47 protein-coding genes and 1 riboswitch (1 of these 48 running past the window's edge) are annotated in these 57,671 nt (G+C 35.8%); of the genes, 26 read left to right on the plus strand and 21 right to left on the minus strand.

The window, feature by feature from the left end; genetic code table 11:
* Positions 1–115: 115 nt before the first annotated feature.
* From LACWKB10_RS09885 to LACWKB10_RS08110, 14 genes are all read left to right on the plus strand, one after another.
* Complete coding sequence (locus LACWKB10_RS09885; RefSeq protein ID WP_034980987.1) at positions 116–1,510, plus strand: IS3 family transposase; 1,395 nt, start codon at positions 116–118, stop codon at positions 1,508–1,510.
* 58 nt (positions 1,511–1,568) lie between these two features.
* Positions 1,569–1,772, plus strand: a complete 204-nt coding sequence (locus LACWKB10_RS08050; protein ID WP_034980990.1) for an FMN-binding protein — start codon at positions 1,569–1,571, stop codon at positions 1,770–1,772.
* A gap of 231 nt (positions 1,773–2,003) precedes the next feature.
* Positions 2,004–2,657, plus strand: a complete 654-nt coding sequence (gene deoC, locus LACWKB10_RS08055) for a deoxyribose-phosphate aldolase (RefSeq protein ID WP_034981129.1) — start codon at positions 2,004–2,006, stop codon at positions 2,655–2,657.
* Positions 2,658–2,853: 196 nt separating this feature from the next.
* Positions 2,854–4,932: a transcription antiterminator gene (locus tag LACWKB10_RS08060; RefSeq protein ID WP_034980992.1), complete on the plus strand. Its 2,079-nt coding sequence runs from the start codon at positions 2,854–2,856 to the stop codon at positions 4,930–4,932.
* Between the two features lie 21 nt (positions 4,933–4,953).
* Positions 4,954–5,259 carry a PTS sugar transporter subunit IIB gene (locus tag LACWKB10_RS08065; protein ID WP_034980994.1) on the plus strand — a complete coding sequence of 102 codons (306 nt, stop codon included), beginning with the start codon at positions 4,954–4,956 and terminating at the stop codon, positions 5,257–5,259.
* 23 nt (positions 5,260–5,282) lie between these two features.
* Positions 5,283–6,614, plus strand: a complete 1,332-nt coding sequence (locus LACWKB10_RS08070) for a PTS sugar transporter subunit IIC (protein WP_034980998.1) — start codon at positions 5,283–5,285, stop codon at positions 6,612–6,614.
* Between the two features lie 21 nt (positions 6,615–6,635).
* Complete coding sequence (locus LACWKB10_RS08075; protein ID WP_052060355.1) at positions 6,636–7,073, plus strand: lipopolysaccharide assembly protein LapB; 438 nt, start codon at positions 6,636–6,638, stop codon at positions 7,071–7,073.
* 44 nt (positions 7,074–7,117) lie between these two features.
* A complete protein-coding gene (locus LACWKB10_RS08080) occupies positions 7,118–7,960 on the plus strand; it encodes a class II fructose-bisphosphate aldolase (RefSeq protein ID WP_034981002.1) in 843 nt (280 codons plus the stop codon).
* Positions 7,961–7,965: 5 nt separating this feature from the next.
* Positions 7,966–8,574: an AAA family ATPase gene (locus LACWKB10_RS08085; RefSeq protein WP_152560582.1), complete on the plus strand. Its 609-nt coding sequence runs from the start codon at positions 7,966–7,968 to the stop codon at positions 8,572–8,574.
* A 237-nt stretch (positions 8,575–8,811) separates the two neighbouring features.
* Complete coding sequence (locus LACWKB10_RS08090; protein WP_034981007.1) at positions 8,812–9,273, plus strand: LytTR family DNA-binding domain-containing protein; 462 nt, start codon at positions 8,812–8,814, stop codon at positions 9,271–9,273.
* Positions 9,273–10,031, plus strand: coding sequence for a LiaF domain-containing protein (locus LACWKB10_RS08095; protein WP_034981010.1), 759 nt, complete (start codon positions 9,273–9,275; stop codon positions 10,029–10,031). The genes LACWKB10_RS08090 and LACWKB10_RS08095 overlap by 1 nt, the downstream gene beginning before the upstream one ends.
* A 16-nt stretch (positions 10,032–10,047) precedes the next feature.
* Positions 10,048–10,383: a hypothetical protein gene (locus LACWKB10_RS08100; protein ID WP_034981135.1), complete on the plus strand. Its 336-nt coding sequence runs from the start codon at positions 10,048–10,050 to the stop codon at positions 10,381–10,383.
* Between the two features lie 22 nt (positions 10,384–10,405).
* Positions 10,406–11,245 (plus strand): hypothetical protein, encoded by an 840-nt coding sequence (locus LACWKB10_RS08105; RefSeq protein ID WP_034981013.1) that lies wholly within the window; start codon positions 10,406–10,408, stop codon positions 11,243–11,245.
* A gap of 193 nt (positions 11,246–11,438) precedes the next feature.
* Positions 11,439–12,131, plus strand: a complete 693-nt coding sequence (locus LACWKB10_RS08110; protein WP_034981016.1) for a dihydrofolate reductase family protein — start codon at positions 11,439–11,441, stop codon at positions 12,129–12,131.
* Positions 12,132–12,242: 111 nt separating this feature from the next.
* Here LACWKB10_RS08110 and LACWKB10_RS08115 read toward each other — a convergent pair whose 3' ends face one another.
* Positions 12,243–12,974 carry a LysR family transcriptional regulator gene (locus LACWKB10_RS08115; protein WP_052060357.1) on the minus strand — a complete coding sequence of 244 codons (732 nt, stop codon included), beginning with the start codon at positions 12,972–12,974 and terminating at the stop codon, positions 12,243–12,245.
* Positions 12,975–13,078: 104 nt separating this feature from the next.
* On the opposite strand from LACWKB10_RS08115, the gene gap reads away from it, so the two are divergent.
* Positions 13,079–14,098: a type I glyceraldehyde-3-phosphate dehydrogenase gene (gene gap, locus LACWKB10_RS08120; RefSeq protein WP_034981019.1), complete on the plus strand. Its 1,020-nt coding sequence runs from the start codon at positions 13,079–13,081 to the stop codon at positions 14,096–14,098.
* Positions 14,099–14,200: 102 nt separating this feature from the next.
* Here the strand turns inward: gap and thiE are convergent, their stop codons facing one another.
* From thiE to thiM, 3 genes are read right to left on the minus strand one after another with little or no spacing between them, the layout of a single operon-like run.
* The gene (gene thiE / locus LACWKB10_RS08125) at positions 14,201–14,866 is read right to left on the minus strand and encodes a thiamine phosphate synthase (RefSeq protein WP_369792493.1); all 666 of its coding nucleotides are present in this window, start codon (positions 14,864–14,866) and stop codon (positions 14,201–14,203) included.
* 10 nt (positions 14,867–14,876) lie between these two features.
* Positions 14,877–15,680 carry a bifunctional hydroxymethylpyrimidine kinase/phosphomethylpyrimidine kinase gene (thiD, locus tag LACWKB10_RS08130; protein ID WP_034981024.1) on the minus strand — a complete coding sequence of 268 codons (804 nt, stop codon included), beginning with the start codon at positions 15,678–15,680 and terminating at the stop codon, positions 14,877–14,879.
* 11 nt (positions 15,681–15,691) lie between these two features.
* Complete coding sequence (gene thiM, locus LACWKB10_RS08135) at positions 15,692–16,480, minus strand: hydroxyethylthiazole kinase (protein ID WP_034981027.1); 789 nt, start codon at positions 16,478–16,480, stop codon at positions 15,692–15,694.
* A gap of 75 nt (positions 16,481–16,555) precedes the next feature.
* Positions 16,556–16,654: riboswitch (TPP riboswitch) on the minus strand.
* A 213-nt stretch (positions 16,655–16,867) separates the two neighbouring features.
* On the opposite strand from thiM, the gene tenA reads away from it, so the two are divergent.
* The gene (gene tenA / locus LACWKB10_RS08140; protein WP_034981029.1) at positions 16,868–17,527 is read left to right on the plus strand and encodes a thiaminase II; all 660 of its coding nucleotides are present in this window, start codon (positions 16,868–16,870) and stop codon (positions 17,525–17,527) included.
* Between the two features lie 495 nt (positions 17,528–18,022).
* Positions 18,023–18,439 carry a hypothetical protein gene (locus LACWKB10_RS08145; RefSeq protein WP_152560584.1) on the plus strand — a complete coding sequence of 139 codons (417 nt, stop codon included), beginning with the start codon at positions 18,023–18,025 and terminating at the stop codon, positions 18,437–18,439.
* A 102-nt stretch (positions 18,440–18,541) separates the two neighbouring features.
* Here LACWKB10_RS08145 and LACWKB10_RS08150 read toward each other — a convergent pair whose 3' ends face one another.
* Both LACWKB10_RS08150 and LACWKB10_RS08155 read right to left on the minus strand, forming a co-directional pair.
* Positions 18,542–18,868 carry a hypothetical protein gene (locus LACWKB10_RS08150; RefSeq protein ID WP_034981033.1) on the minus strand — a complete coding sequence of 109 codons (327 nt, stop codon included), beginning with the start codon at positions 18,866–18,868 and terminating at the stop codon, positions 18,542–18,544.
* A 243-nt stretch (positions 18,869–19,111) separates the two neighbouring features.
* A complete protein-coding gene (locus tag LACWKB10_RS08155) occupies positions 19,112–19,951 on the minus strand; it encodes a helix-turn-helix domain-containing protein (RefSeq protein WP_034981035.1) in 840 nt (279 codons plus the stop codon).
* 448 nt (positions 19,952–20,399) lie between these two features.
* Between LACWKB10_RS08155 and LACWKB10_RS08160 the strand changes: the two genes are divergently transcribed.
* Positions 20,400–20,753 carry a hypothetical protein gene (locus tag LACWKB10_RS08160; protein WP_034981037.1) on the plus strand — a complete coding sequence of 118 codons (354 nt, stop codon included), beginning with the start codon at positions 20,400–20,402 and terminating at the stop codon, positions 20,751–20,753.
* Between the two features lie 408 nt (positions 20,754–21,161).
* Here the strand turns inward: LACWKB10_RS08160 and LACWKB10_RS08165 are convergent, their stop codons facing one another.
* Together LACWKB10_RS08165 and thiD (LACWKB10_RS08170) are read right to left on the minus strand one after the other, a co-directional pair.
* On the minus strand, positions 21,162–21,839 hold the full coding sequence (locus LACWKB10_RS08165; RefSeq protein WP_034981039.1) for a type 1 glutamine amidotransferase: 678 nt from the start codon (positions 21,837–21,839) through the stop codon (positions 21,162–21,164).
* A gap of 65 nt (positions 21,840–21,904) precedes the next feature.
* Positions 21,905–22,717 carry a bifunctional hydroxymethylpyrimidine kinase/phosphomethylpyrimidine kinase gene (gene thiD / locus LACWKB10_RS08170; RefSeq protein ID WP_034981043.1) on the minus strand — a complete coding sequence of 271 codons (813 nt, stop codon included), beginning with the start codon at positions 22,715–22,717 and terminating at the stop codon, positions 21,905–21,907.
* Positions 22,718–22,864: 147 nt separating this feature from the next.
* Here thiD (LACWKB10_RS08170) and glpK point away from each other — a divergent pair, with 147 nt between their 5' ends.
* Both glpK and LACWKB10_RS08180 read left to right on the plus strand, forming a co-directional pair.
* The gene (gene glpK, locus LACWKB10_RS08175) at positions 22,865–24,367 is read left to right on the plus strand and encodes a glycerol kinase GlpK (protein WP_034981045.1); all 1,503 of its coding nucleotides are present in this window, start codon (positions 22,865–22,867) and stop codon (positions 24,365–24,367) included.
* A 26-nt stretch (positions 24,368–24,393) separates the two neighbouring features.
* The gene (locus tag LACWKB10_RS08180; RefSeq protein ID WP_034981048.1) at positions 24,394–25,167 is read left to right on the plus strand and encodes a tyrosine-protein phosphatase; all 774 of its coding nucleotides are present in this window, start codon (positions 24,394–24,396) and stop codon (positions 25,165–25,167) included.
* A 233-nt stretch (positions 25,168–25,400) separates the two neighbouring features.
* Here LACWKB10_RS08180 and LACWKB10_RS08185 read toward each other — a convergent pair whose 3' ends face one another.
* The 3 genes from LACWKB10_RS08185 to LACWKB10_RS08195 are packed head-to-tail and all read right to left on the minus strand — an operon-like array spanning position 25,401 to position 28,637.
* Positions 25,401–26,852, minus strand: coding sequence for a glycerol kinase (locus LACWKB10_RS08185; RefSeq protein WP_034981050.1), 1,452 nt, complete (start codon positions 26,850–26,852; stop codon positions 25,401–25,403).
* 14 nt (positions 26,853–26,866) lie between these two features.
* Positions 26,867–27,811: a transketolase family protein gene (locus LACWKB10_RS08190; RefSeq protein WP_034981053.1), complete on the minus strand. Its 945-nt coding sequence runs from the start codon at positions 27,809–27,811 to the stop codon at positions 26,867–26,869.
* Positions 27,804–28,637, minus strand: a complete 834-nt coding sequence (locus LACWKB10_RS08195; protein WP_034981055.1) for a transketolase — start codon at positions 28,635–28,637, stop codon at positions 27,804–27,806. Before LACWKB10_RS08195 ends, LACWKB10_RS08190 begins: the two co-directional genes overlap by 8 nt.
* 134 nt (positions 28,638–28,771) lie before the next feature.
* Between LACWKB10_RS08195 and LACWKB10_RS08200 the strand changes: the two genes are divergently transcribed.
* The 6 genes from LACWKB10_RS08200 to LACWKB10_RS08225 all read left to right on the plus strand — a co-directional run bounded on the left by LACWKB10_RS08200 (position 28,772) and on the right by LACWKB10_RS08225 (position 36,576).
* Complete coding sequence (locus LACWKB10_RS08200) at positions 28,772–29,788, plus strand: LacI family DNA-binding transcriptional regulator (RefSeq protein WP_034981057.1); 1,017 nt, start codon at positions 28,772–28,774, stop codon at positions 29,786–29,788.
* Between the two features lie 113 nt (positions 29,789–29,901).
* Positions 29,902–31,347, plus strand: coding sequence for an L-fucose/L-arabinose isomerase family protein (locus tag LACWKB10_RS08205; protein WP_034981060.1), 1,446 nt, complete (start codon positions 29,902–29,904; stop codon positions 31,345–31,347).
* Positions 31,348–31,365: 18 nt separating this feature from the next.
* Positions 31,366–32,658, plus strand: coding sequence for a DUF4038 domain-containing protein (locus LACWKB10_RS08210; RefSeq protein WP_034981062.1), 1,293 nt, complete (start codon positions 31,366–31,368; stop codon positions 32,656–32,658).
* A 164-nt stretch (positions 32,659–32,822) separates the two neighbouring features.
* Positions 32,823–33,692: a PRD domain-containing protein gene (locus LACWKB10_RS08215; RefSeq protein WP_235191509.1), complete on the plus strand. Its 870-nt coding sequence runs from the start codon at positions 32,823–32,825 to the stop codon at positions 33,690–33,692.
* Positions 33,679–35,880, plus strand: a complete 2,202-nt coding sequence (locus LACWKB10_RS08220; RefSeq protein ID WP_034981068.1) for a beta-glucoside-specific PTS transporter subunit IIABC — start codon at positions 33,679–33,681, stop codon at positions 35,878–35,880. The genes LACWKB10_RS08215 and LACWKB10_RS08220 overlap by 14 nt, the downstream gene beginning before the upstream one ends.
* Positions 35,881–36,063: 183 nt before the next feature.
* Entirely contained in the window at positions 36,064–36,576 is a 513-nt protein-coding gene (locus tag LACWKB10_RS08225; protein WP_034981070.1) for an O-acetyl-ADP-ribose deacetylase, read from the plus strand.
* A gap of 62 nt (positions 36,577–36,638) precedes the next feature.
* On the opposite strand, the gene LACWKB10_RS08230 is transcribed toward LACWKB10_RS08225, so the two are convergent.
* From LACWKB10_RS08230 to LACWKB10_RS08275, 10 genes are all read right to left on the minus strand, one after another.
* Positions 36,639–37,895 (minus strand): MFS transporter, encoded by a 1,257-nt coding sequence (locus LACWKB10_RS08230; protein WP_034981072.1) that lies wholly within the window; start codon positions 37,893–37,895, stop codon positions 36,639–36,641.
* Between the two features lie 243 nt (positions 37,896–38,138).
* Complete coding sequence (locus LACWKB10_RS08235; RefSeq protein WP_034981074.1) at positions 38,139–39,755, minus strand: alpha-glucosidase; 1,617 nt, start codon at positions 39,753–39,755, stop codon at positions 38,139–38,141.
* Positions 39,756–39,838: 83 nt separating this feature from the next.
* A complete protein-coding gene (locus tag LACWKB10_RS08240) occupies positions 39,839–40,912 on the minus strand; it encodes a P1 family peptidase (RefSeq protein WP_034981077.1) in 1,074 nt (357 codons plus the stop codon).
* 106 nt (positions 40,913–41,018) lie between these two features.
* A complete protein-coding gene (locus LACWKB10_RS09890; RefSeq protein ID WP_052060358.1) occupies positions 41,019–42,965 on the minus strand; it encodes a MucBP domain-containing protein in 1,947 nt (648 codons plus the stop codon).
* 344 nt (positions 42,966–43,309) lie between these two features.
* The gene (locus tag LACWKB10_RS09895; RefSeq protein WP_052060359.1) at positions 43,310–45,001 is read right to left on the minus strand and encodes a BspA family leucine-rich repeat surface protein; all 1,692 of its coding nucleotides are present in this window, start codon (positions 44,999–45,001) and stop codon (positions 43,310–43,312) included.
* Positions 45,002–45,666: 665 nt separating this feature from the next.
* The gene (locus tag LACWKB10_RS09900; protein ID WP_052060360.1) at positions 45,667–47,529 is read right to left on the minus strand and encodes an SLAP domain-containing protein; all 1,863 of its coding nucleotides are present in this window, start codon (positions 47,527–47,529) and stop codon (positions 45,667–45,669) included.
* Between the two features lie 196 nt (positions 47,530–47,725).
* Positions 47,726–49,513 (minus strand): BspA family leucine-rich repeat surface protein, encoded by a 1,788-nt coding sequence (locus LACWKB10_RS09905; RefSeq protein ID WP_052060361.1) that lies wholly within the window; start codon positions 49,511–49,513, stop codon positions 47,726–47,728.
* Between the two features lie 156 nt (positions 49,514–49,669).
* Complete coding sequence (locus LACWKB10_RS08265) at positions 49,670–50,611, minus strand: MucBP domain-containing protein (RefSeq protein ID WP_034981079.1); 942 nt, start codon at positions 50,609–50,611, stop codon at positions 49,670–49,672.
* Positions 50,583–54,602, minus strand: a complete 4,020-nt coding sequence (locus LACWKB10_RS09910) for a BspA family leucine-rich repeat surface protein (protein ID WP_052060362.1) — start codon at positions 54,600–54,602, stop codon at positions 50,583–50,585. Before LACWKB10_RS09910 ends, LACWKB10_RS08265 begins: the two co-directional genes overlap by 29 nt.
* Before the next feature lie 153 nt (positions 54,603–54,755).
* Positions 54,756–57,671, minus strand: the 3' portion of a protein-coding gene (locus tag LACWKB10_RS08275) for a MucBP domain-containing protein (protein ID WP_034981080.1). The gene runs 252 nt beyond the window's last position; the window shows 2,916 of its 3,168 coding nt (coding positions 253–3,168); its start codon lies beyond the right edge, outside the window; its stop codon occupies positions 54,756–54,758.

Raw genomic sequence — 57,671 nt, forward strand, 5'->3', positions numbered from 1 at the left:
CTAAAATACACGACCCCGATCAAATATCGAAATCGTGCATTGAGTCTTGCGTAATATTAAAATGTCTAACTTTTTAGTTGCACTTCAATTTAGGACAAATTTGGGGGTTATTTTTATGTCTAAATTATCCAAACAAGATAAAATTGAAATCTATCATCTTTGGCATGATTATCAAATCGGCCCTGCTGAGCTAAGTCAGCGTTATCGGGTTGGCAAATCTAATATTGGTTACTTGTTGGCTTTAATTGACCGTCACGGTCTAGCCATTTTAGATCAGCCTTTCACAGCTTATACAAGTAATTTTAAGGAGCAGGCTCTTAGGCGAATCATAGTTGACCATGAGCCCCTTTATCACGTAGCGCTAGATTTAGGTTTAAAAAGTCATGGCATGTTGTCCAATTGGCTGCGCGAATACCGTAAAAATGGGTATAATATCGTTAACAAGCAGAGAGGACGACCGCCCCATGACCAAAAGAGAGCAGCTGATCAAACAGGAAAACCATCGACTCAAGCAAGAGAACGAACGCTTACGCCAGCAGAACTTGAAGCTGAAAATCGAGAACGAATTCGTAAAAAAATTGAGCGTCTTAGTCGACCAGCGGACCAAGAACCGCAAGCCCCGGAAATAGTCCAGGCAGTTACCCAACTAAGGCGCGAGCTTAAAGTCAGCGTAACTTTTATTCTTGATGCCATTAATGCCAATCCCAATCTGCCCCATCTTTCTCGTAGCAATTACTACTACACTTTAAAGAAGAAGGACAAAGAGCGGGACAATCGAGAAATAATGGCTGAAATCAAAGCTGTTTATGAAGAACACAAGCACCGCTATGGCTATCGCCGTATTACTGCAGAGCTTAGGCGTCGCGGTTTATTAGTCAATCATAAAAAGGTGCAGCGCTTAATGAACAAGCTGAAATTGTTTGGCATAGTCAGTAAACGCTGGCACAAATACAGCAGCTATCGCGGCACTCAGGGTCCGATTAAGCCTGACTTGATTAAACGCAGCTTCAGTGCGGTTTATCCCAATCACAAATGGTATTCAGATGTGACGGAGTTTAAGCTCAAGGGGCAAAAGACCTATTTATCACCGATCATTGACGGCTGCACCCAAGAGATTGTTTCCTATACTATTTCCCGCAGCCCTAATCTTAAGCAGACCATGGATATGTTAAAAAAGGCCTGGCACAAATATCCGGCCTTGAATGGCTTGATCTTCCATACTGATCAAGGCTGGCAATACCAAAACGGCCAGTTTCAAGCGTGGCTTAAAAATCACGGCATTAGCCAATCAATGTCACGCAAGGGCAATTCGCTTGATGATGGGCTAATGGAAGGCTTCTTCGGAATACTCAAACGAGAAATGTTTTATGGTTTTGAAAAGCAGTTTAAAAATCTCATTGAACTGGAAGATGCGATTAGAGACTACATTGAGTATTACAATCAGAAAAGAATCAAAATCAAACTAAAAGGACTAACTCCGCTTGAATATCGGCAATTAGTCCTCAGTTAGCTAATATAAAGTGTCCTAATTTTAGGGTTCACATCATAATAGTGAGCTGCTTTTTGTCATGGAATTTAAATTGCTGATAAATAAAAAAGTTGAGGTGCTGAAACAAGCTGAATCTGATGATTATGGCCAAAAAGCAATTAACGAATTACCTCAAAAAATGGTCGATGAAAATAAGGTTGACGTAGATGCAGTTTCGGGCGCCTCTAATACTACAAGAGGATTAAAAGATGCTGTCAGGGATGCATTGAGCAAAATTAAATAGATATTTATCAAGAATTTAATAAGCATTTAAAACAGGTCATAAATTTGGTTAAAACTTATGACCTGCTTTTTGTATTATGAAGTTAGGGCAAGTTAACCTGGTAATCATTAAACTGAAACATTGTTTATGAATTTACCTAAAAATTTTGAAAAAGAAAGTGCTTTTAAAAAACTTCTTAACCAATTAATCTATATTTATAACTACTTTATTTGCAGAAAGGGAGAAAAAGTAATGGAAAAAATTAATAAATATATTGATCATACTTTATTGGAGCCAAATGCGACTCAAGAGCAAATTGATAAGGTGATTTCAGAGGCTAAAAAATATCAATTTGCGTCTGTCTGTGTAAATCCTTTTTGGGTAAAATATGTGAGTGAAAAATTACAAGGAACAAAAATTAATACTGTAACGGTGATTGGTTTTCCCCTAGGAGCAACTACTACTGAAACTAAAGTTTTTGAAGCAACACAAGCAGTCGCAAATGGTGCCGATGAGTGTGATATGGTCCAAAATATTGGAGCATTTCTTTCAGAAGACTATGATGTGGTGCTTAAAGATGAAAAAGCGGTTGTCGAAGCGGTACATTCAAAGGAAAAAAAGGTAAAAGTAATTCTTGAAAATTGTTTTCTTAATTCGCAACAAATTAAAAAAGCATGCTTGATAGCAGAAAAATCTGGTGCTGATTTCGTGAAAACGTCAACTGGCTTTGCAAAATATGGAGCCAGAGCAGAAGATGTTAAGATTATGGCCGCAACCGTCGGAACTAAAATGGGCATCAAAGCAGCAGGCGGTATTCATACTAAAGCTGAAGCCTGCCAAATGATTGCTAGTGGAGCTACCAGATTAGGGGCAAGTGCAAGTCTAAAAATAATAAAAGAATTGTAGATTTGGCACAAAAATAAGTATTTAGAGAAGACACTGTATTTGTTAACGCAAGGTGTCTTCTTTTTTAGTGTAGTTTTTTGCAAAATTTTGTTGAAAGCAGGTAGACTATGTGTCTTATTTTTCCAAAAAAAGTGGAAACAATAAACTCTTTTTTATATGTAAGCGGTAACGTATTATTTGAATTGAGGTGAGGAATATGAAAGACCGGCAATTACTGATAATAAATGAATTGCTTGATAAAGAAAATTTATCAATCGATGAATTGAGTCAAGCCTTGAATGTTTCTTCCAGAACTATCAGAAATGATGTGGATGATATTAACAGAACTTTAAGTGACCTTTCAATTACTGGAATTTCTAATAAGCGGGGGCAACTTTATTTTTGTCTTGATTTGGATGCCAGACATTCCTTATCTCACTCTTTAAAAATTAGTTCGGATACGTTTCTTGATCCTAGAGAAAGACAGCTTCATATCATTATCAGCTTTCTAAAAGCTCCTCACCAGGTAAAAATTTATGAAGAACAAAAGCGGCTGAATATAAGTAAAAGCACGATGGACAAGGATATGCGCCAGGTTAGAGAATTTCTTGCCAAATATTCTCTGACCTTAGATACGCAGCAAGGAGCAAAAATTGAAGGTGCTGAAAGAAATATCAGAACAATGATTCAACAATTGATTGTTGAAAATATTGATATTTCCCAATTAACGGAAAAAGGCAGCTTTGAAGGAAGTGATAGTTACCAAATAGTAATTGATTATTTAAATCCTCAGGTACTTAAGCAAACTAATAAAGTTGCTAAAGAGCTGATACTTGGTGGTCGTTATGAAGGAGTTTCTGCTAGAGAAGCACAAATTTCTGTTTTAATGGCCATTTGGATTAGACGTTTGCAGGAAAAACAATATCTTGATGACAGTCAGGTTTCTACTCTAGAAATTGCTAATACTAGAATTATGAAATCTGTAAACAATTTACTGGACAATTTGGAACTGACAGTACCGGAAAATGAAAAAAGCTATATGACTTTTATTCTTAAAACATTTTTAGGTGAAAAAGAGGTAAGAATTGACAAATGGGCTGAATCGGAACTTCTGACTTTACGGTTAATAGATTATATGAGTGATATAGAAAAAATTAATTACCGTGATTCTGAACAACTTTATGAACAGCTTAATTCACATATTTCAGCATTTTTGCAAAGGCAGGAAAATCATATTGAAGTATTTAATCCGTTAACTGAAGTTCTTAAGAACAGCTATGCAACTATTTATCAAGATATCTCAGCTTTTTTTAAAAGCAGATACAGTAAAAACGTTTCAGCAGGAGAGAAAGCTTTCATAACGGTTTACTTTAGTACTTATTACGAAGAAAGCATCAAAGAAAACAACTTTTACAGAATTGCGGTTCTTTGTAATTATGGCGAAGCTACCGGTCAGCTATTAGCTGCCAATATTTCTAGAAACATGAATGTCGAAGTTGTGGCAGTTTTAGGATTACAAGATATAAATTCTTTAAGAAAGCTAAACATAGATTTTGTCGTTAAGACAATTAATGAATCAACAGGAATGGTCCCCAGTTTTAAAATGCCTCCTGTTCCCAGAAAGCAAGACTATCAGGAGTTAAAGAAATTTATTGCCAAAGCAGATATTAAAAAACATATGCTGTCTTTAAAGCAAAGTCCTTCAGTTAAGAAAAATTTGCTTAAAGACACCATTTCGCTAATTGAATCAGAAACCAGAAAAAATGTTTCAGCCCGCTTAGTGGACAAATTAATTGAAATTTTTTCTGAACATCATATTGAAATAAAAGAGAGGGAGGTGAGGCCAATGCTTCAAGATTTGTTAACTGATGACAAAATCCAAATACACATAACGGCTAATAATTGGTGTGAAGCAATTGAAAAAACCAGCCAACCGCTAATAAAAAATAAATCAATTAATGATGATTATGTTGTCGCAATGGAAGAATCAGTTAAAAAATTCGGACCTTATATTGTCATAGGTCCTGGAATTGCTTTGGCCCATGCAAGACCGGAGGACGGGGTTGCAAAATTGGATGTCAGTGTAGCATCACTGGCTGAACCAATAGAATTCGGCAACAAGGCAAATGATCCAGTAAAAATCATTTTTGTTTTGTCTGCAATTGACAGCTATTCACATTTAAATGTTTTAAAAGCAATTGTGGATTTAATAAATAAGCCAAATAAGATTGAAGAACTTTTTAATACGGGCGATAAAGAAAGTTTTAAAAAGACCTTGTTTGGCGTAGAAAAATAATAGAGTTAGGAGTGTAAAAATATGGCAAAAGTACCTACAGTGTTCTTTATTTGCGGCAACGGCTTGGGCTCAAGCTTAGCTTGTCAGATGGAAGCAGATGATGTTTTTAGTGAAGCCGGTATCGAAGTTAATTCAGATCATGATTCGATTTCAGATGCACCTTCACTCAATGCCGATGTTATTGTTTCAGCAAGCAATTTTGAATCTCAATTTGCCAATATGCAAATTGATCCCAAAACCAAATTTGTCTATTTAGACAACATCGTTGATAAAGACGAAATTAAAGAAAAAGTTTTACCAGTTGTGAAACAAATTGCAGATAGTTAAGTTTATAAAAAGGAGTGAGAGAAATGGTCGTTATTCAATGGATAATTAACAATATCCTTACTCAGGCAGCAATTTTAATTTCATTAATTGCGATGCTGGGATTAATATTACAGGGTAAAAAAATGGGAGCGGTCATCAGTGGTACGCTTAAAACTTTGCTTGGGTTTGAAGTTTTATCCGCTGGTTCGACAATTATTCAACAAAGTTTGGCTTATTTTGCAGTAATTTTTCAGCATGGTTTTCACACTAAAGGTATTGTACCTAGTATTGAAGCCATTAATGGTCAGGCAATGAACAAGTTGGGTTTAGGTAATAGTATTGCCTTAACTCTTTTAGGTATTTTCATTGTGAACATTATCATAGCCAGATTTACTAAATGGAAGTATGTCTTTTTAACCGGACAAGCTTTATTATGGATGGCTACTATGACTGTTATTGGTGGTCACTTTGCCGGCTTAAAAGGTTTTCCGTTAATTTTAATGGGTAGTATTATAGGTGGTATTTTTGCTATTGCAATGCCGGCATTAGCGCAACCAATTGTACGTAAAATTACTGGCAGCAATGCAATTGCCCTAGGTCACTTTTGTACAATTGGATATTTGGTTGAGGCAGGCGTGGCCTGGCTAGTCAGAGACCGCAAAGTTGATCAACATGTAACTAACATTAAGGAAAGAACAGATTCTTGGGAACACGTTAAGCTTCCTAAGAGCATGTCATTTTTACAGGATAATTCCCTTTCTATTATGGTAGTAATGGTTCCTTTATACATTATTACTGCTGCTTTTGCTGGTCCTTACTGGTCTATTAAAGCTGCGGGGGGAGCTGCAGGAGGCGTAAACTACATTATTTATGCCTTTTTACAAGCTATTCAATTTACAGTAGGTGTTTATGTAATGCTTTCAGGGGTTCGTTTGATGTTAGGTGAAATTGTTCCTGCCTTTCGTGGTATTGCTATGAAGGTAGTTCCTAATTCAGTACCTGCTCTTGACTGTCCAGTTTTATTTCCATATTCACCAAATGCAGTCATTATTGGTTTCGTAACGACAACTATTGGGACAGTTATAGGCATGTTCTTATCCCCGTTAGTAGGACTAGCAGTAATCTTGCCAGGCATGACTACTAATTTCTTTGCGGGCGGTACTGCAGGAATCTTTGGTAATGCAATTGGCGGCAAACGTGGTGCCATCATTGGTGGTATTGCACACGGTTTGTTTATTACCTTGCTTCCAGCACTTTTGGTTGGCGCATTATCATCAGTTGGCTTTGTAAACGCCACAGCTACAGATGTTGATACCATTACCGCTGCTTTATTATATCTGTGGGTTATTGCACCGGCCTTTCATGCCTTTGGCTAATTACTTTGGAGGTGTTTAATAATGTCGTTTTGGTCGAAAATTTTTAAATCAAATGTAACGGAAAGTAATTCAGCTGCAGATAAAGAAACTAATGAAACAAGCAGCCAATTAACAGATGATGAAAAGCAACAGATCAAGAGTCAAATCAAAGACTTAACTAAACAACTTAATGACAGCAACTCAGAGTCAGTAGCAAGCAATAAACAAAAAGCTACTGTTTTAACCCAGTTAGGGCAGAACTATCAAAAGCTGGGTAATGTTGATGATGCTATTGATGCTTATGAAAAAAGCTTGAAACTCAACGAGGATTTTGGTCCGGCTTTTGACGGTTTGCTTAAGCTTTATGATATCAAACGGCAAAAAGCTGCTTATGCTAAAGATAATGATGAAATACAAAAATGGCTCAACAAGGGTGACGAATTAACGGCATTATCTAAGAAAATAATGCGTTCTAAATAAATTTCCAGATTATATAGTTGAGATTAACAATTAAAGGAGAAAAAATGGCTTATAAAACGTTAAAAGAAGTACTAAAAGAAGCAGAAGAAATGGATTTCACAGTTGGTGCTTTTAATGCTCATAACTTGGAAATGGTTCCGGCTATGATTGAGGCTGCGCACGAAGAAGGTGCTCCTATTATTATTCAAACTTCTGTTGGTACGGCTGATACGGAGGGGATGAGAAACTTTGTAGCTGTTTGCAAAAGCATGGCAGAACACGAAGCGGTGGATGTTGTGCTCCACTTAGATCATGCCCGTGATATTAAAGACATTGAAAGAGCAATTGCAGCCGGATACAGTTCGGTCATGTTTGATGGGTCATTACTTTCATTTAAGGAAAACATTGCCAAGACCAAGAGAGTTGTAGAATATGCCCATAAACGCGGTGTCTCAGTTGAGGGTGAAATTGGAACTATCGGTGGAACTGAAGAAGGTTTTACCGTTAAAGAAGGAAACTATACTCGTCCTGAAGATGCTGTCAAATTCTTGCAAGAATGTGATGTTGATGCTTTAGCTGTGGGCGTTGGTACACATCACGGGCAATTTCAATCTAAAACCGAGTTGAACTTTCCACTTATTGAAGATTTGCATAGTAAACTGGATAAGCCAATGGTTATCCATGGTGGAACGGGAGTTAACGAGGAAGATTACCATAGACTGACCGAAAATGGTATTCGCAAGTTTAACGTCGGAACTGAACTATTAGTTTCATGGACTAAGAAAGCAAAAGAGATGTTTGACAAAACCGAAGTTAATGAATCTCTGAGAAATAACATTATTCCATGTAACGAAAGCGTTCATAATATTATTAAACATAAAATTGAATTATTCATGAATAAAGGGTGATCTCGTTGAAAAAAACGATGTTGCTTTTAGCTGGTTGTCCTGGTACCGGTAAATCTTATTTGGCAAAACTGATATGCAAGGCCATTCCCGATTATTTTAATGAGGTTTCTATAGATCTGTTTAAAGAGCAGCTTTATGAAAGTAAAGGCTTTGATAATCCGTCTGAAAAAACAGAGTTAGATAATCAAGCGTACAATATGTTTTACCAAAATGTCGCAAACTTTATGAAAAAAGGTCAATCAATTATTTCTGATTACCCTTTTTCCTATCGCCAGCATGATACCTTAGAAAAATTAGCTAACAGGTATCATTTTCAAATAATTACAATTACGCTGACTTGTGATTCAGATATTTTATATGAAAGACAGAGAAAACGTGATTTGGATCCTGATCGTCCTTTAGGATTCATAATGAACCATTATCATAAAGGTGATACTTTAACCGACAGGACAAAAATGGATATCCAAAAAACAAAACAGGAATTTGAGAGTTTTAATAAAAAAAGGGGATATTCAACTTTTACATTAGGTAAAACAATTTTTCTTAATGTTTCTGATTTTAGTAAAGTTGATTATGACGGTACAATTGTTAAGCTAAAAAGCTGGGTCAACTAGGTATAAATTTACTTCTTAATATTTTGTTCAATATTCATTTAAAAATAGTATTTTAGCCGTATTTCGTATTAAAACGAATTACGGCTTTTTTAGTGCTCTTGAATTTTTCTGCTTCTTCTGAATCAAAAAAATATGCCACTTGGTTTCTTATAATTGCCACTTAGTCAAAAGTGCTAGATTTTACATTAAAATAAGCGTTTAATTAAATCATCAAGTGATGAAGGGCAGGTGAGAAGCGTGAAAATAAAAATAGAACTGAATCCGGATATGGAAGATGACGATACCAGTGTAACAATTCATGCTAAATCTGTAACGCCAGAAGTTGAACAGATATACCGACAGTTGCAAGGTATCAGTGAACATCCTGACCAGATAGAAGGCAAAAAAGATAATGTGTCCTATTACTTGAGCATGAATGAGATTTTATTTTTTGAAACAGAAGATAAACAAGTGATTGCACATACTGCCAGGGATGCTTTTACCGTAGACTACAAACTCTATGAACTAGAAAATTTGTTAAATAATCAGTTCATGCGGGTATCTAAGTCAACAATTTTAAATTTAAATCAAATTTATGCGTTAACACGTTCGATTTCTAACTGTAAAATTAATTTTCGCGATTCTTATAAAACTGTCTATGTTTCACGTCATTACTATCACAATTTGAATGATAGGTTAAACGAGAGAAGGTCATCATAATGAAAAAATTTAAACTTAGAGAAGTATTTTGGGGCATTGCTCTAGTAGCAGCTGCCGTATTCTTAGTCCTTAATCAGTTGCATCTGCTTTCATTTCATTTAAAAGTCAGCATGATTATTTGGACTATCATATTCGGAGCGGCACTGATCGAAAGCGTGGCTGATAAAAGTTTGTTTGGTACAACTTTTTCCATTGCCTTTTTATTAATTGTTTACGCTGAACCCTTGCATATTACCAAAATTGTACCATGGACGATCTTAGTGGCGGCGTTATTAATTTATTTAGGTTTAACGCTGATTTTTAAGAGAAACTGGTTTCCCAAAGTCTATTTTAACCAAAAAAAAGACGGCAAATGGAAGAACTTTAGCAATAATCGCTCAAGAATTGATAATAACGTATTCAGTAGCGGTACTGGAAAAGTTGATGGAGAAGATATAGTAATCAATCAGCGCTTGTCATCAGTTTCGCGTTATGTTCATTCACAAAATTTACGCAGTATAACAATTAATTCTTCTTTGGGTGAAGTTGAAGTCTACCTTGATCAAGCTAAAGCTGCAGGCGATGTAGTGACCGTTGACATTAGTGGCACTATGGGTGAGATTGAAATTTACGTTCCAACTTCATGGAAAGTCAACAGTGATAACTTAAACTTAGCTCTGGGAGAATTAGATATTAATGACGAATCTACCGGTGACGGTCCTACGTTAATGTTAACTGGGCATTTCAGCATGGGTGATGTGGAAGTTAATTATGTTTAACTTGGGAGAAAATAAAATGGTTAATTTAAAACAATTACATGATTATGTCAAAGAAAATTATGAAGCCGGAAACTATAAAGAAGCTGAAAAAGCCTATAAAAAATGGCATGATACCAATAATTATACCTATAATGCAGCAAAAACTGCTGTGAAAAAGAGCTCTCTCAGTGATTATCAAATGGGTTATGAACAAGCCAAAAAGGACTATGCAGAGAGTCATTCTTTCAAGGCTTTTCCTAAAAAAGGTGTTAACTTAGTTAATCGTGTTACCCAGAATAAAGCAATTGAAATAGAACGCTACATTGACGGCTACAATGATGCCAAGACCAAAATTTTACGGGCGAAAAAATAGTCCATAAAGGAGATTATTAATTATGTATGGCTCATTATTAGCCAATGTAAGTCCAGATAGAAAAATTAAGGAAACTATAGAACAATTTCCTCAAAATACACAAGCCTATTATCTGGGAAATAAGCCAGTCGGATTAATGACCTGTTGGCAAAATGCTTTTCACCCTTATTCCTTAAATTTTGCGGGCTATCTTGCACCTAGATTAACCAGCGTGGAACAAATGCAGGTTTATGAGCAAATATTGACGGATTTAACGGCAAAAGCCCAAAAAAATCACCAAAACGCATTAATTACTTATGATTATGCACCGCAGTTACTCTTTAATGCTATTGGTCAAAAAAATGGTTTTAAATTAATCAGAACTACTGTAGAACCCCAGATGCCCTTGAAAAGGGCACTGAAAAATATTCTGATAGATACTGATTTACAGTTGGTCACTCTACACGAAATAAAAAAAGATTCTGTAATGATGAATAAGCTGGCACAGGTGAGCTTCTCAGATTATCAAAAAAATCATTTAGCAAATCCGGTTGCAAAGATACCTCTTAGTGAGTGGAGCAAAACCATTTTCACTGATCAACTTGAACACGCCCCATTAGCGCTAATTGCTGCTGGACAAATTAAGGCTTATTGCTTTTCTTTTGAGGATGCCTCCCAAGAATTGACTTTAGGATGGATGGGTGCTGTTAAGCCTAATTTATTAGACCAATTGCAACAGCAATTGCTAAATTGGGCACAAGCAAAATATCAAACTTTAAGTGGTGAATTTGACTCTACAGACCCATTAGCAACGCGGACTTACAGAAAGTATGCGTTTAATCTGTGTCCAGTTTATGAAACGTATTTAAAGGAACTTTTTTAAACATTTGAGGAACGACAAGCTATTAATAGTTTGTCGTTTTTTATAGGTAGAAAAAATTCATGTTGACTTAAAGTTCACTTGAAGTATTACCATTAATCTAATCGTCGGATGAACAAGCTTGGTTAGTGTTAAAAAGCGATAAAACCAAACTGTTTATAATAAAATGAAAAGTGATAGAAAGACTGGTATACCCATGAAACGTAGTAAAGTTATTGTCCACATGTATGTTTCAATTGATGGCAAAATTGATGGTGAATACGGTAGTAGTATTTCTAGTCAATATTATTCAGATGAATTATTTGAATTAAGCAATGCTGATGCTAATGGTCGTGAAACTATTCAAATGTATGCCACGCCAGCTAATGCACAGATTGATTTAAGCAAATATCCTGCAGATAAAATTGAATACGAAGATTGGCTGCCGGATATTAAGTCACAAACCTGGTCGGTTTCTTTTGATCGCAAGGGCAAATGCAACTGGACACAAAACTATTTCGAATATAATGGTTATAAGATGCATGCAATTGAAATAGTTACTAAGCAGGCAAGTAAAAATTATTTAGCTTACTTACGTACCTTACAAATTCCTTATATTATTAGTGGTGAGCAGGAATTTAACTTAACAGAAGTTCTGGTTAAGTTAAAACAGCATTTTAATATCACAACGCTTGCTGTTTGCGGTGGCTCAATTATTGACGGCGTCTTTTTAAAGGCACACTTAGTTGATGAAATTTCTTTAGTAGTTGCACCACATGTGAATGGAGATTCTCAACAAAAATCTGCTTTCAATACTTTAGGTAAATACATTGATGATTCATTTGCCTTTGTAAGTGCCAAAAAATTAGCAGACGGCGGTGTACACCTGTTGTTTAAGAAACAAAGTTAGTTTCTCTTAATACTATAAAATTGGTTAATTCAGAGTATCAAGTTGGAAACGGTTTAGTACTTTTAATTTTGCCAAAATTTTAACCAACGAATATGGCGTCTTTTTACTTGTTTATAATTGATAGCGATAAAAATAATAGGGGATATTCCAACTTTGCGAATCAGCTGCAACTAAATCATCATTCATTAAGTATTTAGGCAATAATGCAGTTGCCTGGCCTTTTTTGACCAGCTCTAAAATCATTTCCAGTGAATCAATTTCAGTGACGCTGTTTTTATTCTGCGTTAATTTGAGAGTCAAGTTACGAAACGGACAATTTAAGTCTGCATTTATGGCAACCGGTACTCTTTTATTTTCCTGCTTTTTGCCTTTTAAAAAACAGGCTTGTAAATGGCTTTTCTTGATTAACGAATATTGGGGTAAAGTGATCGGAGTAAAGGCCCAGACCATGTCATAGGGATGCTTAGTCAATAATTCTTGAATTTCATTAGTACTTTTAATGATGACTTCATATTGATCAAGTGCAAACTGTTTCTTTTGGGTAATAATATAGCCAAAAAGCAACTCAGAGATTAAAACTTTTGGTTTGTTACTGGTTAAATCGTCTTTTAAATTTTGATAGTTTTGTAGTGCTTTAGTCGCAAAATGATACATTTTTTGCCCATTTTTAGTTGGTCTGACTCCTAAATTAGAACGCACAAAAAGTGGCGTTTTCAGTTCTCGCTCCATTGTTTTGAGCCTGGCCGTAATATTGGATTGAGTGTAGCCCAATTTCAATGCCGCTTTATTCAGTGATCTAGTTTGATAAATTGTTTGATAAATATATAAATCGTTAAAATTCATAATACTCCATATCATTAAAAGTGATAACCCTATTATAATCTCGGATTATGCAGAGTGAATTTGTTTTAATATACTAATTTTGTAATCTAAAGGGGGAACTTATTATGACTACAAAAATTGGTATTAATGGTTTTGGTCGCATCGGTCGGCTTGCTTTACGGCGAATTTATGAAGTGGCCAGTGACGACATCGAAATTGTCGCAATCAACGACTTAACTTCACCAGCTATGTTAGCACACTTATTAAAATATGATACTGCGCATGGTCAATTTAATCATGAAGTAACTGCTACAACTAATAGTATTGTAATTGATGGTAAAAATATTCCGGTTTATGCGGAAAAAGATGCTAGTCAAATTCCGTGGGTTAAAAATGACGGGGTTAAAATAGTACTTGAATGTACTGGATTTTATACTTCAACTGCAAAATCCCAAGCTCACCTTGATGCTGGTGTTAAAAGAGTATTAATTTCTGCTCCTGCAGGCAATATGAAAACTATTGTCTATAGCGTAAATGATGATCAATTAACTGACTCTGATCAAATTATTTCCGCAGGCTCATGTACCACTAATTGCTTGGCACCATTAGCACAGGCAATGAACGATGAATTTGGCATTCAAGTGGGAATTATGTCTACAACGCATGCGTACACAGCTTCACAAATGTTGCAGGATGGACCTGATCGTGGTGGCAATGTCCGTAATGCCCGTGCCGCTGTTGCTAACGTTATTCCGCATTCAACTGGAGCAGCTAAAGCGATTGGACTAGTTATACCTGAACTGGATGGCAAACTTACGGGTATTGCTCAACGAGTCCCTGTTATTTCTGGTTCTATTACTGAACTAGCTGCCATTTTAAGAGAAAAAGTTACGGTTGAAGAATTTAACGCTAGAATTAAAAAGCATACTGAAGGGAATGCTTCTTTTGGCTATAATGACGACCAAATTGTGTCATCAGATATTATTGGCACTGAATTTGGTTCGGTATTTGATCCAACTCTTACCCAAGTTGAAACTGGAGATAATGGGGTACAACTAGTCAAAGGCTATGCCTGGTATGATAATGAATCCGGCTTTGTAGCCCAAATGATCAGAACACTGCAAAAGATTGCCCAGCTAGGTTAATTCCAAAAATTAACTGATATTTTTATCAATTTATAACTGTTTATCATCAATAAAAAATGGTTCTGCCAAGTGCAGAATCATTTTTTGTGTTTTTAAAATATACTAGTCATTTTTCACCCATGGCGCTGTGAGCATTTGACTAACGGTTTGCCTAATATCATTGCTTTGAGCAATCAAAGAAATTACCGCAGCCCCAGCTGCCTTAGTTTTAGCGATTGCGCTTAAGTCGCTAGCGGTAATCCCACCAATAGCAACAATTGGCCGGGTTGTGCTTTTGACCAGTTTGCTTAAGCCGGCAATACCAATTTCGGGGTCGGCATCACTTTTAGATTGGGTGGCATAAATTGGACCACTGCCATAATAATCAATTCCGCTAATTTTATTGGCTTGTTCAACTTGCGTTAAATTCGAGCAAGAATAGCCGATAATCATCTGACCGCCAACTTCTTTAATGACCTGTCTGATTTCTTCATCACTTTGACCAACATGGACACCTTCGGCATGAACTTGTTGTGCGAGCTGAACATCATCGTCAATGAAGAAAGGCACGTGATACGTTTGACACAATTGATGCAGCTTTTGTGCCATGGGGAGTCTCTCAGCTTCACTTAAAGTTGAATTAGGTCCCTTGTCTCGAAATTGAAAAGCAGTAATACCTGCAGCAAGTGCTTCTGCGACTATGCCCGGTAATGTTTTACCTTCCGGAACGTCTTGACTGCCACAAATAAAGTAAGCATGTAAAAAATCAGTGTTAAAGTTTTTCATTATTTCTCCTAAATTACTGAGCCCAATGATTTAAAGGACCGTGACCATGACCAACTTGAATGGTTTCCTTAATGGTTTTAGTAACGTACTTTTTAGCAATTTTAATTGCTGACGGTAAACTTTGACCTAAACCCAGCTGAGCCGTAATTGCTGCAGCTAACGTGTCACCGGTGCCGTGGGTGCGCTCGGTATGTATTCTGGAACTGCTGACCCAAAGATCGGAACCATCAGCAAATAAAGCATAATCTTTTACTTGTTCGCTACTTGCATGACCGCCTTTAATTAGCACATTTTTAACTCCCATATCTTGTAATTTATGAGCTAATTCTGGATATTGGGCTTGATCTTGTACCTTGATATCAGTTAAAGTCTCCGCTTCTGGCAAGTTGGGTGTTATAAGATCGGCTAAAGGCAGCAGCTCATTCTTAACGGTGGCGACAGCATCTTGACTTAATAATGGTGCGCCCCCTTTAGCAATCATCACTGGATCTATGGTAATAGGACCAAAGTCATACTTTTGCAAATTAAGTGCAACTTGGTGGACGTGATCTGCATCGCCCAACATTCCTGTTTTACAAGCACGGATGTGGAAATCTTCTGCCAGAGAGGCGAATTGGGCATCGATCATTTCTAAGGGGAGTAAAAAAGACTTTTGCACACCTAAAGTGTTTTGAGCCGTCACTGCTACTACTACAGCTGTACCAAATACTTTTTGCATTTGAAAAGTTTTTAAGTCAGCCATGATTCCAGCACCGCCACCTGAATCAGTGCCGGCAATAGTTAAAACTTGGGGGAAAGAGTTAATTTTTTCTGTCATCATAAAGCTCCTTAATCAAAATCAGCAATTCGTTCAATATCAGCAACTTTTACTTTATACAAATAATCCATTAGATACATGCCAAAAGTAGCGGGTCCGATATTGGGATGATCTTTAACTACTAATTGACCGGCGCAACTGAAAACTAAAGCACCTATTTGAGCTGCTTCAAAAGGATCGTCAGCAACAGCTGTAAAAGCTGTGACAATACTGGTTAACATATCTCCTGAGCCGACATGAGTTTTAAAAAGGGGTGAGCCGTTATGGACATGGGCTATTCTTTTACCGTCACTAATTGTGTCTGTAGGTCCGCTCGCAATGACTGTGCAACGATATTTTTGAGCAGTTTTAGCAGTAATTTCATCAATATCACCAGAACCGGAGCCTGCATCAATCCCCTTTGAGCTCCAATCAAAGCCACCTAAGGCAGCTATCTCACCAATATTGCCCCGAATAATACTAGTATGAAAATCCCATAAAAGTTTATCTGTGATTTTATAACGGTACTCCACGGCGCCAACGGCAACGGGATCAAATACTATGGGTTTATTATATTGGCGCGCTAAATCTTCCACTTTTTTAATGTGGTTAATTTGCTGCTTGGTTAAGCAGCCAATATTAACTGCCACAGCGGAAGCCATCCGCACAATTTCTTCAGCTTCAGCGATTTCATTGCTCATAATTGGTGAAGCACCAATAGCATTAACAGCATTGGCCACGTCTTGAACTGTTACAAAATTAGCAATGTTGAAAATAACCGGGTTTTCTGCTCGCAATTTGTCTAATAATTCTAACTGCATTTTATTACTCCTAATTTAATATCCTTAAAATTTTTGACTAATAAAAAAACTTTGGCATATGGAAATGCCAAAGCTTAAGCAGTTTTGACACGTTCCTACGCAAGTATTAACTTACAGGTTCAAAGGGTCTGAAAAGTTTTCATCTCAGCCAAAAAGGCACCCCTCGTGTTATCGCTTACAATTATAGCGTATTTTATTGCTTATTACAACGTTAGGTTATAAAGACGCTATCTATTATAAGCTATAAGTGTTAGTATTTTAACTAATATTAAAAATGTGCTAGAAAACAAAAAATTATAGTGATTATAGTTAATATTTAATAAAATGTAATTAGTATTAATCAAAAGTTATTTTAACAAATAGTATTTAATTTGGAGGAGAACAATCATGAATTTCACTGATCAACTACACGAAGCGGGGAAGGCATTGTGGCATGAAAGTATGGTGCATCCATTTATTAAGGAATTGCAAAGTGGCGAACTCCCAATTGCAACTTTTAAATTTTATCTGTTGCAGGATCGCTATTATTTAAGAGAATTCAGCAAGTTGCATGAATTAATTGCGGCAAAAACGGATAATCAGGAAGTAAAGGAATTTTTACTGGCAGGGGCACAAGACTTGAAAGATGTCGAAATATCAGTGCGAGGCCATTTTTTTGAAGAATTAAAAATAACTGCGACTGAAATTTCTGAAACTCCGGTGGCTCCAACAGCTTATAACTACGTTAACCATATGCATATGACATTAAATCGATTTGGTGTTAAACCAGCGGTTGCAGCGCTTTTACCATGTTACTGGCTCTATCAGGAAATTGGCCAAAAAATGGCAGAAAAGGGCTCACCGGTTTCTTATTATCAAGAGTGGATTGATACTTATGATGGCGAGTGGTATGGTGCCAACGTAACAAAAATGCTGCATTTAACCAATTCTTTGGCTGAAAGTGCTGCTAACGAAGAACTTGAGCAAATGGAAACTGCATTTGTACGCAGCAGCTATTATGAATTGCAGTTTTGGCAGATGGCTTATGAAAAACAAGATTGGAAGTAAATTCTGCAAAAAGAGCTTTTATTTTATTCTTACTTGTCTTTAGTCAATTTCATAATAAAATTTTGATATTGAACAATGTAATTATTGTTCAAGGTCCCAGGAAAGTGTGCAACTTGGGGAAAGCAAGATATACTTATTTTGTAATAATGAAGACTTACGTAATATTATTATATTAATTGTTATTTAGGAATTTATAAAGTGTGGACTTCTGGCGGCAGCATATATTATGCACTAAAAGCAACTGATCCTAACCCTGTATTTCTAGTCTGTAATTAGTCTGGAAGGCTAACAATGCACTACTATGCTGGCGGAAGCAAAAAAGCAAGAACCGTCAGTTATAGAGTTGACGGTATAGGCCGATGCCAAACTTAACCGCAATATTCTCACTCTTGCACTTGTGGGTGATATGGCTAAGCCACTTTAAGCGGTAAAATTGATTGCTTCTTAGGAGATATAATGTTTCCAAGCACAGACTTTTAAATGGGAATGATAAAAATGAATGATGAACAATTTTTTAAATTAAGAAAGATACTAGATTTTTTTAAAAAACAAGCTCCGACAGCTATTATTGAAGAGAATGTAAATAGCGTTGAAAATTATAAGGCAGAATCTGCTGATGAGTATAATAGAGGAAAAAGTTATCTTGGCGAAAATAATAATTCGTTTAAATCTTTTCATGTAAGTGTGGATTCCGCAAAAGATTTCTTGTGTTTATTGAATTTGCTGGGTGCAATACACGCAAATTTTAATATACGTTCAAAGCCTTTTATAATAGAAGGAGAAGAAAACAGTAAGTCGCTAAAAAAAGAGAAAGACTATTATAACAATTGGATGGAATGTTTTTCAAACTATGAATTTATGATAGTTAATTTTGATGAAACTGCTTTAGACCAGGATCAATATTACGGTTAATTTCATTAATTTATAAAAAGGCAGCTTACCAAGCTTAAGCTACCTTTTTTAGTTCAGTTATTTCGCATTATTGAAATTATTATATTAAAAGCTAGTATGCTATTATTCATCAATTTTTTTAATATAAATTAATTTTGCTTTTTTTAATATTCCACGATCTTTAAATAGAAAGCCATAATATCTATTATTAATTTTTCCAACATAATAAAGCGTATCATAAGATCCTTGATTATCAGTAGTTATTTTAACAGAAGCAATTTTTTTATTATGTAAGCATTTATATGTGTCTATGTTATATGAATATTTTCTTTCGCCAGCACTAAGATATACGGTTTTTTCTAAAGAATTAATTCTATAATAATGTATAAAGCCCATTCCAATGCCTATAAAGAGAAAAGTTAAAATAAATACAGTTATAGTTTTTTTCATTTTTGCTTCCTTGTTTAATACGGTAATATGCCTGAGATGAATAATACATCGGCAGAGCCTTTTGAGCTTGTCGCAACATATAAAAAATATAGCAACAATTGACAGCGCAGTAGTTATTGAGGTCAAAGGTGACAATGTAACTCTCATTAAAATATATGATCAATAAAGTATACTCTTGCGAACATATTAAAATTTATATGATTATAGAAGAAATAATTGTTCACTAGACTATATTCAATAAGACTAAAGAAATTCTTTAATTTCTGATTTCAAATTATTAGCTAATTGTTGCGCCTCAATTTTTTCTAGTAAACTTACTTGTTCCAAAGCTTTAGTTTTATCTTTTTGACAAACCGCAATTCTTGCCCTTATTACAAGCAATTTATCATATTGACCAAGCTTTTTAATTAGCGGCTTTAGCTTAAGCATATTATCAGCTGCCAGCTTAAATTTATGATCCAGCATTTCTATCATGGCCTGATTAATTAAAGTATCAATTTTCAAAGATTTTTTAAAAGGGTAATCTCTATCAATTACCGTAATGATTTTAGCAATAATTTCATTGGCAGTTTCATAATCAAAAGCAAATAAAATTGTATTTAGAACATAAATATCAGTGATTGTAAGAATTTTAGTTTTAGCCAGATAATCAAACCAGATTGGTTGTACCATCTTTTTAGCTTTGTCTAACCCTTTAGGTTTATTGGCTAATAATAAAGCTTCTAAAATTGTTTTAATTCTTCCGATGTCCCCGTCGTTTTCTACCAAAAAGCAATCTTGTAACAATGCTTCTATATCAGCAATACTATTATCGGCAGTATCTATACTTATTTTAAGTTCAAAAAAACGGTGTAATAGTCGTCGCTTAAAGCTTAAAGTATAATTATTACTAATATATTCAAATTCATCTGGTGTAAGACTTAGTCGTTTAATCAATTCGATTTCATTCTCATAAGAAACAGTTAATTCACTATGTTCTATCTTAGAAAGTTCACTGCGGTCAAAAAGATCATTTGCCAACTCTTGTTGTGTTATTCTGCGGGATATTCTCAATTTTCTAATAGTTATACCAAATCTACTCATACTGGCCAATTACCTTAATTACGTTTATTAAAAAATTATTCTGTTTTTAATATTTATTCCTTATTGTGCAGGCTTTGCACACATTTTCATAAAAATCAATGTTATTATGAAAGCAGGAACAAAATTAAAAATAGAGTTCTACATTTAACATAATTTCTAATATATATATTAATTCTTTATAGAAAGAATTTATAATGTTTATTACATTTTCAGTTATGTGGTTTTTAAATAAAAGAATGCACTTTTAGCAAAATGCCTCGGCTATAGTACAAAACAGGGCACAGACCTGGTCAACTAATTTATCTGACTTTAATGCCAGCTATAGAAAATCAAGAATTTATCAAGATATAAACTAGGCTGCACAAGACTCCGAAGGAGTTTGGTACGATTAAAATTCTAAAAACTTTACAGACTATCATATAGTTTGTATGTTAAGGGGGGCTCAAAAATGGCTACTTCACCAGTTATACAATTCATACTTCATGTAGGTCAACTTTCATTAATTATCCTTGTGATAGCAGGTATATTTTATGTAAGTAGACACAAAAAAGAAGTCTATAGTAGACCACGACTATATCCTAAAAATGTTGAAATATTTTTATCTTGTATTCCTTTTTTGGTTCCATGGGGCGCATTATTCATGTACTTCATATTTCCAATTAAAGCTAATATTTCAGTGTATATTCAAAGAGTAGTTGATGTGTGGCCATTAATTATAATATGCGCCGTTTGGACATTGATATTACTTATTGCAATACATTATGACTTAAAGATGCGTAAAAAATATGGTGGAGATCTATAAATTTAACAATTAAATTTTAAGTCAAAGAGATTGGTTAAAATGTTTTAGCCCCGATATTTTATTTCTAATAAAGAAAGCTCCTAACAACTTTGTTTGCTAGGAGTATTTTTATGTAGTAATTAAAGTCAGCAATATAACTAATTAAATAAATTATTTATTTAAATGTGACATTTATTTATACGAAAGAAAGATATTTAATATCTATAATAATGTTTGGATCAACTCAAAATAGTAAAGAAAAATAGATGAGTTTTAGTTCACTAAACAATAAAAATACATTTAACGCCAACTTAATTCACCAGAGCCAATTTTATCTTGCTTAGACAATTTAGACATAAAAATATGACCTGCGAAATTGTCTTAATTCGGGGGTCATATCATTTACTACGCTTAGTAGCTTTTCTGCAATTAATTTGTTTTAGCTGCTATTCGCTCATCATGCCATTCAAGAATCATCTTCACTATGGCGTTGGCGACATTCAAGTTTTTTAACAACGGTCCGTGAGAATAGGTACCAATGAAATTGCGATAACGCAGGCCTTCAACGTGGTCTTGCGGGTTGTTGCCGTAGCCTTCAATCATTTCCCCTAAGGGATGCAACTTATCATTATCGTCAAAATAAGTTTGCCCGGAATGATTTTCAAAGGCCTTGACTTCGCCCCATTCACTCATGTAGCGGGTATCGCCAATCATGCGCTTATCTGCTTTAAAAACAGTATGGAAGGGTAGGATATCTAGTCCCTTGATAGTCACACCGGCATTAGTTTTGTAATATGTACCAACGAGTTGATAGCCGCCACAAACGCCTACCATAGGTTTACCTGCATTAATGTACTTGGTTAAAGTTTCCTTATGACGCGGTAAATCTTTGGCAATAACAGTTTGTTCGAAGTCCTGCCCACCGCCAAAAAAGATGAAATCATAGTCAAAAGCATTGAACTGACTACCAAGAGAAATATTATCAACTTGCGTAGTGTAGCCTTGCTTTTTAAGTAAAAAACTGATGATTTTAACATCCCCGGAATCGCCATAGGTGTTCATCAGGTCTTCGTATAAATATGCAATCTTGATTATTTTGTTCGCCATTGTTTACCAACCCCTATTTTCTTGTTTAAAGTATATCTTAATAGTTAGAAGTGGGCAAAGAATAGTTATTTAAGATTTTGCTGCGCTGCAAAATGATTAATTGGGCCGTATTTGGAGCCAACTGCAATTGGGTGAGCAATAGCTTCATAAGTAAAATCTTTAGCAGTTTGTACACTATCAATAATTGATTGTCCTTTTGCTAATTCAGCAGCAATTACTGCTGATAAGGTGTCACCTGTACCATTAATTCTATCTGTATTGATAAACGGCTTCGTAAATTCGTGAAATTTTCCGTCTGCAGTGAGTAAAATATCTGTTACCTGCGATTGCGCAGAATCATCATGACGACCTTTCATTAAAACATTTTTGGCTCCCATATCCTGCAATTTTTTGGCTCCCTGATGAATTTCATCTTTGCTAGTTAAATTCAAACCGGTTAATTTTTTCTGTTCGTAAAAGTTAGGCGTAATAATGTCGGCTAATGGCATTAACTGCTCAAGAAAAGCCTGGTAGGCATCGTCATCAAGCAAGGTGTCACCGTGCTTGGTCATAATAACCGGATCAAGCACGACCTTACCCATATCATATTTGTGCAAATTAGCAGCAACACAGGCAATTACGTCCTTGTTAGCTAGCATACCTGTTTTAAGTGCGTCAATTTTAAAATCATCGTTTAGTACGTCAAATTGTTTCTGAATAAAAGAAATAGGCATAACTTCTTGTGCATATATACCAGTTGTATTACCAGCAACGGCAGCTGTCAAAAGCCCCATACCGTACACTTGACGGGCATAAAATGAATGTAAATCGGCAGTCATCCCTGCGCTGCCATCGCTGTCATTTCCCGCTATTGTTAAAGCAATAATTTCTTTTTTCATTTTTATGTATCCTCTTTTTAATGTAAGCTCTATGTAACCAGTATAACTTAAAATAAGGATAATGTTATAATAATTTCTTGTAAAAGCAAGGCCGGGTAGTAAAATTAGTATAAACCGCTTTCTGTCGGAGAGGATACAAGAGACAACATGCTAAAGCAATATATTATGGCGATCGATGAAGGGACTACTTCAACTAGGGCGATGATAATTGATCATCGGGGCAAAAAAATAGCTTCATCACAAAAAGAATTTCCCCAATATTTTCCTCAACCTGGTTGGGTAGAGCATAAACCTGAAGAGATTTGGCACGCAGTCCAAACAACAATTGCCAATGCCATTATTAAGTCTGGCGTGCGTCCGGAGCAGGTAGCAGCAATTGGTATTACTAACCAGCGTGAAACAACGGTAATTTGGGATAAAAAAACGGGCAAACCTATTTATAATGCAATTGTTTGGCAATCACGGCAGACAACTGACTTAGCTGAAAAGCTAAAAAAAGATGGCTATAGTGAATTGATCCATAAAAAGACGGGACTAATAATTGACCCCTACTTTAGTGCTACCAAAATTCGCTGGATTTTAGACCATGTTACTGGTGCACAAGAAAAAGCCGAAAAAGGCGACTTGCTTTTTGGTACAATTGACAGCTGGCTTTTGTGGAACTTAACTGATGGTGAAGTACATGTGACTGACTACACTAACGCTTCGAGAACGATGCTGTTTAATATTCACGACTTAAAATGGGATGACGACATCTTGAAGCTGCTCAATGTTCCCAAGGTAATGTTGCCAGAAGTTAAGTCCAATTCAGAAATCTATGGTTATACCAAGTCTTATACCTTTTTTGGTGGCAAAGTGCCAATTGCCGGTATTGCCGGAGACCAGCAGGCAGCTTTGTTTGGCCAGTTGGCTCTGAAAAAAGGAATGGTTAAAAATACTTATGGTACTGGCTCCTTTATCGTCATGAATACCGGTGACCAGCCGACAGAGTCGGACAATAATCTGTTGACGACTATTGCTTATGGTTTAAATGGCAGAATTTCCTATGCTTTAGAGGGTTCTATTTTTGTTTCCGGCAGTGCTATTCAGTGGCTGCGTGACTCGTTAAAAATGATTAAGACAGCTGCAGATTCAGAAAAGGCGGCCAGGCAGTCGAAGTCTGAAAATGAGGTTTACGTTGTTCCGGCATTCACAGGTTTAGGTGCTCCGTACTGGGATTCAGAAGCACGTGGATCCGTTTTTGGAATTACACGTGGAACAAATGATAAGGATTTTATCAAGGCGACGTTGCAATCGCTGGCTTACCAAACACGGGATGTAGTGGATACGATGCAGGTTGATTCCGGCATTAAAATTCCAACCTTGCGCGTTGATGGCGGAGCGTCCAATAATGATTATTTGCTCCAATTCCAGTCTGATATCCTAGGCATTAAAATCGAACGTGCTAAAGTATTGGAAACAACTTCAATGGGCGCAGCCTTCTTGGCTGGCCTCGCAGTCGGCTATTGGCAAAATGTGGCTGAATTAAAAGATATTTTTGTTGTAGGCAAGACCTTTGAACCTCAAATGCCTGAAAGCGAAAAAGAACATTTATATCAAGGCTGGAAGAAGGCCGTAAAAGCTACTCAGGTTTTTGCACATGGTGAATAAGTTATTTAAAAAAGGGGGACAAGAAATTGGCACATGATCGAATAGTTGCACTAGATAGTCCGATGAACTTTCGTGATGTTGGCGGTTATCAAAGTGTGACTGGTAAAACAGTTAAATGGAATAAAATTTATCGTTCAGATTCGCTTAGTTCTTTAACAGCCAGAGATCAAGTTAAGTTAGCTAAAATGCGTGTCACTGTCGATTGCGATTTACGCTCTGAATACGAGAAGTCCTCTTCACCGGATATTTCTTGGCCCGATGTGGAATATGTGGACTTGCCGGTATATTCTGATAACGTCAATGATGCCCAAAACAATCGTTCAATCTACCGTTTTTTGCACCATATTCCTGATATGCACCATAATTTTATTGGTCGCATTTACCAGCAAACTCTGCTTAGTTCGCACAGTCAGGAAATGTTTGCCCGTGTTTTTGCGGAGTTGCTGGAATTGCCCGAAGATGAAGCACTGGTTTATCACTGCAGTGCTGGTAAGGACAGAACAGGAATGGTTTCGGCTTTAATATTAATGGCACTTGGAGTAGATGATGATACCATCGCCCGCGATTATTTATTAACTAACGAGTTATATGATTTTGCTGTTTCTCGCCAATTGCCAAGTAATGATGAAATTACGCAAATGGTTTCAAAAATGAATGTAACTAAAGGTGAAGGTATAGCTATTCGCGGCATTACAGAAACAGTCCGTGGCGGCTGGGGCGATTTTCCCACCTTTTTCAAAAAAGTATTGGGCTTTAATGATGATGACTTGGCTCAACTAAAACGAATGTACTTAGATTAGGGGCGAATCGTGATGGTAACCTTGCTTGATGTTGCTAAAAAAGCAAGATGACAGGTTCATAAGTATAGTCCTCTGGTGTAGTCAGGTGATGGGTTAATAGCTCTATAAAAAATTAAGTAAAAGACTCATTTTAAATAGGGACTAATCAAGCCATTTTTAATTAAAATAAATCAATAGAAAAAAGTTAGTGAATACCACTAACTTTTTTATTTTGTTAATGTTTTTTTCTAACTTTATGATAGCTTGTTAATCCATTCAGCCCATTCTCGTTTATAAGAAGAAGCATGTTCAGGACTCATTCGTGGCACGTAAGTTTTTGCAGCTTGAATATCGCTCACTTCTCCAGCAGCATTAACGGCACTGCCAAAAGCACTAAGCTCTGAAATAGCAGAAGTTTTAACATTTCTTTGCGCAATATTACTTAAATACTGCATTAAATATTGGTTATGAATCATTCCACCATCAGTATGAATTTCATGTTTAATCTGGGGAAATAGTTTTTGAAATTCTGAAAGTATGTCTACAATTTGATAAACTAAAGAATTTAATGTGGCTCTGACAAGTTCATTCTTACCAGTTGAAGCAGTCATACCTACAAATGCTGCTTTCATATTTGGCTTCCAATATGGAGCGCCCAGTCCAGCAAATGCTGGGATGAGATAGGTATGGTCAGCAGGGTTGGCACTGAGCGCCAAATTACTTGTTTCTTCTGGAGTTTTAATTAAATGCAAATTATCCTTTAGCCATGTAATGCAGGCTCCTGCATAATTAATGTTGCCTTCAAGTACATAAGAAAGTTCGCCATTAAGCGACCATGCAATAGAGGTATTTAATTTATTATTTATGTTATCTGGTAATTCTTTTCCAATGTTTAACATTACTGATGATCCTGTACCAAATGTGACTTTGAAGTCTCCAGGATTAAAACATCCTTGAGCAAATAACGCTGCCTGTGAATCACCTAAAACACTTAATATGGGGATTGGGTGCTCTAATAAACCAAACAGATTAGTATCACCGAAATAAGCATTTGAATCTACAATTTCAGGCAAGTCATCTAGATCAATACCAAAGATTTCCCCTAAATCTTTATCCCAATTTCCCGTATTGATATTCATTAATTGAGTACGACATGCATTTGAGGGCTCAGTTTTAAAGCTCTTTCCGTTAGTCAATTGATAAATTAACCAACTGTCCATTGTTCCTAAGCATAAATCATTATTTTGGCAGGCTTGAATTACTCTAGGTTCATTTAAAAGCATCCAGCCCCATTTTGCACCTGTAAAATAAGGTGAAAGGGCTAAGCCAGTTTTTGCTTTAACCGTGTTGACTAATTCAGGATATGAAATACGGTTTATCAATTTTTCTGTTCGATTATCCTGCCACACAATTGTAGGACAAAGTGGTCTACCGGTTTTTTTTGACCAAGCGGCAGCTGATTCACGCTGATTAGTAATTGCCAGTCCTTCAAGTTGAGATGGTTCAACTTTTTTGAGCACCATCTTAAAAAGTTCTTTGAGATTGTTTTTAATTTCAGTTAAATCGTGACTGATCCAGCCTTGATCGTTAATCATTTGCTCATGGGGCAAATTTGCTTTCCAAAAAAGCTGCATGTGCTTGTTGAAAAGAATGACTTTAGTACCCTGAGTACTCTGATCAATGGCCAAAATATATTTTGTGGACATAAAATTACCAGCCTCTAGTCAGATAAAAAATCTTTGACTGATTTTTTAATACCGGTGGCATCAATACCATAGAAGTGAAAGACTTCATCTTGTGTTCCTTGAATAGCAGGTTCGTCTGGGAAACCTAAAATTTTCAGTTTAGCATGACCATATTTTGCAACTTCACATGCTACTGCTGCACCAATACCATTGATAACATCATGCTCCTCAACAGTTACCAGATGGGTAAAATCTTGTGCTAATTCAGCAAGCATTTTAGTGTCAAGTGGCTTAATAGAAGAAAGGTCAACCACTTCCGCGTCAATACCATCTTTAGCCAGTTCTTCAGCAGCCTGTAGAGTAAAGAATAAAGTTTCACCAGTAGAAATTAGGCAAACATCTTTGCCCGGACGGATTATTTTAGCTTTTCCGGGTATAAAATCAAAGTCTCGATGGTAAACATTATCTAGTTTGCGCTTGCCAATACGAACATATGCAGGTCTATCAGATTTAAGCAGGTATTTGAATAATGCCCGAATTTGGTATTTATCACATGGCTGATAGACTTCAAGGTCAGGAATTGCTCGCGTAATTGCGACATCATTCAGCGAATGGTGGGTATTACCCAGCCAAGTGTATGAATTACCACCTGAAATACCGATTAGCTTGACGTTATTGCGGTTAAAGGCGACATCGACTTTGACCTGTTCAATTGACCGCATCGCTAAAAAAGATGCTGGAGAAAATACATAGGGATGTTTGCCCTCATGAGCCATACCCGCAGCAACTGTTACCGCATTTTGTTCCGCTATTCCCATTTCGATTGTTCTGTCGGGATGAGTGTTGGTAAATGGCACTAAACCAGCCGAACCACGAGAATCACAGGTGACAACTATTAAGTCGGGATCATTAATTGTTGCCTGATCTAATGTTTGTGCAATAACTGCATTTGCAGTTAATTTTTCATCTAATTTATTCATTGTTTAAGGCCTCCATTTGTGCATCTAGTTCATTTAATCCCTGTTGATATTCAGTTGTACTAGGAATCTTATGATGCCAATCTGCTCTGTTTTCAGCCATTGAAATGCCTTTGCCTTTGACAGTATTGGCGATAATTAAACGTGGCTTATTGGTGTTGGTTGTGTTGGTTAAAATATTGACCAAGTCGTCCATGTTATTGCCATTAACTTCCGAAACGCTCCAGTTAAAAGCTGAATATTTATCGCTTAACGGATTGGAACGCATTACAGAGTCAGTTGTACCAGAAATTTGCAAGTCATTATGGTCGATAATAGCTACTAAATTGTCTAAATTGTAGTTTCCGGCTGCCATCGCTGCTTCCCAAATAGATCCTTCAGCTTGTTCCCCATCGCCCATTAAAACGTAAACGTGTTTGCGGGAGTGATTCATTTTGGCTGCAAGAGCGACCCCAACTCCTAAACCCAAACCATGACCAAGAGAACCTGTGTGAAACTCCATTCCTTTAACTTCAGTTGTAGGGTGACCAATATAAGGACTGTTAAAAGTAGAATATCTTTTTTCAAGATCACCTCGGTCAATATAACCTTTATCTGCTAATATTTCGTACCAGATTTCTACGGCATGACCTTTGCTTTGAATATAAGTATCAACGTTTTCTTCACCAATGTTTTCCACATTTTGGTTCATCACTTCATAATATAAAGCAACTAAAATATCAGTACAGGATAAATCAGAACCAGTATGGCCATTTTGGTGATTATAAATTAACTGCCATGTTCTTCTGCGAAGTTCAACAGCTTTCTTTTTTAATTCAAGTTTATCCATAAATACACCTCATTAAGAAATAAATCCTTGTAATTGCTTACAATAATAGGTTATCATGTTTATATCTAATTTAGTTATATTGATTAGTTAGTTTAGTTTAAGTTAGTAAAATGTGATGTTAAAGAGATGATTTTTTGGATCTAAAAATGAGTGATATTGCAAAAATAGCAGGAGTTTCTAAAGCTTCTGTTTCTTTTGCACTAAATGGCAAACCTGGTGTGAGTGAAGAAACCAGAAAAAAGATTTTTAAGGTTATCAAGGATCAAGGCTATGAACCTCTGCGCAAGCATAAAAGGGGTGGGGTACGCAAATTAGCCAGCATTAGTCTAATAATTATTCGTGATAGAACTGGTATGATGAATCGTAATTATGCCAGCCTACCATTTTTTGATGCTCTAGTTTCTAAATTAACTCAAAATGTGGGGGGCTTTGGTGGTCAGGTTCAGATTGTACAATTAGACATAAATCATCTGCATGATAATTTAAGTAAAAACAAGTCTTTATTACAGTCAAAGGCTTCAATAGTCTTGGCAACGGACCTAAATAAAAATCAGGTTGAATTGCTAAATAAGAATCTAAAAAACGTAATTTTTATTGATAATTATTTTGAGAATGTAAATGCTGATTTCATTTCAATTGATAATTTTCAAGGAGCCTATCAGGCAGGCAAATATATTTTAGAAAAGGGTTATCGCAAAATAGGTTATGTAGCTTCTAACCACATTATTTCTAATTTTTTACAGAGAAGGTCTGGTTTTAGAAGGGCTTTGAAAGAGGAAAAAATTGATATACCTCCTGAGTATGTTTATAGTTTAAACCCAACAGAACTAATGGGTGAGTTACCCCAGTTTCTCCAGTTAGGCAAAAATTTTCCGGAAGCATTATTTTGCGAAGATGATTATATGGCTTTGCGATTATTAAAAGAGCTGACACAAAGAGGAATAAAAATTCCTAAAGATATCGCAATCATGGGTTTCGATGACATTTTTGAAGATACTATGGTTACACCGGAATTAACAACTATACATGTTCCAATTACCCAGATTGTCAGCCAAGCAATTAATCAGCTGCAGAGTAAAGTGGCAGATCGAAATTGGTTACCCCAGAAGTGTTTTATTTCAACCAGGTTAATTAAGAGGAAATCTCTTTAAAAAAATAGTTTAGTTTAATTAAGTAAATACAGTATTGAATAGTCTACTAGTTTAGTTTATATTTTGTTTTGTAAGCGAATACAGAGTATGAATGAATTAGGAGGCTATTTTTGATGGTAAGTAAACAAGGCTTGCAAAAAATAAAAATTGGTTTTGTTCCAACGCGAAGAAACATTTTTTCAGCAACTGCCGCCATTGAGTTTGCTGATAAAACTCGTAAAAAGTTAGATGAGTTAGGGGTGAATTATGTTGATATCAAAGAAGTGAATGCTGATGGACTTCTTTATGACGATGATGGCTTAGAAAAAATTACGCAAAAATTTAAAAAAGCTAATATTGACGGTCTGTTTATAGCGAATGAAAATTTTGGCACTGAGTATGAAGTTGCACGCTTGGCCGCAAAATTTGATGTTCCTGTTCTTCTCTGGGGACCTAAAGATGAGGCTCCCGCAACAGATGGTTCACGGCGAAGAGATACGCAATGCGGCTTGTTTGCGATTGGCAAAGTGTTGCGTCATTTTAACGTTCCGTTTACTTATATTAGAAATAGTGATATTTCTGACCCGACTTTTAGTAAAGGGATAATTGACTTTATCAAAGTTTGCAACGTAGTAAAAACATTTAAAAATACCAGAATTTTACAAATTGGTCCTCGTCCATTTGACTTTTGGTCAGTAATTGTAAATGAGGGCGAACTTCTAGAAAAATTTGGCATTCAGCTTTCACCGATTCCTTTGGGCGAACTAACTTCCTATATGGCTGATTTGATTAAAAATAATGATTCACGTATTGCTAAAACAAAGGATACTTTTAAAGAATGGGCTGATATTGAAATTAAGGAAGAAGACTTTACCAAAGTTGCAGCTCTGAAGCTGGCCATGCAAGATAAAATGAAGGAATATGGTTGCAATTGCGGAACTATTCAATGCTGGACTGAGCTGCAGCGTGAGATTGGCATTTTGCCATATGCTTCTGAGGCTTTGTTACAAACAGAAGGAATGCCGGTAACTTGTGAAACGGATATTAACGGTGCTATTTCTGAAGTTTTAGTAGAGTCAGCAACTCTGGGAGACGAAAAAGCATTGTTTGCAGATGTTAATTGTCGCCATCCTGAAAACCCAAACGGTGAATTACTACAACACTTAGGTACTTTTGCTTTTCAAACGGCAAAGAACCGTCCGGTTCTGCCACCGTCACACTTTGTCTTTGATTACCCTGGTTCTGCCGCTTTTGAAGTTAAAGATGGCACATATACTCTGGTAAGATTTGATGGTGACCATGGCAAATATTCAATGCTTTTAGGTAATGCTAAAACATGCTCTGGACCTTACGAGCAGGGCACATATGCCTGGTTTGAGTTTAAAGACCTTAACAGATTTGAAGCCAAATATGTTTATGGTCCATATATTCATCACATGGCCGGTGTTCGAGCTGATGTTGTGCCGATACTTGCTGAAGCATGTAAATATATCAATGTTAAACCGGATTATTTTGATCCTATACAAGATAAAGTTGCAGCATATTGGTATGGTGACTGCGACACGATTTTAGATAATTAATAATTATTGGAGGAAATCATGTTAAAGGCAAAAGGTAAATATTTATTTAATGATGATAAACGATTTTTTTACTTGGCAGACACTTGCTGGGGTGCATTTAGCAGCATTAAAATGCCTGATTGGCGTTATTATCTTGATACTCGCAAATCTGAGGGCTTTAATGTCATTCAGATTAATATATTGCGGCAGTGGGATTCAAGTGCACCATTACCAAATAGAGAACCCTTCGCAGTTACTGAGTATGATAATGGTAATTATGAATATAATTTTGCAGAAATAAATAAACAGTATTTTAATAACGCTAAAAACATGCTCCAAGAAATGAAAAAAAGGAAAATGACCCCAGCATTAGTTCTATTGTGGGGGAATTATGTTCCAGGTACATGGATGAGTAAATTTGTTAAAAATAATACGATGCCTTTTGACCAAATTGAGCCCTATGTGACCTATGTAGTTAAGGAGTTTAAACAATTCAACCCAATTTGGTTTGTCAGTGGAGATGTTGGGTTTACAGATAATGGTAAGCAAGATCCGTCAGTTGCAACTAAATATTATAGGGAAGTGCTAAAAGCAGCAAAAGCAGCAGATCCTGATGGCCTGTTTACATTTCATATTAATGGTGAAAGTCATGACTTACCGCAGGAATTTGTTAAACAAATTGATTTTTACAGTTATCAATCGGGTCATGGTTATACTGGTCAGAATACCGCTTTTACAATTCCGCTTTCTTTACGTGGCTCTCAAGATTTTCAGGGTCCTATTATAGACACTGAACTTTGTTATGAAGGGTTAACTAAAATGAATGCACCTACACCTGAAAGATATAGTGCTTTTGAGGTGCGAAAAGCAGCGTGGAGAGCTGTATTATCGGGTGCAGATGCAGGATTGGGCTATGGTACATTTGGTATTTGGCCTTGGAATGATACAGTTAGACCGGAACAGAAACTTGAGCCTAACTTTAATGTTCAGTTAGTACCATACGATTGGCGCGATTGTTTGAAGTTTCGCGGGGCAAATGATATGGGCTTTCTGAAAAACTTCATTTTAAAGTATGCTCCAGAGGGATTGGAGCCTCTTGAACACGTCATTAAGGATAATTCTTCAGTTAGGGCAGCGGAATCAAGTCATTATATTTTTATTTATCTGCCGATAGCAGGTATTGTTAATTTTTCTCAGTTAGGATTAAAAGTGGACCACTGTAAATTAATTGATTTGAAAGAACATACTGTAATGGATGGTAAAATCCAGAATAATACGTTAAAGTTGTTACCAATTACGGAAGATGGACTAGTTGTGATTAATAAAGACTAACTTAATTAGACTAAAATAAGAATCATATTTAAGTTATCTACTGAAATCGATTTCAAATATGCTATACTAAAATTGAAATAAATCATCGGATTGTTACATTAAGTTGGCAAGACCATATTGAACTATATTTTGGCTCTTTTGGTCTTGCTCTTTTTTTGAAAGGCGTGAATATCTTGATCGTAATTAAAAGAGTACTAAACAATAATGCTGTAGTTGCACAAGATAATCATGGTCAAACGATAGTAGTGTTAGGCGCAGGTATTGCGTTTCAACGTAGGGCAGGACAGACTATACCTCCAGAAAAAATTGAGAAATGTTTTTATCCTAAAAATAAAGAAGTCACAAATTCAATTAGTGAAACCTTAGCTCAAATCGAACCGCAATATATTGAATTATCTGATCATATTATTTCTGAAACTGCTGCCAGTTCTGGAAAACAAATGAGTGATGATATCTATATTTCATTGCCTGACCATTTGCAATTTGCTGTAGAACGAGTAAAAAGGGGAATCCCAATCCAAAACAAGCTGACTATTGAAACTATGCAAACGTATCCAGATGAATTTCAGATAGGAAAAAGCGTTTTAAATTATTTGACGGAAAAAACTAAATTAATTTTTCCTGATGATGAAGCAACTAATATTGCTATGCATTTGATTACGGCAGAAGAAGGTGATTCTCTAGAAAATACGGAAGGTACAATCGAGTTAATCAACAGGTTCATAAAAATTATTGAACAAATGCTTAATAAAAGTATCAACCCTCAATCTGTATCTTACTATCGCTTGGTAACTCACTTAAAATTTTTTATTCAGAGAATAAGAAAAAATGAAGTACAAGAGTTACCCCTTGATAAAGATTTATATAACATGATTGTGCATAGTTACCATAAAGAATATATCATTGCACAGCGAATTGCGGGCATTATTTTATCAGACTATGATTATAAAACTTCGGAGGATGAAATAATGTTTTTGACAATACACATTCATAGAGTAAATTTCACAGAAAGTGATGTTAATGAACAGATATGAAGAAGTAGCTCAAGCTATTTTGAAAGCGGTTGGTGGCAAAAACAACATTGCAGAAGCTTTTCATTGTGTAGCTAGAATCAGACTTTTTTTAAAGGACCCAAGAAAAGTTGCTGATTCTAAGCTACAACAAATTCCAGAAATATATGAGTTTAATTTTACTGAACAGCAACTGCAAATCTTAATAGGAAATGATGTTAACCAATACTATGAGGCATTAATGAAATACATTAATAGCAATAAAGATTATTCCAATGTAAAGAAAGGAAAAATAAAAATGTCGCGTTCAATCGAAAGGGATAAAAAACTAGCTGACCAAATAGTTGAACTAGTTGGCGGTAAAAGTAACATCAGTAGTTTAATCCACTGCGTTACTCGTTTGCGTTTTAAATTAAAGGATGAAAATAAAGCAAATGATGAGGCCATTAAAGAATTAAATGGTGTAATGGGAGTAGCACATGCAGGTGGTCAATATCAAGTTATCATTGGTAATAATGTTGCAGATATTTATGATCAAATCATACCTTTATTAGATACAAATATTAAAGACAAAACTTCTGATAATGAAGAAGGTAATACTAATATTTTTAACCGGTTTATTAAGCTACTAACCAGAATATTTACACCTTTTTTGGGAACTTTAGCTGCCGCAGGTGTATTAAAAGGCTTTTTGGTTTTACTAACTGTACTACATGTTCTCAGTACAAAAAGTGGTACATATCTGATTCTAAATGCTGCAGGAGATGCTCTATTTTACTTTTTACCAATAATGGTTGGCTTTTCTACAGCAAGGGCGTTTAAGATAAATGAATTTGTTGGAGCTGTGATTGGTGGGGCCCTATGTTATCCGGCTTTAGTGGCAGCTTATCAGGCAAAGCAAAGTATTGATTTCTTAGGTATACCCATAGTTTTAATGAGTTATCCGCAGACATTAATACCGGCAATTGTAGCGGTCTGGCTTGCTTCTATTTTATATAAGTTTTTGAATAAATACTTGCCAGCTTCTCTTAGACTGATTTTTACACCTTTGATAACAATAGCTGTTTCCGTACCGCTTACTTACTTAGTAGTTGGACCGATTACGTCCTGGCTTAGTCAAGGCTTGGCAAGTATTGTTCTTTGGGTCTATGCTCGTGCAAGTGTACTTGCTGGATTTGTTTTAGCAGGAATTTGGCAAGCAGTGGTATTATTAGGATTACATTGGGCATTTATTCCGATCTTTTTAAATAATATCGCTACTAAGGGTTTTGATCCAATTAATGCCATGCTTTATTGTACAGTTTTTGGCCAAACAGGAGCAGCACTTGCCATGGTTATTAAAGCTAAAGATGTTAAATTTAAAGAAGTGGGTTGGCCAGCTATTATTTCTGGTTTCTTAGGTATTACAGAACCAATTATTTACGGGGTTACTTTACCACATAAAAAATCATTTATTTTTGGTTCTATTGGTTCGGCCTTTGGCGGAGCAATAGCAGCCATTGCAAAAGCAAAAATGTTTGGTGGTTTTGCTTCAGGTGGTATCTTTGGTATTCCGATGTTCATTGATCAAAAATCTGGAATTAATTTTAGCTTTATAGGCTTTTGCCTATCACTTGTTGCAGCATTTGTCATTTCATTTATTATTACTTTTATTTGGGGCGATAGGGTAGCTTCAAAAGATAATAATAAAAAACAAGTTCAATCGACGGAAGTGAGAGACGAAAGTATTAATGCACCTGTTTCTGGTACTGTCGTTGAACTAAATCAAGTCAAAGATGATGTCTTTTCCGCTGGAACAATTGGTAAAGGCATAGCGATTAAACCAGATAATGATGAAGTGCGTGCTCCATTTGATGGCAAAATTGTTTCAGTTTTCCCAACTAAACATGCCATCGGTTTGAAATCAGAAAATGGTGTAGAGTTACTTATTCATTTGGGCATAGATACTGTTAATCTTTCTGGAAAGTATTTTTCTTCAAAAGTTGTAGACGGGCAAAAAGTGAAAAAAGGTGATTTACTGGAAACTTTTGACAGGTCTAAAATACAAAAAACGGGATACGATACAGTAGTTCCTGTTATTGTTACAAATAGCGTGGATTTTGATGAGATAATAGTTGAAAAGAAAGCTGGAACTCACGTTGGGTTCACAGATCAATTGTTGATGGCCGCAGTTGACCAAGAAAAGCAAGTAGTTAGAGGTACTTTTGCTTAGTATTTAATAAAACTGGACTATAAAATTTTAAAAAGATAATGGAAATAAACTAGATTGGCAAAAATATCAATTTACAAGATATTCTTAGTAGGTATTAGAAAAATGCGGCTCTTGTAAGTCGCATTTTTTGTTTGGGCAAAAAATAATTTGGGTTTAAAATGAAATAAAAGAGAGGCTTTGTTTATGAAAAATATCAAAATTGTTCAGGGGGACATAACCAAATTAATGGTAGATGCAATTGTTAATGCTGCCAATAAGACATTGCTAGGTGGCTTGGGAGTTGATGGGGCAATTCATCAAGCAGCTGGACCGGAATTATTGGCAGAGTGTCGCCAGCTTCATGGCTGTGAAACGGGGCAGGCTAAAATTACCAAGGGGTACAAGCTGCCTGCTAAGTTTGTAATTCATACTGTGGGACCAATTTATTCGGGGTCTGCAGAAGATAATAAGTTATTGACAAGTTGCTATATCAACTCCCTAAATTTAGCCAAAAGCCATGGCTTACATAGTATCGCGTTCCCGGCAATTTCTACAGGAGCCTACGGCTTTCCGGCTGCAGCTGCTGCACATATTGCTTTTACTGCCGTGCAAAATTGGCTTATTCAACATTCTGATTATCAAATGGAAGTTATTATGTGTGCCTTTGATTCCAAAACAATCCAGTTATACCAAGCAGAAGAAAAAAATTTTGAGTAAAAGTTAAAAACCATCCAGTCGTTAACTAGGATGGTTTTTAATTGCCAATAAACATTTTCAAATTATGCTGCCTCAATTGCTGGCTTTTTGTTAATTGAGCAAGCAACTTTGACCGTTATTACGAGTACTATTAAACTTGTGATTCCCAGTAGTATTAATGCAGTAGTAACATTAAACGAAGCAGTAATTGTAGTAAAAATGGTAGTCATAACAGGACTGGTTATTATTAAAATTGTGTTCAACAATCCAATCGTTGAAGATAGAATATCTTGGTCAACGGCACCAACCAGCCATTGCGTTAATTTAGGACTGGCAGTACCAATAAATGCTGCAAGACTTGCCATAACAGGTAAGCAAATAAAAATATTTTTAATAAGCATGCTGCCTACAACTGCTGTGCTTAACGCGGTGGCAATTATTGCTACAGTAAATAATGACATGTTTTTAAATAATTTAGTGCCTACGATACTGCCAAGAGCCATGCCGGCAGTCATTACACCGCCAATTAGAGCAATGGTAAAACTATATGTGCCGATAATCATAGAGGATTTATTGCCTGCAACTACGATTGAAATTAAAGGTTCAATAGTGCCTAAAATACCATTTAGCAAGGCAATTACTAAAACAACAGTTAATAGTCCATTAGCTTTTCTAACTTCTTTGAATGACAAAGCAATCGTCTTAAAAAAGCCATGCTCGTTAACCTGAACAGTTTCTTTTTGAGAATGATTTTTGTGATAATTGAAACCAACATTGGCAAAAAGGACGCCTGCTGCTAAAAATGTTAACGCGTTAAAGATTGCCAAGCTAGAGTAGGACATAAATAGTAATAAACCTGATCCAATAAATTGGGCAATCATATTTATAATACTGTTAATGCCGCTGGCAAAGCCTTCAGCTTCAGCGAGATCATCGTTTCCAACAATAGCAACAATTAGTGGAGTTTGCAAACCACCAGAATATGAACCGGCAATATCTGACACAAGGTTGATGCCAATAACAGTTAAAACTAGATTCCAACCAGCAAAGCCACTAGCGAAAAGTATACCAACGATTAAGTAAAGTCCAAAACGGATAACGGCTAGCCAAACCATCAATTTAAATTTATTTTTAGTGCGGTCAGCTAAATAACCACTAAAAACTTGCAGTATTTCAGGTATTGATTCAGAAATTGAAATCAATGAAATTGCTAAAGCATAATTTCTTAATTTACTAGCGTAAGTAATAAGTGCCAGGTAAAATAAAATGTTGCCTGCACCAGATAAAAAGCTGGCGATTGTAAATTTGCGATAATTTTTATTTTTTGCGAAAACGTCCATGATTTTGTAGCTCCTAACTTAAAACTTTTATACTTAAGTTATAACTTGGGTATAATAAGAATTAGCAAAAATGTCGTATTCGAACATTTAAGGATAAATATGAATTAATCAAGGGCATATGCTGATGAAAATAGTGATATCAGTGCAACAATTAATGAAGCATATTATAACAGGTGAAAAGAATCAACTTGAGCAAATTAAAAAGCCGTATTTGAGCTTAAACTTAAATACGGCTTTTACTATTTATTTTACGATTACAGCAAAGGCTTCATATGGCTTTAAATTAATTTTATTAAGTGATCGCGATGCATTATAATTACTAATTAAAACTTGGTCAATTTTATCAGGTGCAGAAAATCGTTCTTCATTGTCTGTCAAATTAGCAACGACTAACCAGCGCTCGCCAGCAAGTTCACGGTAATATGCCAAGACGTTAGGACTGGTAGAAACAGGAGTGAAGCAGCCATTAACGATAATTTCGTTTTCATGACGCAATTTAATGAGTTTTTGATAGGTATAAAAAATTGATTCTGGGTCAGCCAAAGCCGTTTGAACGTTAATATCTTGATAGTTGGGATTAAGCGCCAGCCAAGGAGTTCCAGTAGTAAAGCCAGCAGCAAAAGACGCTGACCATTGCATGGGTCTGCGGGCATTGTCGCGCCCTTTAGCATTGATTGACCTGATAAGTTCGTCTTTGGTATAACCTTGCTTGATTCGCTCATTATACATATTGACACTTTCAAGGTCTTCAACTTCAGAGATATCCTTGACCGGACAGTTTGTCATGCCAATTTCTTCACCATTATAAATATAAGGAGTACCTCGCATTAAATGTAAGGCAATGGCAAACATTTTGGCAGATTGTACCCTGTATTTATTATCATTGCCCCAACGAGAAATGACACGGGGAAGATCATGATTTTCCCAAAACAAACTATTCCAGCCATGATTATAATCAATTTGTGTTTGCCATTTAATCAAGACCTCTTTAAGATCGCTGGCCTTAAAAGGTTTAAGATCCCATTTTGTCTTTCCCGGCTGTTTATCAATGTTTTGATCTTCAAACTGAAAAATCATAGAGAGCTCATGCCGGTCAGGATCAGAATATTTACGGGCACTATCGAGATCAGCACTCCAGGTCTCACCAACAGTTACTACATCGCGGTTAGCTAAAACAGCTTGGTTCATTTCCTGAATATAATGATGAAGCTGGGGACCATTTTCGCGAATTTTTCGATCCGGATCTTTACCAATTAGTTCGATCACATCCATGCGAAAGCCACCAATACCTTTATCAAGCCAGAAGTTCATCATGTCATATATTTTGTGTCGTAATTGTGGATTTTGCCAGTTCAAATCTGGTTGTTGCGGAGCAAAAAAGTGTAAGTAATACTGGCTCGTTTTATCATCAAATTGCCAGGCAGAACCTGAAAAATCAGATTTTAGATCATTAGGTTCATGACCGGCAACAGGATCACGCCAGATGTAATAGTCTCGGTAAGGATTATCTTTACTTTTACGTGCTTCAATAAACCACTCATGTTGATCAGAAGTATGATTAACGACTAAATCCATGATGATTCGAATACCGCGTTTTTTAGCTTCACTAATCAGCCTGTCCATATCTTGCATGGTGCCATATTGCGGATCAATAGCTTCATAATCGGCAATATCATACCCATTATCGATGCCAGGAGATTTATAAATTGGTGAAAGCCAAATTGCATCTATTCCCAATTTTTGCAAATAGTCTAAGCGACTTATAATGCCGGGCAGGTCACCAATACCGTCACCGTTGCTATCTTGGAAAGACTTGGGATAGATCTGATAAATTACTGCATTTTTCCACCATGGTGTCATATTAATTCTCCTTTGCAATCGCTCACATTTTCAGTTAATTATAACACTGCAAGATAGGAAAAATTATTGTTACCGGTATCTGATTAAAGTCCTAAATCTGCAATTAATTGCATTGCCTCTTTATCATCACCAAGCTGCAATAGGGCATCTTTTAGGCATAACATAGGCTTGCCGTCACGGTCAGGCGTTGTTTGTGCATGAGCCAAAGAACTGAGAATGGCTTCGTGCACAATATCTACCGTAATCCTAAAGTAACGGTCGATTTTGTCATCAGTAATTGCCTGGATTGTACTCAACTCGTGTTCAGGGAAATGACTTACCCGGTTAGCAGTAGAGAAAGCTAGAGTAATCTCGCCACTACCGTTGCCGCTAAATGAGCCACTGCGAGTGATACCGATACCGGAACGCTTGGCAATGCGTTTTAATTGTCTTGAGTTAAACGGAATGTCGGTAGCAATTACTGTGATAATGCTGCCTTTTTCCTTACTATCCTTGTTATCCACAAATTTTTTACCAATGGCATGGCCATAAATGTTCAAATCAGCGTTAAGACCAAAATTGGACATAACAAGTGCGCCCATTGTAAAGGTCTTACCGTCAATTTCGACTTGTCTTGAAGCAGAGCCAATACCACCCTTAAGTTCGTAGCAGCGCATTCCTGTGCCACCGCCAACTCCGCCTTCAGCGAAATCTGTACTAGCAGCTGCAAAGGCATCGTTAACATCGTCTTCGGTGACGCCTAAATCGCGAATATGGTTAATCGAACTGTCATTGCACTCCATGATGATCGGGTTGACGCTGCCAGTGGAAAGACCAATTTCAGGATTTTCGGCCAGCATTCTTTTGACTAAAGCTATTGATGCGGTACCCACGCTGAGAGTATTGGTTAAAACCAGTGGTGTTTCAATTGTACCCAGCTCGTTAACTTGAATGAGTCCTGTGCTTTTGCCAAAGCCGTTGATAACGTGTGCAGCGGCTGGCATTTTTTCCCGAAAGATATTATCTGGGCAAGGGTTGATCACGGTCACACCAGTCCTGAGTCTGTCAGTGACAACCGTCTTGTGGCCAACGGTAATGCCCGCAACATCTGTAATTAAGTTTTTTGGTCCAGGCTTAGTATCGCTAAGCGCAAATAAAAGTGGTTTGTTAAGTCCCATTTTTACTCCTTTTTTTAAAAAATTTCTTCTCTTATTAAAACGGTTCGTTTATTTTTATGCAAGACAAAAAATTCCGTCAATTATGACGGATTTTTTGAATTTGCAATCATCTTTTTTTCTTTTTACTAAAGCAGCTGGCAAGCAGGCTGCAAATTACCGACAAAAAGCCTAACAGCAGCACGATTATTTGTGAACGTTCATTAGTGCCAGTTTGTGGCAACTCTTCTTCTTGGCCATTGTTGGTGATAAGTACTGGATTAGTGGAGTCAGAATCACTGTCAGAGGATTTGAAAATAGTATAGTTCTCAGTAACACCATTCTTGTTGAGCCTGTGCTTATTTTGGGACTCATTAGTTTGTGAAGTCCCTTTTTGGCTAGGGTTATTACTGGATGAATTTGTTGGACTATTTTGGTCATTTTCTTCAGGTATGGCATTATTTCGAGCATAAATATAAGTTACGCTTTGCGGTTTAGTGCTGAAAAAACCGGTGGCATTCGCAGGTCTTACTTTTAAAGTATAATCTGGGATCTCAACAGTACCAGTAGTATAGCCGTCACCCACATTGCCCTGTAATATTGTTTCAGGCGCAATTTGATTGCCGTTTTCATCTTGATAATAGACGGTAACACCTGCAGCTTTAATTGGTGCATTTGTAGAGGTAGATTCGGGGTCAGCAGAATAAATAAATTCGACGTTCTGTAGCTGATCGGTGAAAACCCCAGTGGCATTATCTGGAACTTTCTTTACGATATATCCCAGAATTGGCTTCGCAGACACTTTATAATCAGCGCCAATTTTGCCCTTCAAACTAATATCGGGTGCAAGTGATCTTTTACTAGTATCCAAGTAAGAAACAGTAATAGGATTACCTGGTCGAATATATGTGTCGCCAAGAATGTCGTGGGCATGGGCAATTAAGTCTTCAGACAGATATTTATTGTTTGCTTGTGGTTCGTCTTCGCTTCTATCGCCGACATTGACCCAAGTTCCCGGAGTGTTAAGATGTGTATCATTAATATATGTACTTTTACCTAGTTTAAGGGTATTTAATTTAGCGAGTCCATCTAACATATAACCCTTATCAATATTAGGATCTATGACAAAACTTCTGAGATCAAGTTCTTTTAAGCTACTACAATTATTAAACATTCCATTCATATCAATTACGTTAGACGTGTCAAAGGATGATAAATCCAACTTGGTTAAGCTGGAGCAATCCTTAAAAGTCCAAATCATTTTTTTAACTTGGCTAGTATTAAACTTACTAAGATCTAAAGCAGTTAAGCTTGAACATCCACTGAACATGTGACTTATATCGTCCACCTTGGCTATTGTGAAATCAGGTGAAAACTTAATGCTCTGTAAGTTTTCACAATCTTGAAACATGCTCTCTGCGTAGATAGTATTAGCAGTATTAAAACTTGATAGGTCCAGACTTGCTAATTTACTGCAGCCCGCAAACATAAAAGACATATTAGTAACTTTGGTGGTCTGCAAATTATCAATGCCATCTATGCTGGTTAAATTTTGGCAATTCGCAAACATGTACCGCATATCACTGGTAGCAGATGTATCCAGATTTTCCAAACCAGTGATTTTAGTTAAATTAGTTAAGTCCTTAAACATTTCAGAAGCTGAGCCAATCTTTAGTTGACCCGTAAATTTAACTTCTTGCACATCGTCACTATTAATGCCGTTAATGTGAGCTAAAGAATCCGGTTGACCTATACTGCCACTGGGGACGGTAATTACATGGTTACTATAGCTGACATCAAGGTTGCCCCATTTAAAATTAGCAGCACTTGGAGCAGTAGACTCTGCAGTTTTTGGTTGAAGCTGTTTTTGAGGGTTTGGTTGCTCTTTGCTAATTAACTTAGAATTAGCATAATTGGTATTACTAATTTGTTTATTCTTAATTTGTGCAGGAGAGGGCAGAAATGGATCTGCTTTAACTGCTATAGAGCTAACAGTTAGTGAACTTAAAATTGCTGTAGCAACACTAAAAAACATTGTTGCTGTTTTGGTTCGCATAGATTTCTTTTTCTGGCTCATTTTGCTATTCATTCCTTGATTATAAAATAAACATATACATGATTAATATTTTTCTTATACCTAATTTCCCTTATTATACAATTTATTAAACAATTTATTAAACTTAATAACACTATTTATACATTTCATCTTATTTGAAATGAATAAATAATTAACTCACCTAAAAACTGTTTTTTACTTATAAATTAAATTTGGTTATTTGCTGGAAGATATGGTACTAGTTAGTAATATAGACACACAATTTTAAAGTAATTTATTAATTTTTGAGCATAGAAAAAGAACTCAGTTAGCAGTTTTAACTACTAGTTGAGTTCTTTTTATTTATAAAGTAAATCTCTTAATCTTTAAAAGTTTGCTTTCTTGACAAATTGGTTCTTGCCTACGATGTAGTATAACTTATTGTGCATCTTAACAGCACCGCCGTAAGTTCTAACTGTCTTGTTCTTCTTCAGAACATCACGACCATAACGTTTAACTTTGTTATTGGCTTTCTTAGTGTAAATAAAGGCATTGTGCTTTAATTTACGGTTGATACCAGTAACATTATTAGCTTTAACGAAACGGTTCTTGCCTAAAGCGTAGAACTTCTTGCCGTTAATGGTCTTAGTACCATAAGTAGTAACAGTTTTACCAACGAAGTATTCACCTTTTACACGCTTGCCTTTTTGGTTGAAGATATAAGCGTTGTGCGTAACAACTCTCTTAACACCTTTCTTGGCCTTCTTAGCTGGCTTCTTGTTGTCAGTAGTAGGCTTATTAGTGTCTGGCTTGGTAGTATCAGTCTTATTAGTATCTTGCTTGCCAGTCGTAGTATTTGTGTTGGTGTTACCTGTGTTAGTAGTATTACTTGGAGTAGTTGGCGTGCTTGGCGTATTGTTATTGTTGTTATCAGTAGACTTGGTAGTAGTATATTCACCTACATAATCTTTAACATCATTTTTACCGTCAAATTTCTGCATAAGTTCTACTGAACTTAATCCCTTGTTTTTACTATCCTTTAAGAACCAAGTAGTCTTAGTCTCTCCATCGTGTAGACTCTCTTCTACTGAACCAGGGAGTCCTGAATTGTTAATGATATTGCCTGAACCAAGTTTAATATCATTTAAGCTATCCATACCTGATAACATATCTTGATCAATGGTATATGTTTGATGAGATGGCTTTGTAGTACCTTTATTATCGTCGGTATTGTCAGTGTCAGAAACGTTATCTTTAATGGTTTCATTATTTTCAAGCATCTTAAAACTACTAATGTCTAGGGATGTCAAAGCCTTATCACCCTTAAACATTTCCCACATCTTAGTAACTTTTTCGGTGTTGAATTTTTCCAAGCCATCAATTTTGGTTAAACTTGAATCATCACTAAACATATAAGACATGTCTTCTACTGAATCTGTAGTAAACTTGGATACATCTAAAGTATTTAATGCTTCATCACCAAAGAACATGCCCATCATGTCAGTTACGCTAGAAGTGACAAAGTTTGACAAGTCTAAAGAAGTCAATTTAGGATCACTAGCAAACATTTGTTTCATACTAGTGACTCCCGTTGTATCAAGATCCTTTAATCCCTCAATTTTCTCCAGGTTTGGTAAACCAGCAAATAAGGAACTAGCATCACCTTTGAAAGTAACGGCACCATCAATTTTAATGGTTTGAATTTGATCTGTATCAACACCATCAATGTTCCAAGCTATTTGGGCAGGATTGATAGGGTTATCTTCACTAAATTTGTAATCATTATTGTCAATTGTACCGGCTTTAATAGTTAAAGTCTTAGTCTTTTCATCATAACTGCAATTGTCTTTAGTCCATTTTGAAGGCAATAGCATATTTGAATCATCTTCGCCAGCGTTATCACCAGAATTAACTGGTATTGTCGGCTTTGCGTCAGCAGGCTTAGAAGTTTGCTCTCCCTGTGGTTCAGCAGCCTTAGCTGCAACTGGATTGGCAGCTATGACGCTTAAGGCAGCAACTGCCATACTACTAAATAATATTTTTTTACCTTTATGATAAAAATTAATATGCTTACTCATATTTTTCCTCCATTTGTACCATCTAAATTTCATATACCATGGTTTTCATTATACCATGATTAAGTATATACATAAGTATTGTACAATTCAATACTTTGATAGGTATTTTCATATAGATTTAATATTTTTGCATACTACAAGTAAATAAAATTTGCCCATAATTCATAAAATAAGCTTATTCAAATAAAAAATGGACTTAATTAAGGATAGGCTAATTTTCTTTAGGCCAAAACCAAGCATTAACTGAAATAATAAACAAGGCTAAACTACTTAAAAATACTGTAATAATGCTGTTTAACTCGGCTAATTCCATTATTAATAGTTCTTAATATTTTACTTATGATTAACGTTTCCATATTTAAGCTTGTTTTAATTGTGAAAAGTTTTTTGCTTTGGCAGTTGAATAATAAGGAGATTATTCGAATAAAAAATACTCCGCAAAAGATAATCGCACCTTACAAAGTACTTTTTAATTGGTATTAAATTTAGCTAGATTAAACCAGCACCTGCTTTACTGATGATAATTGCTACAAAGCAGTAAATTTAGCTTGTTCATTTAGAGCCGGTTAGGGAACAGTTTAATTTTTGAGTGGAGAAAAAGAACCCAACTAGTAACTTTAAGTACTGGCTAGGTTCTTTTATTGATAAGAAAAGTGTTTTAATCTTTAAAAGTTTGCTTTCTTAACAAATTGGTTCTTGCCTACGATGTAGTATAACTTATTGTGCATCTTAACAGCACCACCGTAAGTTCTAACTGTCTTATTCTTCTTAAGGACTTTGTGACCATAACGTTTAACTTTATTATTGGCTTTCTTAGTGTAAATAAAGGCATTGTGCTTTAATTTACGGTTGATGCCAGTAACATTATTAGCTTTAACGAAACGGTTCTTGCCTAAAGCGTAGAACTTCTTGCCGTTAATGGTCTTAGTACCATAAGTAGTAATAGTTTTACCAACGAAGTATTCACCTTTTACACGCTTGCCTTTTTGGTTGAAGATATAAGCGTTGTGGGTAACTACTCTCTTAACGCCTTTCTTGGCCTTCTTAGCTGGCTTCTTGTTGTCAGTAGTAGGCTTATTAGTGTCTGGCTTGTTAGTATCAGTCTTATTAGTGTCTTGCTTGCCAGTCGTAGTAGTTGTGTTTGCGTTACCTGTGTTAGTAGTATTACTTGGAGTAGTCGGTGTGCTTGGTGTATTTGGAGTACTTGGAGTAGTCGGTGTGCTTGGTGTATTTGGAGTACTTGGAGTTGAAGGGGTACTTGGTGTAGTTGGAGTACTTGGGGTTGAAGGTGTGCTTGGTGTATTTGGAGTACTTGGAGTTGAAGGGGTGCTTGGCGTATTTGGAGTACTTGGAGTTGAAGGTGTGCTTGGTGTATTTGGAGTACTTGGGGTTGAAGGAGTGCTTGCAGGAGTTAAAGTTAAGGTACCTGCATCCTTAGAACCGTCAAATTTCCGCATAAGTTCTTCGGAAGTTAAGTTCTTACCGTTCAGGTTCCATGTACCCTTTGTGTTAAGACCAGAACTTTTAATAATATTGTCTTTACCAAGTTTTAGAGAGGTTAAGCTGTCCAGTCCCTTTAGCATATCAGTTTCAGCGGGTTCACTATAAGCTGTCTTTCCGTTTTCATCTTTTACTGGTACTGGTTTCTCTGGAGTTTTGAAACTACTGATGTCCAAAGATGTTAAAGCGCTCTGGTTAGTGAACATATTGCCCATTCGTTTTACCTTGGCAGTATCAAACTTTTCCAAGCCTTTAATTTCAGTCAATTTCGGAGCAGCGTCTTTACTTGGTTTATCGTCATCATTAGATGTATCAACCTGAGCAAACATGTATGACATATCAATCACGTTTGAAGTGTCAAAACTTGATACGTCTAATGAGGTTAAACTAGAATCATTGGTAAACATACCCATCATGTCGGTTACTCGAGAAGTGTCAAGGTTTGACAGGTCTAATGAAGTTAATTTAGGATCATTAGCAAACATTTGGTTCATGCTAGTGACGTCTGTTGTATCAAGGTTATTTAATCCCTCAATTTTCTTCAAGTTTGGTAAATTAGCAAATAATGAACTGGCATCACCTTTGAAATTAAAGGGACCGTCAATTTTAATGGTTTCAATTTCATCTGTGTTAACATCATCAATATTCCAAGCTATTTGGGCAGGATTGATAGGTGGCTGATCTTGACTGCCAATAACTGTGTATTCATTGTTAAATATACCAGGTTCTGGAATCTTAATGGTAAAAGTCTTAGTCTTTTCGTCATAACTGTAAGATCCTTTAACCCATGCTGAAGCCCATAGACTGTGTGAATCGTCTTCGGCAGTATGATCCGCTATATCGGTTTTTTGGTCTTTATCATTATTTGTTGTTGACTTAGTTTCAGCTGGCTTAACAGGTTGCTCTTTCTGTGCTTCGGCAGCCTTAGCTGCAACAGGACTAACTGCAATTACGCTTAACGCAGCAACTGCCATACTAGTGAATAGTACCTTTTTACCTTTATGATAAAAATTGTTATGCTTACTCATATTTCTCCTCCATTTATACCATCTAAATTTCATTATACCATTGTTAAGTATATCTATATATCTTATTAAATTCAATGCTTTGATAGGTATTTTCATATAGATTTAATATTTTTGCAAATTACAAGTAAATAAAATTTGCCCATCATTCATAAAATAAGCTTATTCACAGTAAATATTAGATGTAATTAAGTCTAAATTAATCTTTTTTGCGATTAAACCAAGTTCCAATTGAACTGATGAATATGGCTAAGTTACCGAAAAATAAGGCAACTAGTCGACTTTTTTCATCTAAACCAGTCTGCGGTAAAGTTTTAATATTTTGCTTATGAGTAGCAGCTACAGTTTTAACGCCATTTTCATTATTAGGAAGGTTGGTTGATTTTAATGATGGTGTTATTTTAGTAGAGGAATTATCATCTGCTACTTCAGGATTCAGGTTAGATTCAGGAGTATAGTTTTGCCTGTTTTTATCAGTAGGTGTTGTATTAGGTGGGGTATCTGCTTGATTAATTTCATTTTCTGATGCCTTGGCATAAACGTAAACAACATCTTGCGGATTTTTGGTGAAGAAACCAACAGCATTGTTTGGTCGAACCTTCAAAAGGTAGCCAGCAGCAGTTGCAGCAGAAGTGGCATATCCGTCACCTACATATCCAGTGATAATTTTGTTTGGAGCAATTTCGTTGCCATTTTCGTCTTGATAATGAACAACGATAGATGAAGTAACTTTAGAAGGCAAGGATGAAGAGGACAAGTCGGGTTTAATCGGAGTTGGCTTTGGTTTAGGATCGGGCATAACAGGTGTCGGATCAACAGGCTTAGGACCGGGATTTGTGGTTGAAACAGCAGTATAAGTACCAGGTTTTGAACCATCGTATTGTGCAATTAGCTCAGCTGATGAGAACTTTTCGCCATTATATGACCATGTGACTGGTGTATTTAATCCTGTATTTTTAATAACTGTATTAGAGCCGAGTTTTAAAGTATTGAGACTGGCTAAATCAGCTAACATATCACCTGTATTAGCACCATTAGATATAGTAAATTTGCTAATATCAAGGATTTTAAGATTTTTGTCACCTGTAAACATTTTTTGCATATTATAAACTTTGCTCGTATCAAAGCTAGACAAATTCAAATTAGTTAGTTTTGAGCAATACGCAAACATTGCCTGCATATTGGCAACTTTTGTTGTCTTAAAATTGGCTAAATCAAGACCATCAAGGCTTTGGCAGTCATAAAACATGTTGGACATATTGGTGACAATACTCGTATTGAACTTGCTGGAGAAAGTTATGTTTGCTAGTTGCCTGCTGGAAGCAAACATATATGACATATCTACTACCTTGCTACTGTCAAAATTTGATAAATCCAAGTTGGTTAAATTATCACAAGTAGCAAACATTGCTCGCATGGTGGTCACATTTGTAGTGTTGAATCTAGCTACATTGATGTTTTGTAATTTAAGGCAGCCAGCGAACATATATGACATGTCAGTTACATTAGTCGTGTCAAGCTGGTTGAGATTTTCAATTGATACTAAATTATTAAGCTCACTAAATAGCTCAAGTGCCGAACCATTAATTGTTAATTTACCATCTAGTTTGATTTTCGTAATGTCGCTTGTGTCAACACTTTTAATGTTACCAGCTATTCTTTTGGGATTTGTAACAGTACCACTGTGAATTGTTAAAACATGGTTATTGTAACTAACTTCCAAGTTGTTCCATTCACTTTTAATCGCGTAATTGTTAATTTCAGAATTAGATTTATTACTCAAATAATCGGCAGAAACTGCGTCATTGTTTGATTTGGCAGAAGCTAAAGTGGAATTATATTTAGGATTAACAACTTTCTTAGTCAAAGAACTGTTAGTTACCTGGTCTTTCGGTAATTTATCCGCTTGAACGACTTGCGAATTGATACAAAACAGTCCCAATGTTACGACTGCCATACTACTATATACTGTTTTTTGTTTATTCATAATTTTTCCTATACTACTAATATCAAAAGTGTTCATAAATAGTATATTAGAATAGAAATACAGGTCAAATAAACATTTTTTAATATTTACATAAAAAATACTTCGAAAAGCGATGTATACTTCACGAAGCATTTTTGCAATTAGTATTGATTTTAGCTATTCTTTCTTTTTCCGATTAAACCAAGCACCTACTGTACTGCTAATAGTTGCCATAAAACCAAGTAATAAAGCAGCCAATTGTGAATGTTCATCAGATCCAGTTTGTGGTATTTTTTCATCCTTTTTTGCATTATTATTGTTTGCTACCTTAGTAGCAGTTTGACCATTATGGTTTTCAGTATTATTTAAATTACCGGAACTATCATTATTTTTACCACTATTATTACGCTTATGGTTTCCGGTTTCTGTTACCTTATTGGACTTTCCGGTTTTATCAGTTTTATCAGTTTTATCAGTTTTATCCTTTCCCGTATCGCCATCATTAATTTGGGGATTATCCTGATTGTCTTTGGCATATATGTAAATTACGCTTTGTGGGTAAGCACTAAAGAAGCCTGTGGCATTATCTGGTCTAGTTTTTAGAGTATAGCCTACAACAGGCTTGGAACCAGTTGTATAGCCATCGCCAACGTAACCATTTAAAACTATGTTTTCAGCTAAAGTATTACCGAATTCGTCTTGATATTTTACAGTAACTGGTGCAGCTTTTTGGCGATAATTTGAAGTAACAGTATCTTCGTGGTTATCTGATTCAGGCATGTTGTCTTTTTTATAAACAAAGACAACAGTCTGATCCTTGCTGTTATAATCCAGGCTGGCCGTATTGGTGCCGGTCACCTTCTCGCCGTTGACTAGGATATAGCTCAGCTTGTAGCCGGCAATCTCAGGAGCCGTGAACTTCTTGCCTTGCTCGCCATACTCAACAGTGCCGTGATCGGAAGTCTTGCCGTTAGCATCAGGCAGGTCATTTTTGCTTTCATCCTGATAGGAGATAAGGACTTGGCCTTGAAGCTTGGCAAAAACAAAAGTAACTTCTTGATTAGCGTAAATTTCAGGTCCGTCATCATTATTAGTTTTTCTTGCGGTTGAACCAAGCAACGCCTAAGGCAGATGCTAATGCTAGGCTACCCAAAGCGAGTATAGCTAGATTATTCATTCTATCTGAACCAGTTTGCGTTAAATTTTCACCTTTTTGGCTACTTATTTTTTCATTGTTATTTTCAGTTGCATATTTAACATTATCAGTATTTTTTTCATTAGCATTATTATTGTTGAAAGTTGTTTTACCTTTAATTTTGTGAACTTTAAAGTTTTGATTGCGAATTGACTTAATCGAATGTTTATTGAGTTTGGTAAAACCTTTTGAAGTTTTTTTGTTCTTACTATTTTTATTCTTTGAAGTTTTTTTACCAGAACTCTTATGTTTATTCTTATTCGGTTTCTTTGTTAATTTCTTGTTGTGACTCTTATGCTTGTTCTTTTTGGAAGTAGAAGTGCTATTCGGGTTGTTTATGTTGTCGCTGGAGTTGGAACCATTGCTAGAGTTATTATTACTTTGATTGCTACCAGAACTGCTACCCGAGGTACTACCAGAGCCACTATTAGAACCGCTACCCGAGGTACTCCCAGGATTGTTACCAGAACCGCTACCTGGAGTACTCCCAGGATTGTTACCAGAATCGCTACCTGGAGTACTTCCTGTGCTACCAGAACCGCTACCTGGAGTACTCCCAGGATTGTTACCAGAATCGCTACCTGGAGTACTCCCAGGATTGTTACCAGAATCGCTACCTGGAGTACTCCCTGTGCTACCAGAATCGCTACCTGGAGTACTTCCTGTGCTACCAGAACCGCTACCTGGAGTACTCCCTGTGCTACCAGAACCGCTACCCGGAGTACTCCCTGTGCTACCGGAATCGCTACCTGGAGTACTCCCTGGATTGTTACCATTCTTCTTATAAGTAAAGACAATATCTGAATTTGGCTCATCAAAAGTTGTTGTGACTGCACCATTTCCAGTCACTTCTTTGCCATTAACCAAATATAGAGTATAACCAGGCACATTACTTTCAGGTGTGACAGTAATTTGATCACCAAAAAAGCCAGTTACTTCATGATCGTAAGTTTTTCCGTTGGTATCTGTTAAAGTTTCATTTTTATCATCGATATAATGTACTTTAATAGTTTCAGAGTTGGGACTATAAATGAAAATAACGGTCTGCGGTGTATTTCCAAAAGTTACATTTGCTTTGTCAGGATCGGTTGTAGATTCAGGGACATCTGTTGAATTAGGATCAGTAATTATCTTTTTAGATTTAATAGTATAACCCTTAATTGAAGTATCAGCAGTTATCGTTGAAGTGTCACCCATAAAACCGCTTATTTCTTGATCTGGTTTGCTAGAAATTTGTTTTAAGTCGCCATTCTTATCTTGATAACGATATTGAACAGCAATAGATTGCGCTTTATCATGTGAATATGAAAAAATAACAGTTTGTGGATCAGAAGAGAATTTTAAATTATTGGGGTTTCCTTCAGTCTGGTTATTCACAGAAACTTGATAAAGTGTATAATTAGGAATTTTTCTAGCATTAATTGGATCTGTTTGATTATCGCCATTATTACCATATTGGTAGTCTGTAGGGGAAATAATTTTGGTTGGATCATCTTTGTCAACATATTTAATAGTAATGGAACAAGGATTTGGTACTTTGGTAATATTTACATATGTATCACTATCTTGACTGCTATCATAATTGGACATAAAATCTTCTGCTGTCCAATTGTGTGTTTTTGCAGGCAAAATGCCATTGCCCATGTTAATCCAATTGCCCTCAGTGCCAAAATAGAGATTGTCATTAACATTATCATTATTTTTTATTATATTTTTTCTACCTAAAACAAGAGTTTGGAGACCATCCAAGCTTTGTAGCATTGCCAAACGGCCTGAGATATTCGAACTTTGCTTAAGGTTTGACATATCAAAGGAACTGATATCTAATTTCTTTAAGCTTCTACAATCATCAAACATAAAACTCATATCATATACATTAGAAGTGTTGAAGCTGGATACGTTAATACTTGTCATACTTGCACAATTTTCAAACATGCTATGCATATCAGAAACATTAGAAGTATCAAAATTTGATAAATCTAAACTTGTTAAAGATGTACACCAATAAAACATGTCGCTCATATCGCCTACATTAGAAGTATCAAAGCTAGATAGATCAAGTTTACTTAGACTCGAACAACCATCAAACATATGACTCATAATTATTCCACCTTTAATAGCGGTTTTGGCAGTAGTATTAAAATGACTTAGGTCAATACTTGATAGGTGTCTGCAGTCTTTAAACATTGACTGAAATGTTGTTACATTAGAGGTATCAAAGCTAGATATGTTTAAATTAGTTAAATAAGTACAACCATCAAACATATTTGTCAGAGTCTTAACATTACTTGTATTGAAAGAACTTAGATCTAAAGTTGTAAATTTTGGATTAGAGCAGTATTGAAACATGTTATCTAATTCTTTTACATTGGCAGTGTTAAAATGTGAAAGATCTAAACCAGTTAAACCACTGCAGCCATTAAACATGCCTGTCATGTCTGTTATGTGAGAAGTATCAAGGTTAGACAAGTCTATACCTGTTAAACTTTTACATGCTTTAAAAAAGTTTTTCAGGGATGTGATATTAGAAGTGTTTAAATGGGTAATATCTAAATTATTCAAGGAAGTACAATTTTCAAATAAGCCTTCCATATTAGTGACATGAGAAGTGTCAAATTTGGTTAAATCAGAACCGACTAGTTTTAAGTCAGTAAGTTTTTCGTTGTAAAAAAACATGTTTGTCATGTCTGTTACATTAGAGGTGTCAAAATTTGAAACATCTAGTGTTGTTAAAGCGGTAGCACCAAACATTTTATTCATATTAGTAACTTTACTAGTATTAAATTTAGAAACGTCTAACTTAGTTACATTGGCACCGTAAAACATTTGTTCCATATTTGTAACTTTTGAGGTATCAAAACTTGATAAATCTAGTGATGATACACCAATTCTAGAAAACATGTTTGCCATATTTGTTACATTAGAAGTGCTGAATTGTGAAACATCTATATTTGAAGCTCTAGAAAGGTCGAACATATGCTCCATATCAGTAACCTTACTAGTATCGAATTTAGAAACATCAATATTTTTAGCAGCACAGTTGTAGAACATATATGACATATCAATAATATTTGCAGTTTTAAATTTATCAATATCAAACTTGATGTTGGTCAAAGTATCGCAGTTACTAAACATATGTGACATATTGTTTACATTTGATGTATCAAAACTGGATATGTCTAAACTTTGCAGATTTCGGCAACTATCAAACATATAAGACATGTCAGTTACATTTGTAGTTACGACTTGGTCAAGCCCGTCAATTGAAGTTAAATTAGTAAGATTTTGAAATAAACTGTTTGCTGAACCGATAATTTTTATTGGACCATCTATCACAATGTGTTCAATATCATAAACGTTCATTTTAGTCATAGTACGAGCAATACTAATATCATGGTTATCACTATTATCAAGTGTGCCACCATGAATAGTAAGTACATTATTATCATAATTTAAATTAACGTTTAAACTGTTCCAGACCATTGAATCGGAATTTTCAGATTCTCTTTTGGCTTTAGAAACATCAAAACTGTGATCATTTTTTTCATCAGAAGATAAGTTTGTAGTATTTTCAAACTCGGATGTATTGTCCTCTGTTCTATTCTGTGCAGAATCAGTATTCTGCTCATTAGCTTGAGTACTTGAATCTTCTTGACTCTGTTCTATCCTTGAATTTTCATCTGTATTTTGATTAAACTTATTTTCAGGTACTGCACTTTTAGTTTCTGTTTCATGTTGAACAGTTTGATAGTTAATTTTGGTTTTAACGGCAGTTCTTTTAGCTTTCTTAAAAGTTGAATGATTATTATTAGCAGTGGCGGCTTTTATTACCTTGGGTTTACTGGTGACTAAGCCTAAAGCAGCAGCAGCTAAACTGCTAAATAACAGTTTTTCACCTTGTTTATGTTTATTCATGTGTATACCTCTTCTATATTAAGCAGCAATTTAAATCTAGTATATGTTTAAGTTTGAATATAATCCATCGACGTATTGTTAATATATTAAATGCAAAAAACGCACTCTACAGATGCTTTTACTATAAAAGTACGTTTTTATCCTTAATTGATATTATTCATTTTTTCTACGATCTAACCAGGCAGCTCCCAAAGCACCAATTAGAGCTAATCCTCCTAAAGTGAACATTGCAAGATTTGAATATTTATTTGTGCCAGTTTTTGGCATGGTCTTGATATTCTTGTTCATCTTCGTAGTATAATTAGATTTTCTGTTGGTTACAGGTTTATGAGTTTTTTGTTTACTACCTTTGTTCTTAGATATGTTTTTATTATTGTTTTTAACGATTTTTTTCTTTGGCTTTTTACCAACAGGTATTGCTGTAGGCTTATTATCATCTGGTGTAATAGTATTTGTTCCAGCGTTATTCTCTTTTTTACTATAAATATATATTACACTTTGTGGAAATGTATTGAAGAATCCGGTAGCATTTTCCGGTCTTGTCTTAAGAGTATATCCAGAGACTTGCTCTGCACCTGTTGTGTAGCCATCACCTACATAACCGTTTAATACCTTATCAGGAGCCAAAGTGTTTCCATATTCGTCCTGGTAATGAACAGTTATTGCTGCTGCTTTGACTTTACCGGTTGTATGACTATTGTCAGGATTCTTAGTGTAAACCAAAGTAACTTTTTGTGGCTTGTCCGTAAAAGTGCCGCTGACATTTGTCGATTTGCTTTTATCCAGAGTGTAACCTGTCAAGTCACTGTATTCCGTTGCAGAAGCATCGAACGGATCGCCATAATAGCCACTGGCATAATCACGATCAGGAGCAATTGTCTTTCCGCTTTCATCATGATAATGAATAGTTATTTGTGCACCTTTATTACGTGTATAAACTAAGAAAACATCTTGAGTCGTGTCCGTAAAAGTACCACTGACATTTGTCGATTTGACTTTATCCAGAGTATAACCTGTCAAGTCGCTGTATTCCGGTGCAGTGGCATCAAACGGATCACCATAATAGCCACTGGCATATTGACGATCAGGAGCAATTGTCTTTCCGCTTTCATCATGATAATGAATAGTTATTTGTGCACCTTTGTTACGTGTGTAAACTAAAGTGACTTCTTGCGACTTGTCCGTAAAAGTGCCGCTGACATTTGTCGATTTGCTTTTATCCAGAGTATAGCCTGTCAAGTCACTGTATTCCGATGCAGAAGCATCGAACGGATCGCCATAATAGCCACTGGCATATTGACGATCAGGAGCAATTGTCTTTCCGCTTTCATCATGATAATGAATAGTTATTTGTGCACCTTTATTACGTGTATAAACTAAGAAAACATCCTGAAGCTTGTCTGTAAAAGTGCCGCTGACATTTTTTGATTTGCTTTTATCCAGAGTATAACCTGTCAAGTCGCTGTATTCCGGTGCAGTGGCATCAAACGGATCACCATAATAGCCACTGGCATAATCACGATCAGGAGCAATTGTCTTTCCGCTTTCATCTTGATAATGAATGGTTATCTTTTTGCCTTCGTTACGTGTGTAAACTAAAGTAACATCTTGATGTTCGGTAGAAAATTTACCTTGCAGATTTTTAGAGTCTTCTTTATCAAAAGTATATTTTTTATTCAGATCGTCAGGAAGCACAGTATAATTGGTATTTTTGTCACCATAATTAGTGACATCAAACGGATCATCAATATTGCCATTAGGAAGTGTTATATCATTAGTAATAGGATCATTAGGATGAGACTTATCCACATAATGAATTGTTACGGTTCCAGCTACTTTTTTCTTATAATATAAATTAATTTCTTGCGGTTTATCCGAGAATTGGCCAGTAAGATTAGTAGAATTATCTTTGTCAAAAGTATATTTTTTATTCAGATCGTCAGGAAGCACAGTATAATCAGTTTTTTTATCACCATAATTAGTGACATCAAACGGATCATTAACATCTCCGTCATTAAGGACTTTATCAGCAATTATTTTTGTGGTTTTATCAGATTCATCTAAGTAATGAATTGTTACGGGTTCACCAGTAAATCTTTGGTATGTATCATGTTCTGTATCGCCTTGATAATTTTTCATTAAATCAGCAGAACTCCATGAATAAGTACCTTTTTGAAGTGGATAAGTATCACTATAATCGACCCCCATATTGATCCAGGTTCCTGGAACAACAAGTCCTACATTATTTTCATCACCCTTACTTAAGACGTTAGTTGGACCTAGAACAAGAGTTTTGAGAGAAGTTAAATTGCTATTAGGATAAGGAGAATCACCCAACATGCCTGTAAGAGTGGAAATTTTAGACATATTAAGACCAGAGATGTCTAAGTAATTAAGTCCAGTACAACCAGATAACATATAAGACGAGTCTTTTAGCGCACTTTTAAAAGTATTTGGAAAAACTAGGCTCTTTAATTTATCGCATCCAAAAAACATATGGCTCATGTTTGTTACTTTCGAAAAATCAAGTTTATCGAATCCCGGAATTGAAGTTAAACTACCACAACCTTCGAACATACTTTTAGCAGACTGCACCTGACTTAGGTCTAAATTATTTATTCCCTCAATAGACTGAAGATTTATAAAATCACCAACAAAGTTGTCAATATCATGAGTAACCTTTATTTTGCCTAGAATTTTTAAGTATCTTACGTCGTGGTATGGCAAAGGAGTATAATTGCCATCATCAAATGACACTGAAGAAAGTGGCAATCCTAATGGAAATGTGGTGTATTCCTGACCATCTCCGAGAGTGAGTGTTCCACCACTTTCATAGGTAAATGGGATATTACGCCATTTTCCTGAATTGGTAGTAGTTTTCGTAACTTCTTCCGGTCTAAACTTACTGCTATTCATGTCCTGTTTAACAGTTGACTTTGATTTATCTTTTGTATTATTGGTCTGATTAGAACTAGCTAAAGAAGGATCATTATTATTTGGTGTGGAATTAACATTTTGATTTGTTAAATCATTATCAGTATCGTCAGAATTTTGACTCTCCATATGAGA

Source organism: Lactobacillus sp. wkB10 (genome assembly GCF_000760615.1).
Taxonomy (GTDB): domain Bacteria; phylum Bacillota; class Bacilli; order Lactobacillales; family Lactobacillaceae; genus Lactobacillus; species Lactobacillus huangpiensis.

What these genes read in the sequence shown, in the direction of transcription:
- LACWKB10_RS08240 (WP_034981077.1), bottom strand. Translation starts at nt 40,912, where the DNA reads ATGGGACTTAACAAACCACTTTTATTTGCGCTTAGCGATACTAAGCCT.
- LACWKB10_RS09885 (WP_034980987.1), top strand. Translation starts at nt 116, where the DNA reads ATGTCTAAATTATCCAAACAAGATAAAATTGAAATCTATCATCTTTGG.
- LACWKB10_RS08160 (WP_034981037.1), top strand. Translation starts at nt 20,400, where the DNA reads ATGGCTACTTCACCAGTTATACAATTCATACTTCATGTAGGTCAACTT.
- LACWKB10_RS08185 (WP_034981050.1), bottom strand. Translation starts at nt 26,852, where the DNA reads ATGTCCACAAAATATATTTTGGCCATTGATCAGAGTACTCAGGGTACT.
- LACWKB10_RS08080 (WP_034981002.1), top strand. Translation starts at nt 7,118, where the DNA reads ATGGCTTATAAAACGTTAAAAGAAGTACTAAAAGAAGCAGAAGAAATG.
- thiM (WP_034981027.1), bottom strand. Translation starts at nt 16,480, where the DNA reads ATGCAGTTAGAATTATTAGACAAATTGCGAGCAGAAAACCCGGTTATT.
- LACWKB10_RS08070 (WP_034980998.1), top strand. Translation starts at nt 5,283, where the DNA reads ATGGTCGTTATTCAATGGATAATTAACAATATCCTTACTCAGGCAGCA.
- LACWKB10_RS08205 (WP_034981060.1), top strand. Translation starts at nt 29,902, where the DNA reads ATGGTAAGTAAACAAGGCTTGCAAAAAATAAAAATTGGTTTTGTTCCA.
- tenA (WP_034981029.1), top strand. Translation starts at nt 16,868, where the DNA reads ATGAATTTCACTGATCAACTACACGAAGCGGGGAAGGCATTGTGGCAT.
- LACWKB10_RS09905 (WP_052060361.1), bottom strand. Translation starts at nt 49,513, where the DNA reads ATGAATAAACAAAAAACAGTATATAGTAGTATGGCAGTCGTAACATTG.
- thiD (WP_034981043.1), bottom strand. Translation starts at nt 22,717, where the DNA reads ATGAAAAAAGAAATTATTGCTTTAACAATAGCGGGAAATGACAGCGAT.
- LACWKB10_RS08165 (WP_034981039.1), bottom strand. Translation starts at nt 21,839, where the DNA reads ATGGCGAACAAAATAATCAAGATTGCATATTTATACGAAGACCTGATG.
- LACWKB10_RS08060 (WP_034980992.1), top strand. Translation starts at nt 2,854, where the DNA reads ATGAAAGACCGGCAATTACTGATAATAAATGAATTGCTTGATAAAGAA.
- LACWKB10_RS08110 (WP_034981016.1), top strand. Translation starts at nt 11,439, where the DNA reads ATGAAACGTAGTAAAGTTATTGTCCACATGTATGTTTCAATTGATGGC.
- LACWKB10_RS09910 (WP_052060362.1), bottom strand. Translation starts at nt 54,602, where the DNA reads ATGAATAAACATAAACAAGGTGAAAAACTGTTATTTAGCAGTTTAGCT.
- deoC (WP_034981129.1), top strand. Translation starts at nt 2,004, where the DNA reads ATGGAAAAAATTAATAAATATATTGATCATACTTTATTGGAGCCAAAT.
- LACWKB10_RS08210 (WP_034981062.1), top strand. Translation starts at nt 31,366, where the DNA reads ATGTTAAAGGCAAAAGGTAAATATTTATTTAATGATGATAAACGATTT.
- LACWKB10_RS09890 (WP_052060358.1), bottom strand. Translation starts at nt 42,965, where the DNA reads ATGAGCCAGAAAAAGAAATCTATGCGAACCAAAACAGCAACAATGTTT.
- LACWKB10_RS09895 (WP_052060359.1), bottom strand. Translation starts at nt 45,001, where the DNA reads ATGAGTAAGCATATTAATTTTTATCATAAAGGTAAAAAAATATTATTT.
- LACWKB10_RS08075 (WP_052060355.1), top strand. Translation starts at nt 6,636, where the DNA reads ATGTCGTTTTGGTCGAAAATTTTTAAATCAAATGTAACGGAAAGTAAT.
- LACWKB10_RS08150 (WP_034981033.1), bottom strand. Translation starts at nt 18,868, where the DNA reads ATGAAAAAAACTATAACTGTATTTATTTTAACTTTTCTCTTTATAGGC.
- LACWKB10_RS08220 (WP_034981068.1), top strand. Translation starts at nt 33,679, where the DNA reads ATGAACAGATATGAAGAAGTAGCTCAAGCTATTTTGAAAGCGGTTGGT.
- LACWKB10_RS08065 (WP_034980994.1), top strand. Translation starts at nt 4,954, where the DNA reads ATGGCAAAAGTACCTACAGTGTTCTTTATTTGCGGCAACGGCTTGGGC.
- LACWKB10_RS08100 (WP_034981135.1), top strand. Translation starts at nt 10,048, where the DNA reads ATGGTTAATTTAAAACAATTACATGATTATGTCAAAGAAAATTATGAA.
- LACWKB10_RS08230 (WP_034981072.1), bottom strand. Translation starts at nt 37,895, where the DNA reads ATGGACGTTTTCGCAAAAAATAAAAATTATCGCAAATTTACAATCGCC.
- LACWKB10_RS08105 (WP_034981013.1), top strand. Translation starts at nt 10,406, where the DNA reads ATGTATGGCTCATTATTAGCCAATGTAAGTCCAGATAGAAAAATTAAG.
- gap (WP_034981019.1), top strand. Translation starts at nt 13,079, where the DNA reads ATGACTACAAAAATTGGTATTAATGGTTTTGGTCGCATCGGTCGGCTT.
- LACWKB10_RS09900 (WP_052060360.1), bottom strand. Translation starts at nt 47,529, where the DNA reads ATGAGTAAGCATAACAATTTTTATCATAAAGGTAAAAAGGTACTATTC.
- LACWKB10_RS08115 (WP_052060357.1), bottom strand. Translation starts at nt 12,974, where the DNA reads ATGAATTTTAACGATTTATATATTTATCAAACAATTTATCAAACTAGA.
- LACWKB10_RS08190 (WP_034981053.1), bottom strand. Translation starts at nt 27,811, where the DNA reads ATGAATAAATTAGATGAAAAATTAACTGCAAATGCAGTTATTGCACAA.
- glpK (WP_034981045.1), top strand. Translation starts at nt 22,865, where the DNA reads ATGCTAAAGCAATATATTATGGCGATCGATGAAGGGACTACTTCAACT.
- LACWKB10_RS08050 (WP_034980990.1), top strand. Translation starts at nt 1,569, where the DNA reads ATGGAATTTAAATTGCTGATAAATAAAAAAGTTGAGGTGCTGAAACAA.
- LACWKB10_RS08145 (WP_152560584.1), top strand. Translation starts at nt 18,023, where the DNA reads ATGAATGATGAACAATTTTTTAAATTAAGAAAGATACTAGATTTTTTT.
- LACWKB10_RS08195 (WP_034981055.1), bottom strand. Translation starts at nt 28,637, where the DNA reads ATGGATAAACTTGAATTAAAAAAGAAAGCTGTTGAACTTCGCAGAAGA.
- LACWKB10_RS08155 (WP_034981035.1), bottom strand. Translation starts at nt 19,951, where the DNA reads ATGAGTAGATTTGGTATAACTATTAGAAAATTGAGAATATCCCGCAGA.
- thiD (WP_034981024.1), bottom strand. Translation starts at nt 15,680, where the DNA reads ATGACAGAAAAAATTAACTCTTTCCCCCAAGTTTTAACTATTGCCGGC.
- LACWKB10_RS08095 (WP_034981010.1), top strand. Translation starts at nt 9,273, where the DNA reads ATGAAAAAATTTAAACTTAGAGAAGTATTTTGGGGCATTGCTCTAGTA.
- LACWKB10_RS08235 (WP_034981074.1), bottom strand. Translation starts at nt 39,755, where the DNA reads ATGACACCATGGTGGAAAAATGCAGTAATTTATCAGATCTATCCCAAG.
- LACWKB10_RS08225 (WP_034981070.1), top strand. Translation starts at nt 36,064, where the DNA reads ATGAAAAATATCAAAATTGTTCAGGGGGACATAACCAAATTAATGGTA.